Genomic DNA, 56697 nt, shown 5'->3' with positions numbered 1-56697 from the left:
ATGGGAGGAGATGCTGGCGACCTGCACCAGCCGCCGGGCATTGCTCACGGCGAACCAACTCCACGTCACCAAGGCACCAGCGGCGCATAGAATCCCGCCGATGTTTGTCGAGGTGTCAGGCGTGTCGCCATCGATCAGAGCGTGCCAACTGATGAGCACGACTCCAGCCAATGCGCAGCATAGCGAGGGTAGCAGCCTGGGGAGCGGGACCGCATTTGTGTCATGCCGACCTGCCAACGTTACCAGCACCGGGATGAGCCCGACGATCAGAGACGTCGTCGCAACACCCACTAGCTGCACACCGGTGCCCACCAACGCGTAATAAACGATATTGCCGATCAGGCTGAGCCAGAAGAGTGACTTCCAGTCAGCCCAGACAAGACCTGCGCAAACCCGCCGCCAGCGGGGCATGAGCAGAGCCGCCGAAATCGCGCCGTAGCAGAGAAATCTGAGCACCGCGAACTGCAGGCCGCTCAAACCTTGAGTGAGCTGCGGTCCAAGAAAGATCACTCCCCAACACAGCCCCGCGCAAACCCCGTAAACAATGCCCTTCAACAGTGACCGATCAACCAACATTTCACCCGCGCTCCCAAGATTGAGGCGTAAAGTCTGATGCGCGGGACTTGGGGAGTATTGTCAGTAACTGTGGGATTTTTTACCCGGACTGTTTTTGCGTCTTGCGATACGCAGCCGGGGTGGTGGCGCTTATACGTTGCATCGCTCGGGTCAGCGAAGCCTGGTCGCAAAATCCTGCGCGCAAGGCGATCTCGGCTATCGGCAGGGAGGTGCCACGCAACCATCGTTGAGCTTCCTGGATGCGTAACTGCGTCAACCAGGCTTGAGGACTCATCGCGAACATCTGCCTGAATCGCTGGTGTATCTGGCTCATGCTCATGTTCGCCGCCTGGGCCATGGCTTCGTTGCTCCAGTTCGCCCCCGGATTGGCCCGCAGGCGGGCAATCAACAGCTCCATAGGGGATGGAGAACTGAAAGTGTCAGCGCCCAAAGAAGAAAGAAGCAGCGAGCCTAGCTGTGCAGCGCCGAAGGCCAGTTGCTCATTGCCTATCAGCTCGGCGAACTCGATCAAGCGCCGCGTTGCCGGGGGAATAGGCAGGTATGTCTTCTGAGCCAGCCGCCCCATCTGGAGCGTTTCCAGGAGGTTCGGCGCACAGTCCAGCACCAGAAAGCGGCTGCCTGCATGACTGAGCTGGGAGTGCACCGAGCCCGGGGTGACAACCGCTGCCAATGACTGATCAATGCACCCGCCACGCCCGTCCACGTCAATTTCCATCAGGCCACGAACCGGCAGGACCAACTGAGCATGGTCATGGGAGTGATGACGGTTTTCCCGCTCATAGCTGCGGATTTCGAGGTTCAGGAGCATGGGTGCATCTTTCGAGGTAGTCTGGACGTGGGGGATTCTAACACTCGTTTGCAGTATCGACGGGGTGGCCGGGGTTGCAGTGGCTGGTATCGATCCGAAGCGGACATTGCATTTAGCGGAGATTGACCGACCATGATGCCATGATGGATAAAGGCGTTGCTTGGTGGCAGAGCTGTGCAGCCAACTCTATCGCCAGAAGCTTCATGAATGTTGCAGTCGCTGCCATCGCATCTAACCGGAAGAAATTCATGATCAGGGTTTTACCGCAGGACGAACTCAATGAGCTGTCGGAGACGGCGGAAACATACGGTTTAACGCTGGGCGATCTTTTACCAATTTGCGAAAGGTTCAGCGTTGCACCGAAAGACGTCCTGAACGAGCTATCCATTGCGGTTGCGGAGGGCTATCTAGATGGATCGCTAACTTACGAATTCTGTGACGGCGTCATGAACGGGATTATCAATGCCGTAGTTGAAGTGAGCGTCACTGATGACATGCCTCAGCCTGCTTTTTCGCTTTACCAAGCATTCGACCAAGGTGAGTGGTTCCGCAGTGACGACCCACCGGTGACTGACACCGGTGGGAAATACACGAAGCCTGTCGTCGTCGAAATAATGCGTACCCTTAAAGACTAGCTCACAGGTTCGCTGACCAACTTGCCCTGCTTGAACGTCCGCTATTGGCCGAAAGCGGACGGTGAGTCGACTCACCTCGAGCAATGTGTCTGGGGGCCATTAACACGGGAGTACGGCCAAAAAGGGGGGAATATCAAATCATTTATCCAGAAGGCATAGCAGGGCGCTGAGGCATTTTAGGCATACGTTGAGGTACACGCCGTCAACACATGAGTAAGCATCGAATGGCGACATTTGAAAACAAAACCCTTCTCACACGGGTTCCTCTGCACTCAACGGCCTGGACGGTTCCCCGTTGAAAGCGCCGAAGTTGGGCGGCTGCCTCTCGTCGTCCACCCCGTTTTTCAGCGCGACAACCTGGCTCATCAACGATAAAGCAATTTCGGCAGGGGTGTGGCTTCCAATGTGCAGACCTATCGGGCCGTGTAAGCGACTGACTTCCTGAGGCGTGATACCTAGTTCAAGCAGATATTCCCTGCGCCGCCTCGTAGTTTGCTTCGAGCCGAGCGCACCCACGTAGAAGGCCCGCGATTTGAGCGCGGTCATGAGCGCCATGTCGTCCAGGCGAGGGTCATGAGTCAAGGTCACGATCACGGTTCGCTCATCGGGTTTGATGGATTGGACTGCATCGTCGGGCATGCCCGGAACAAGCGTGACTCTCGGATCGTCGAATTCGACCGCAAACTCGGGGCGCGGGTCGCACACCATGACCTTGAAACCCAGCAGCAGAGCCATGTCGGCGGCGTAGCGGCTGACCTGACCTGCGCCGATCATCATTAGCCGCCAGCTGGGGCCATGGACGGTTTGCATCTGGTGCTCATCAAACTGAAAGTGATCTTGGGGCAGGGCGTCAGTCAATCGGACATCCCCATTTGCTATGTCGAGGACTCGCTTAGTCAGTTGTTGGTGCTCGCACCGCCAGACAAGCTCCTCAACCCAGTCCCAATTTTCTATCTTTTCCTCTGTCAATCGCAGGGTGCCGCCGCAGGGTAGGCCGAACCTCGCGGCCTCTTCACGAGACAGGCCATACCCGATCAGACGGACTGGTGTTTGATTTCCTGCCTTACCAGCACTCGCCTGGCGGTCGATAAGGTCGTCCTCTATACACCCACCTGACACTGAGCCGATGACTGCCCCATCTTGACGAAGCGCAAGCATGGCGCCTGGCTGGCGTGGTGCACTTCCCCAGGTCTGGACCACGGTGTACAAGTGCACACCGTATCCGGCCCGGCGCCAGGCGAGGACAGTGCGCAATACGTCCATATCTACGTTTTCCATGTGTCACTCCCGACTAGCGTCGTTCGGTGATCGCCTGGGCAGCGACACTGCTGTTTGTGGAGCCAAAGCGCTGGAGGATGTAGGTGCTCACGGCGGCAATTTCCTGGTCGTTATAGGCCTTGGCAAACGCAGGCATTCGTTGCTCCAGTTTCGTAGCGGGATGCCCGTGAAGGATGACACCTATGAGATTATGAGCTCCAGGGTCATTCACGGTTTTGAGGCCCAGAAGTGTGGCGACAGGCGTCTGATTGCCATGGCCGTCTGGTCGATGGCAGGCCGCGCAGGCATCTGCGAACACTTTCTGGCCCAACGCTGATTGAGATCTGGCGTTGGCCAGCACGGTCGGTTCGGGCCTGGCCACGCCCTCATCACGAGCAGGGGATGATTTGAGATAGACCGCGATGGCTTTGAGATCCTCTGTGCTCAGGTATTGCAGGCTGTTTTCAACAACCTCAGCCATGGGGCCGCTTGCCACCCCAAAGCCTGGTGCCGTGCCTGTGCGCATGAAGCTCACAAGCGCCTGTTCGTCCCATGCACCGATGCCGTGCCTGGTGTCGGAGCTGATGTTGTAAGCATTCCAGCCCTCGATGACGTTGCCCGCCAGACTGTCGCCAGTCTTGAGTGCTTGCATCAGGTTACGCGGCGTATGGCATTCGCCGCAGTGGCCGGGCCCCTCCACCAGATACGCGCCGCGGTTCCACTCCGATGACTGTTTGGGGTCTGGGGTAAAACGTTCGTTCTCATGGAATAGCAGGTTCCAGAACATCATTCCCCAGCGTTGATTGAACGGGAATGACAGGGTGTCGGGTTGGCTGGGCTGGTTAACTGCAGGCTGACTGAACAGGTAGGCTTTGATCGCCAGTATTTCGTCCCGAGACATTTTTGTGTAGGCCGTGTAGGGGAACGCCGGGTAGTAATGCTTGCCGTCTTTGCCGACCCCTTTTTGCAGCGCATCTACAAACTCGTCGTCGGTCCAGGTTCCAATACCCGTTTGTTTGTCGGGAGTGATATTAGGTGCATACAGCGAGCCAAAGGGCAGCTTGAACTCCAGGCCGCCGGCAAAAGGCTTGCCGCCTTGTACTGTGTGGCAGGCAACGCAATCGGCCGCTCGGGCGAGGTATTCACCGTGCTGTACTTGAGTGTCGTCAGCCAGTGCGGGCAGGCTCGCACTCGCCAGAAGTGTCAGGCCCAGTTGTCGGATCGCGATATTCATAAGCCTCTCCTCACACCGTGTAATAGCCAAAGCGTGCCAGCGGCAGCCGGCGGATGCGGTTTCCGCTGGCAGCGTGCAGTGCGTTGACAAGAGCGGGCGCGATCAACGCTGTCCCTGCCTCGCCAACACCGCCAGGCGCCTCGACACTGGGGATGAGATGCACTTCAACCGGTGGTGCGTCGCTCATGCGCAGCACACGATATTGGTGGTAATTCGTCTGTTGAACCTGGCCTTTGTCGATGAGGATTTCGTTGAACAAGGCAGCTGACAGACCAAACAGTGTTCCGCCTTCAATCTGCGCGATTACCGAGGTGGGGTTATGCACGAATCCGCAATCCACCACGCTCACGAGACGCTTGATCCTGATACCCTTTTCACCCTGCATTTGCAGTTCCACCAGCGTACCCACGTAGCCGCCGAAGACATGGCTGACGGCGATTCCACGACCGGTCCCGGCCGGTAGCGATGTTTTCCAGTCTGACTTTTCAGCCAGTACACGCAGTAGATTCTGCGCCCGGGGATGCTTGCTCATTAAGTCGAGCCGGTACTGCACCGGATCAGCCTTGGCGTTGCGCGCCAGTTCGTCGATGAAGCATTCGTGCACATAGGTTCCGCGCAGTTGCCCGACACCTCGCCACCACGACACCGGGATGGCCTTGGGCTCTTCGCGCACGTAATGGACTTGAAGACTGGAGAGGTCGTAGATCGGGTCTACCGAGACATCGACAGCATCGAAATCTATCCCGTCAGGTGGCAGTCCCCCCAGATAGCGCGCCACGACAGACGCCCCGGCTATACGGTGCTGCCAGGCTACGGGGAGTTTTTTTGCATCCAGCGCCGCTTCAATTCGATCTACGTAATGCGGCCGGTACATGTCATGGGTCATGTCCTGTTCGCGGCTCCAGATCATCTTGATCGGGTAGGGCACTTGTCTGGCGATCTTCACGGCTTGCGTGATGAAGTCGAAATCCAGCCTGCGACCGAAGGCCCCGCCGATCAATTGATTGTGAATCTGGATCTGCTCGGGCTTAAGACCAGTGACCGCCGCAGCCGTCATCTGCGCCAGCCCCGGGACTTGGGTGCCGACCCAGAGGTCGCAGTGCTCGGCCGTGACGTGGGCGACGCAGCTCATTGGCTCAAGGGGGGAGTGGGACAGGAATGGCTGTTCGTAAACGGCTTCGAACCGGCTCGCCGCATTAGTCAGCGCAGCCCTGACGTCGCCCTCTTTTTTGGCGATCACCCCCTCTGCACTGCTGGCTTTTTGCAGGGCGGCATCCAGGTGTGCTGAGCTGACACCGGCGTTTTCGCCCAAATCCCATTCGACACTCAATGCTTGCAGGGCCTGCTGGCAGGCCCAGAAGCTCTCGGCGGTAACGGCAACGGCGTCGTCCAGGCGTACGATGTCCCGCACACCCCAGACTTTGCGCGCTGCACTATCGTCCACAGATCGCAGTGTGCCGCCCAATACCGGGCACGTCAGGGTGGAGGCAATGAGCGCCCCGGGAATCTGCAAGTCGATTGTGAAGCGAGTCTTGCCGTTCACTTTGTCCGGCGTGTCTATCCGAGGGGTGGGCTTGCCTAGCAGCTTGAAGGCCTCGACGGGTTTGAGCGGGACATCCGTGGGCACGGGCAGCCTGGCAGCGTCGTCGACGAATTCCCCGTACCCGGCCGAGTGTCCGTTCGGACCGATGATACGACCCTGCTCTGCATGGCATTGCGACGGCTCGACGCCCCAGCGGTTCGCCGCAGCCTGGATCAGAAGCACACGCGCCGTTGCCCCGGCGCGTCGCAAGGGTTCCCAAGTGTAGCGCGTCGACGTCGAGCCTCCCGTCGCCTGGAAGGTGAGCAGCGGGTCTGTGTAGAGTTTGGCGTCGGGCGGGGCTTCCTCTAGATCCACCAGGTCCAGGCCCACTTCAAGCTCTTCGGCGACCATCATCGCGATCCCCGTATGAATGCCTTGACCCATCTCGATTTTTGGAGAAATGACAGTCACTCGACCATCGCCGCCGACGCGCACGAACGCGCCGAATCCCTGGTTGATGTCACCCAGCCGTGGCGCAGTGATAGCCTTCGCTGCACCCTGGACCTGCATCGACGGTAGCCAGGTTGCCAGGACCAGACCACCCAGCGCGATGCCGCTGCCTTGCAGCAGACGCCGACGGGAAATACCAGCCGTTGGGAGGGGAGTGCCAGAGGTGCTCATAGGTTCACCGCTTTGATGGCTGCGCGTACACGCGTGTACGTTGCGCAGCGGCAGAGGTTGCCCGACATCGCGGAGTCGATGGCCTGATCATCGGGTTTGGGCGTGTGTTGCAGCAAAGCACTGGCTGCCATTATCTGGCCGGATTGGCAGTAGCCGCATTGGACCACTTCATGGACCAGCCAGGCCTGTTGCACTGACCGCCCGACAGGTGTCTCGCCAATGCCCTCGATAGTGATGATCGCGTGTCCTGCGGCGGCACTGACAGGCAGCACGCACGACCGTACAGCCGTTCCGTCCAGATGAACGGTACAGGCACCGCATTGAGCGATGCCACAGCCATATTTGGTTCCGGTCAAACCCAGTACATCACGCAGGACCCAGAGCAAAGGCATCTGGTCCGGCACATCCAGTTGATGGTTCTCGCCATTGATATTCACGGTCTGCATCACGGTTTTCCCCCTATCGGCTAGCGCACTGATAGTTATTTTGAATGTGTTCGTGCGTGGTTGGATTTACCCAGAAGGTTTCCGGGGTTCGGACTCAGGGATACTTGAATTCTATTCGTCCGGGGGAAGGGCGCAATCGATACCGCGGTATAGTTGTAGGGCGCTGGTGATCGGCGTATGGCGCTTGAAAGCGCATGTCCCTATCGAATTCCAAACAACAAATACAAAAAAACCTATCCCATCGTATGAATTGATCAGGATAGCGGGAGCGATCACATTCTGCCTTGAACCACGATACGTTCTTCCTGGCGTTCTGTCGTTGAGACTGACAGCCGGGTCAACGCGTGCTGCGCGTTATCAACAGACGCGCGGAAGTTGAAGTGTGACGCCATTCAATGATCAACAATCAAGGCAGCTATCAGGGGATTATCTTTATGCAACTTACCGACAATACAATCTTCATTACCGGTGGCGCATCCGGTATTGGTCGTGGCCTGGCTGAAGCGTTTCACAAGCTGGGCAACAAAGTCATCATCGCCGGTCGCCGCAAGGCGCTACTTGACGAAGTCACCGCAGCAAACCCTGGCATGGTAGGGCTCGAACTGGACATCAATGACCCTGCAAGCATCAATGAAGTGGCCCGGACGCTGACCATCCAATATCCGTCATTGAACGTCCTGGTCAATAACGCCGGCATCATGCCGTTCGATGATGCGGCAGGTCATATCGATGACGAGACGATGCTGGCGACGCTGACCACCAATTTCATGGGCCCTGTACGTCTTACCTCTGCATTGATTGAGCATCTGAAATCTCGTCCCCGGTCGGTCATCATCAACAATACCTCTGTGCTCGCCTTCGTCCCGCTGGCCTGTAATGCCGTTTACTCAGCCACCAAAGCGGCGCTGCATTCCTATTCACTTTCACAACGGTTTACCCTGCGTGACACGTCCGTCACTATTCAAGAGATTGCTCCGCCTTGGGTGAACACCGACCTGATCCACAAGGGGGACGATCCTCGCGCCATGCCGCTGGACGCGTTCATCGAGCAGACCATGGCAGGCCTCGCCACGGATATACCTGAAGTGGTGGTTGAGGCTATCCGCGAGATTCGGGACAATCCGGGTTCTCAGGAGCATGCGCTGATTCACGGCTTCAACCTGTCGGTGGTGGATAACCCGATTCCTGTAGGCTGATACTCAAACTGGCGTGGAGCGTGCGTCGCCTGCAGGGCGACGTACGTGGTCTGAGTGAAATCACTGTCAGTCGCATACGGACTGTGAGCGCCTCGACCTCCTCTGGTTGGCCGCAGAAACTTATCGACGGTGCGTTTTCGCGGAGATGAGTAAGCAGACGCTCGCCAGAATCAACAAACAGATGCTCGTGGCCAGTAAACCGGTGAAGCCCCTGGCAGGGTAAGCCCATCCGGCTAGCGCAGCGCCTGCACCGATACCGCAGAACACAAACGCAGCTGTCAGCGCCAAAGCGGCCCCTCGGTGTGCTGCCAAATGCTCGATGACTCTGCGCTGTTGTGACGGCCATATGACGTCTGTTGCGATGGCCCAGACGATGAGTGCCGCGAAGAACCAGCCCAGCGCATGAGGCCCCACGCCCAGAAGCAGCATCAGGATGGCCAGTACTCCCATGCTGGTTATCAGCAAGCGGTCAGCGCTGTAACGTGCTGCCAGGCGGGTAACCAGCAGATTGCCCAGCACGCCTGCAATACCCAGCACCAACAGAGCTACGGAAACATCATCAGAACTTCCGCTATAGACGTCCTGTACAACCGGAGCAATGAATGTATATGTCGTGTACACCGCTGCGGTTGCAAAGAATGCGACTCCAAACACGCTCAGTGAATGCATGTGGGTCAGCATGCGTATAAGCGTGACAAACGCCACCCGTTGACCCTCGGTCCTGTTCGGGACCTGCCAGGCAATCAGCAGTGCAGTTATCAATGCGGTAACACCAATACCGGTAAAAAGGCTGCGAACGCCCACTTGATAGGCAATCCAACTCGACAGGGGAATGCCGACCAGTCCTGCAACGCTCAGCCCTAAAAGGACCATGGCAATCGCGCTTCCCTGACGCTCGCTACTGACCAGACTTGAGCCGAGCGCTGCCAGGACCGGGCCGATGAAAGCTGCACCCAAACCCATGATGACCCTGGCGATGACCAACACCGTGTAACTGGGAGCAGCAGCGAATATCAGCGCGCCGAGGCCAAAAACGCATAGACCGAGCAAAACCTGACGTTGCCTGCGAACGTGCCCCAGAAGTACCTGAAGCAACGGCGCCGCCAGCGCAAACGTCACGCCGAAGACCGTCATGAGGTACGCGCTTGCCGTATTGTCCAGATTCCATTCTCGCTCTATCGGCGCAAGGCTGCCGATCACGGAGAGCGCTCCAACGGCTTGAACAAAGTAGGCGACACTCAACATCCGCAGCGCTCTGGTTGTGGGCTGATCGATGCTCATCTTGATTCCTTGCGTGATCGAACTTTTGAAAGTCAGTGAGGTTGGTTGGCCAGGGGAGTAAGCATTCATGTGAGGGTGTTCCAAACGTAGCCTCCCCCATGAGTGAGGGCATATAACGGCCACTGACTAATGGGGGATAACAGGCACTCAAGCTTTACGGCTGTTGATACGTCGAGCGATCGGCAGCTTTACTGCAGAACAGCGTGATTCAATCGAGAAACAGAGGGGGCTTTGGCAGTTTCTGGTTGTCTACAGGCTCGTGCTGAATAACCAGGGTGGCGTGGGTCTTGGCGATGATGTCGTCAAGTTTCTTGCCTGACGTCATCGTTTGATCATGATCGTAATTCCAGACAGGCACTTGATGGCGTTCATGGTTTTCGGTGAAGTGCCACTGGTCACCAGAAAGAATGTAAGGGCCGGCTTTCTTTAAATTGAGCAGCAGTGCCATGCTGCCGGGCGTGTGCCCAGGAGTCTGGATCGTTTTCATGGTTCCGTCGCCGAAAAGGTCGACATCGCCATCAATGACCCGGACACGCTCCAGCTTGTCTCCCGAAAGATGCGCGCTGAACAGATCCGCCATGATGTAGTGCTCGGAAGCTTTTTTCGTATCCTTCATCGCTTCCAGCTCTGCGCGCTGGATGATCAACGTCGCGTTGGGAAAGTCATTCACTTGCCCGGAATGATCAAAATGAGCATGCGATACGGCGACGTATCTGATGTCGTCCGGACGCAGCCCCAGCTCAGCAATCTGATCGATCACGGTACGATTCAGCTTGGTCGTGAAGGAGCCTTCGGTCAGTGGACCTGCCAGATATTTCTCAGGCAACCCCGCATCCCACAGCATCCAGTCGCTGCCGTGCTTGATCAGATAGCAGGACATGACAATGTCGTACGACTGCCCTTTGTACAGGCCCGTATCGGACATCATCGATTTGTCACCAAGGGTCATCTGACCGCAATCGAGACGGTACATCTTGACCTCTGGAGTTGCCGCGAACGTATGCCCTGCGGCAAGCAGGAAAAGCGTGCCAGCCGTAAGTGTCGACAAGAAGCGATTCATCATTTATCTCCCGGATCTTCAGGATGTTGATCAGTCGTTGCTTGTCTCTCAGCATCCGGCAGACCGTAAATGGCTACCATCATCGCCTGGCATAGATGGATCTATACGTTCGTATGGGATTGGCTAGCTGGCTGAATACGGGGCGTAGAGGTTCACGCTAATTGCGAGGAGGCCGAAGCCTGCTTGGCCATTGCCAGCGGCTCCAGGGGAATATGGATCTGGATCAACGCCACCAGTTGGCTGATTTGATAAATACAGTCGGTCATGACATGCAGGCTGTTGTAATCGCCACTGATGACGGCGCGATCCATTAATCTTTTGGCCTGAGCTGAAAACGCCATCAAAGCATGTGTGCGTTGGATGATCTGATCGATGCAGGCTGCAAAACTCAATTCGTACCAGCGATCGTCCTGATCCAGCCTCAGCGCGTTGACGATCTGCCGTTGCAGTTGCATCGCGCCGCCCATGTCGCGAATCCGCTCATCGAGAAACGCCGAGCAATGGTCGGTGGCAACGCCAATGCGATGGAATAACTCCCGGACGTCGACAAAGCTCACATTGCGCAGTCTGATTTCCAGCCTGTGGACATACTGGTGCAACTGGACGGTGGTCGTCAGGTGTTGCTGTAGCAACTCCAGCAGTGCGATGCGTTCGCAGGTCTGGGCCGAATCCAGCGTGGCATGTCGGGTGGCCATAAGACCGAGAGAGTCGCTTGGCTGACGAGTGTTCCAACTGTTCATGACGAATGGCCCTCACAATCGATGTAAGCGTTGATCGAAATCTGGCGTGGGGAAAACGATAAGTCAGTTTGCTTCGGGCCTCACTCCTACCTGAATACAGCTCAGCTATACCTTGGTGTAAAAGGATTGCTGCCCAGCCTGCACGACGTTCGTCACTGAATTACAAAGCATCAGCGGAACACGCTGATGTGCTCGATCAACCAGTCAGATAATGAACGGGACGGTTTGCCGGTCATCTGCTCGACCGTCAAGGTGATCTCCGACAGCGCCGACTCGTGATACATCAAGTCCATACCGGTCAGAAGATCGGCCATCAGCACAGACGCGCCCTCGCTGAGCAATAGTGCGCGATGTTCGGTGGCAGAGCGCTGATGGTAAGCAACCGGCCGCTGCAGCAGGCGCGTGAGCTCGGCGGCAATTTCTTGCATCGTCCAGGCGCGAGGCCCTGTCAGGTGATAAGCCCGTTGGGAGCGCGTGCTGACCTCTTCGAGCAAGGCGACCCTCGTGGCCTGCGCGACATCCCGGGTGTCGATGAAGTTGACTGCTCCGTTGCCTGCCGATCCGCCCCAGGTTCCATTCGCCACCTGAGCCCCGGCGCGTTTGAGTACGTCAGCGAAGGCCGTGGGCCGTAGCACGGTAGATGCCACAGGCTGGATCGCCAGATGGGCCTCGATGCGCATGTGCCAGGCGAATGGGTTGAGCGGTGTCGCCGGCCCCATCGCCGAGAGCTTGACGATATGTGTCACGCCTGCCACGACAGCCGCGTCAATCAGTGCAGTTTCATTGCCGACCTGGCGGTCTGAAGTGCCATGTGCCAGGAACAGCGTGTCGACGCCATCAAGTGCCTGGGGCAGTGTGTCCGGCTGGTCGAAGTCAATGCTCGCCACGTCGACTCTGGATGGAAACCGGGTTTTGGCCGGCGTTCGCGTTAGAGCGAGGAGGTCGACAGGGTCGTTGATCAGACTATTGATTAACTGCGCACCGACCCGGCCGGTGGCGCCCGAAATGGCGATGCGAGGCGTGTGTGCGGCGCGGAGGTTGGACGGTGAAACAGTCATGGCGGCGATTTCCCAGGAGGAGGTCCGCCACATCGTGCCGTTGGGGATTTGAAAATAAAACGACGAAAAGCGTCGTGATTCCTGCCATGCGCCTGCTCGGATTTCAGTCGCGTACGGCCTCGATGTGAGGCCTGCGAGTGGGCGACATGCCCTGTACATACGCCATACCAAGGTGTGGGTTGCCTATGCGAACCGATAATGGCGCACCGCTCTCGCGCGCAAGATCATACGAACCAGTTCGAGCATTTTCCTTGCGCTGCCGTCTGGCGCCTTGATGACTCGGCACTGGCCATTTATCGGGGAATCCCATGAACACCGACATGTTGGAAAAAGTCGTTCTGATTCATACCCGCGAGTGTTTCTCCCACACCTGTGGGCACCTGATGCTGGAGTCGGTTGCACGTCTGAAAGCCTCCGATGGTTGTGTGTGCTGCCAACTGGATACCGCTGAGCGCCCTGTGGGGCGTTGGGCCATTCACTGCGCCTGGAATTCCATCGATGCGATGCGAGCCAGTTTCGAGTATCTGTTCCAACCTGCCTTCGACACGCTGATGGCCCATGACGCTTTGCTCTCCATACAAGTCTGCGACGCCGGCAGTGCTGGCGCTTCGCACAGCTGAACCTATCAATATTCCTGACCTTGGGTTGGGCACTGTTGGCGCCCACCCCTGATGACTTTCGTTTACGACCCAAGAGAGGTAACGACTGTGTCTGACACTCCCAACACACCATCGAGCTCACGCAGGCAGGTGCTCAAGGTCGGCGCGACGGCGCTGGCTGCAGGTTCACTTTCAGCTATGGTCATGGGCGCAACCAGCGCCCAGGCCGCCACGGCTGCGACTTCCAGACAAGGACATAACGACATGACGAGCTTCACCACCCCTGACGGCACGGAAATTTTCTACAAGGACTGGGGCACGGGCCAGCCGATCGTGTTTCATCATGGCTGGCCGCTCAGCGCCGATGACTGGGATGCGCAGATGCTGTTCTTCGTCTCCAAAGGCTATCGGGTCATTGCCCACGACCGTCGCGGTCATGGGCGCTCGACCCAGACCTCCACGGGCAACGACATGGACACTTACGCGGCAGACGTCGCTGCGCTGGTCACGCATCTCAAATTGAAGAATGCCGTACACATCGGTCACTCAACCGGTGGCGGCGAGGTAGCGCGCTACGTCGCTCAACATGGCGCGGGTCGGGTGGCCAAGGCGGTGTTGATTGGCGCTGTGCCGCCGATCATGGTCAAGTCGGCGAAGAACCCTGGCGGTCTGCCGATCGACGTCTTTGACGGGTTCCGGTCAGCACTCGCCGCCAACCGTGCGCAGTTTTACAAGGACGTGCCGGTGCCGTTCTATGGTTACAACCGGGAAGGCGCGAAGGTGTCCGAGGGCATCAAGGAAAACTGGTGGCGTCAGGGCATGATGGGCGGCGCCAAAGCCCACTACGACTGCATTAAGGCGTTTTCGGAAACTGACTTCACCGAGGACCTGAAAAAAATCACGGTGCCGGTGCTGGTCCTGCACGGCGATGACGACCAGATTGTCCCGATTGCTGACTCGGCGGAGCTTTCGATCAAGCTTTTGAAAAACGGCACGCTGAAAGTCTATAAAGGCTACCCACACGGCATGTGCACGACGCATCCGGAAATCATCAACGAGGATCTTCTGGCCTTTATCAAGGCCTGATGCGCAAGGCCCTTCATTGCCACACAGTGAAGGGCCCTTTGCCGTGGCCTGAACCGCTGTCGTCACAATGCGGGCAGCGTGAGAGTCACCTTGGCCCCCGTCTGGCCGTCATCCCTGTTCGCCAGTTGGATCAACCCGCCCGCAGCCTCCACGATTGAACGGCATATCGGCAGCCCCATGCCCATCCCGGTGGCCTTGGTGGTGAAGAAACTGTCGAACAGCCTGCCCTCCAGCCCCGGCGCGATGCCTGGGCCGCTGTCGAGTACCTGAAGCCTGATTTCACCGCTGGGCAGGTGTTCGCTGCGTATAGTCAGCTCCCTTGAAGGGGAATCGGCAGACGCCATTGCCTGTGCGGCATTCATCAGCAGGTTGACGATCACTTGTTGCAGCAGCACCCGGTCGGCGCGCACCGCCGGCAATGAGACCGCCAGGTCAGTGGTCAGCCGCACGGCATGCTTGCGCAGCTCGTGGTCGGTGAATTGCAGCGAGTCCTGGATGACGTCGTTGATCGCCACGTCTGATTCTTCGGCCGGTCGGCGCAGCGCCATGCCACGAATACGCGTGATGACGTCGTCGGTGCGCTGCGCCTCATCGACGATCTGCGTCAAGGCAATCTCCACTTCTTTCAAGTCAGGCTCGGGTCGCCGTAACCAGCGCAAAGCAGCCTGGGCATAGGTAGAAATGGACGTCAGGGGTTGATTGATCTCGTGGGTGATGGACGCGCTCAGTTCACCCAGGATCGAGATGCGTGCCACATGTGCAAGCTCCGTCTGCATGATCTCCAGGGCGTGGCGGGCTGCAGCCAGTTCAGACAGATCGATGATGCCGATCAGGATTACCCCGCGCGCGATGTTCTCCCTGGAAAAACAGGCCGTGAACAGGCACTCGAATTCTTTGCCTTCAAGGGTTCTCAGGCGCGTGACTTCGATGTTGTTGGGGTGCCCCGCGAGGGATTTGACAACGCAACGGGCGTACACCTGGATACTCTCGTCGGGCCAGTAACGGTCGATGTTTCCGAGCATCTCGCTACGATCACCGCGACCGAACAGGCGGATGCTGTGATCGTTCAGGTCCACCACCTGAGTGCTGCGCATGAAGTCGCGCACCACCTCGGGGTGAGCCAGAAAATGCGCCTCCAGGTTGCGCACCCCGGCGTCGAGCAGGGTGCGGATTTTGGGGCCGACAGCGGTGAAGTCCAGCTCCCAGAACGACGCCGCCATGGCTTGAAACAGGTTGCGATAGCGGTACTCGCTGGCCTTCAGATGCTGTTCGGTTTCTTTGGCCAGCGAGATGTCATAGCCGGTTTCCAGGATGCCTACGGGATGACCGGCAGCATCTCGACGCAGCGACCAGCGGGCATTCACTAATCGACGTGTCCCCGAGCCCGTAAGCCGGGAGAGCTCGCCTTCCCAGTAACCGTTTGCCATCAGCCGGTCATCCGCCGTGTCGTGCCCTTCGCGTTCGTGTCTGCATTTGAGCAGTGTCCGGGCGTGGGCGCCCAGCGCGGTGTGTGAGGGCCAGCCGTAGAGCGCGGCCGACGCCGAGTTCCAGAAGCAGATCTTGCCCTCCATGTCGCGCACGAACACGGCGTCATGGAAGCGCTCGAACACCTCGGCCTCCGCGCGCGTGATGGGTTGAGTCACCAGTCGGCCCTCCATGCACGTTCACTCACCCCTGCGACATGCGGCGAGGTGTTCATGGGCGTTGTTGAACAGGCCGGTCAGCCAGGGCACCGAGGCGCTCTGGAGTTCCCATCGCCAGAACCGCACGCAAGCGGACGTCCGCACGCATCATCCGGTCGTAGGCTTCCTGCGCCTGCTCAAGGGGGAAGGTCTCGACCATCGCCTCGATGCCCTGGAGGCTGGCGAAAGCCAGGGTCTGCTCGTTGTCGATTACGGTACCGGTCAGGGCACCGGTGACGGAGCGGGCGCCGAAAATCAGGTCCGTGGCGTTTACCGAGAGCGGTTCGCCGGGTACCGCGACCACCACCAGTTGGCCCCGTGCCGACAGGCCAGGGATGGTTTCTGCCATGCCTTGTGCGGTTGGCGCAGTACCGAGTACGACTTTGGCGCCACCCATTGAACGCAAGACTTCTGCGACGTTTTCTTCCGTGGCGTCGATGTAGCGATGAGCCCCCAGCGACAGCGCCATTTCGGCCTTGCTGGCGCCTCGGGCGATGACCACGGTGTGGAACCCCATCTTGCGGGCGAACTGCACACCCAGATGGCCAAGCCCACCCAGGCCATGAATCGCCACCACGTCACCGGCTTGCGCGCCGGAGTTGCGCAAAGCGTTGAAGGTGGTCAGGCCTGCGCAGAGCAGGGGAGCGGCCTGAACGGCGTCCAGCGCCTCAGGTACCCGCACCAGGCCCCGCGCTTCGGCGATCATGACCTCGGCGTAGCCACCGTCTACGGTCATGCCGCTGATCACCGGGTTCTGGCAGGTCACTGGATCACCCTGGCGGCACGACGGACAAGTGCCGTCTTCGCCCGCCAGAAAGCCCACACCCACTCGCTGGCCAAGAGTCCAGCCCTGTACGCCGGCGCCGATGGCGTCGATGCGTCCAACGACTTCATGCCCCGGCACACGAGGAAACGGTACGCCTGCGAAGCCTTCCACGGTTGCGCTGTCAGAGTGGCAGACGCCGCAGGCTTCAACCTGGATTCGCACCTGGCCGTGGCCGGGCTCCGTGATAGGGCGCTCCACCAGTTCCAGTTTGCCGGGGGCGGTCGCCACGACGGCGCGATACATTGTAGGGTTTGTCATAAGTCACCTTGGTCAGGAGGGTATCGAACAGGCACACCGCAGCGCTCGCGCCCGCTCGGAGCAGGACGTTTGTGGCGCGGCTCTGGCGAGAAGAGCAGTCCGTTGCTATCGATGAATCAGGGTGGGCCCGCGTTGCAGTGACGCGAACGCTGGCCCGGGCGATCAGAGGTCAGTCGTGGGCAGCCTCGACGAATGCGGCAATGTGCTTGGCCGCCGTGCGCGGGTATTGGAGCTGCGGGCCGTGGCCGGAACCGGGGAAGGTGACGATATGCAGCGTCGGCAACTTGTCGCTCAAGGCGTACCAGTTCTCGACGGGGAAGGCGATGTCGTGATCGGCACCTAGGTGCAACACGGGTACCTCGGTATTTTTCAAAACGTGCAACACGGCTTCGACCGGGAACACGGGGTTCTTGGGGCCTTCGCCCAGTTGCGCGGCGGCCCACTCGTAAGGGACTTCCGGGCTTGGGTCTTCGCGTCTGGACGCCAGCCGGCTCCATGAACGCTCAGCGGCGGCCCTGCTGGAGGGCGAGGCGGGTTCGAAGAACAGGCTGACAAAGTCTTCAAAGGTGTTGTCGCGCTTGGCCAGCTCGTAGAACAGCTGTTCCCCGGGCTTGGCCAGAAGGCCCGGAGGGGTGGTTGCGATCAGCACCAGATGGCTGACCAACTGGGGCGCCTGGGCGAGGACAATCTGTGCGGCGACGCCGCCGATCGACCAGCCTCCCAGGACCACCTTGCCTAACTTCAGGGCCGTGATCAGCTCGATGGTGTCCTTGGCCAGCGAGGCAGGGTTATATGTCCGCTCGCCGGTCGATCGCCCGAGGCCGCTGTAGTCGAAGACCGTGACTTGAAAGCCCTGCTGCGCCAGCCCGTCCAGAAACGCCGGGTCCCAGGACTCCATCGTTCCTCGAAACCGCACGCAGAGTACCAAGGCGGTGCCGTGTCCAAAAGTGCGATAGGCCAGGGTTCTGCCGCCCACTTCAAGGTAGTGGGTCGCTGCATGAGAACTTACGGAGTGTTCAGTCATTGCGGTGTGCTCGTTGTGATGGAATGTTAAACGACCGATGTGATCAACACGTCAACCAATAAAACATGGGTGTGATCATTGGACTGCCATTACAGCGATCACGGGCGCAAGGTGAATAGGACTCTCGTGCGTTTCGCTTAGTGCATAAAACTATTGGGTATGTGCATTTTTAGTTGGTCCACAGATCATCGCTACACCGGGATTGACAAGAGTAGGTCGAAGGGTTGTTACAGGCTGGCCTGTTCGCTTAGTTGCGCGTAGGATGCAACAGTAATCATCGCCCGATGACCTGTTTAATCCTCTTTTCGTGTCACCTGTGTCCGTTTTTATGTCGTTGGCTCATCGTGCATCGCGTTGACGGGAATTGAAACGACATTTAGGGTCATGTTTTCGGACATGACGCCGGACGGAGTGAAAATGCACAGAATCGGTTACTTCCTCACGGAAGGGTTTCAGGTCATGGCGCTGGGGACCCAGTCAGTGTTCGAATTTGCCAATGTGGTGGCCAAGGAACAGGTTTATCAGGTCACCAACTATTCGTTGACCGGCGGGGTGATCACCTCCTCGATCGGGGCGGCGGTCAACACCCTCAAGGCCAGCAGCGAGTCTCAGGCCGACACCTGGATGGTGTCCGGAATAGTGGATCCGCTGGCCCGCGACAGCACTGTTCAAGAGCTGGACTTCGTCAAGACCGCCGCCAGCCGCGCCCAGCGAGTCGGCGGGATGTGCACCGGCGCTTTCGTGCTGGCCGAGGCGGGGTTGCTCGAAGGTAAGCGCGTCACGACCCACTGGGCTTATGCCGGGGTGCTCCAGCAGCGCTTCCCGAACACTCTGGTCGAGCCGGACAGCATCTTCATCAATGACGGCTCCATCTGGACCTCCGCCGGCCTTTCGGCGGCGATGGACCTGGTGCTGGGAATGGTCGAAAAGGACCTGGGGCATGAGATTGCCAACCGCGTCGCGCGGGTTCTGGTCATGTATCACCGCCGCTCCGGGGGGCAGTCCCAGCATTCGGAAATGCTCAACATCGCGCCCCGTTCAGACCGGGTTCAGGCCGCGCTCGACCACGCCCGGGCCAACCTGACGGGCGATTTGAGCGCCGACGCCCTGGCGAAGATTGTCCACCTCAGCGAGCGGCAATTCAGGCGGGTTTTTCTCGCCGAAACCGGCTTGTCACCGGCCAAGGCGGTGGAGCAACTACGCCTTGAAACTGCCCGGAACATGATTCAGCGCGGGCACCATTCACTGGAAATCATCGCCAGGGAGACGGGATTTCGCGACCGGCGCCACCTGCGCGAGGTATTTATCCGCAAGTTGGGAGTGTCCCCGCAATCGCTCAGGCGTGATGCCAGGGACGGACAAGATTGCGCTTCATCCGCAAGCACTACCTAACCTTAGGTATGAATTGACCCGTTCACCCTGCGGGTACAAAGTTCACACCGACGTGTTGCCCGTAAGCCTAAGTAGCGTAGATGTTGATTATTGACGTCTGCGCTAATGTTTTGTCGTTGCAGGGTGCGCGTGAACTGTGACATCAACAGTGTCGCTAGATGGGGCGCAAGTCGCGAATTCGGCATACAGAAACGGGTGTTGGAAACAATCAACCCAGTCAACTTGAACCCTGTCGCCAGGGAGGCTGAATGTATCACTTAACTTCACCCAGCACCGCGCAAGTGAATGCGCCAGTTGTCTTGATTGTCGATGACGACTCGGTATTGAGCGGCTCGGTCGCCAGCCTTTTGAAGTCGGTCGGCTACGACACAAGGGCTTTTTCCGGCCCCGAGGACATGCTCGCCCATCCACTGGCACGAAAGGCAGGGTGCCTCATTCTGGACGTCAGGCTGCAGGGCAGCAGCGGTTTCGATTTGCAGCAGCGGTTGGCGGAGTCGGAGAACCGGGTGCCGATTATTTTCATGACCGGTCATGGCGACATCCCCATGTCTGTGCGAGCCATGAAGGCCGGTGCCGCCGATTTTCTTACCAAGCCATTCCGCTCTCAGGATCTGATCGACGCCGTGGCCGTTGCGGTGGCCAGCCACTCTGAGTTTGTCGAGAAACAGATTGAGATGGACGCCCTGCGCCAGCGCTTCGAATGCCTGACTCCTCGGGAGAAACAAGTCTTGGCGGGGGTGGTTAAGGGCCGGCTCAACAAGCAGATCGCAGGTGATCTGGCGGTCAGCGAGATCACGGTAAAACTGCACAGGGCCAACATGATGCGCAAACTAGGCGCCCGCAGCATCGCGGACGTGGTTCGGGCTGGCCATCAACTGGAGCTGTTGCAGTCTGGTTCGAAAAACTGACATCGCCCCATCAGGCGTACTCCATGCGCCCCCGCGAGGGGCGACTCTATCTGCTGCCCACCTGACTGACGTCGCAGACACGTCCCAAGGCTCGGTATCGCGACTTTTCAGGTGACTTCATGGCCCAGGACCAACGTTTGCCAACGATTCCCAGTGTGCCCGGCGTCAGCGTAATACAGGGCAGTGTGACGTTCTCCGGGCACTGGGACGGCACCTCGCTCGCCCAAGGGGTTACACAGAACGGCGCGAAGCGCACGCTCGAGAACCTGGCGCCCTGGCGGGTGAAAAAAGCCAAGGAGCTGATGGTCGATCTCATGGCTCAAGGGTGCTCGATAGAAGAGGTCGCCAATGCCTGTGCCATCTCGCGCAGTCATTTCTCCCGCGCTTTCAAGAACGCCACGGGGCTGGCGCCCCACGACTGGTTTCGACGAGAACAGATTCGCAAGGCCCAGGCGTTGCTGCGCACGCGAGAGCTGTCGATCTGTGTCGTGGCCCAGGAATGTGGGTTCTCGGACCAGTCTTATTTCACCCGGGTCTTCAGGCAGTTCAATGGAATCAGCCCCAGGCGCTGGCGGTTGCAGCATTGTGCGCAGGCGGCAGGCGTCTTCAGCGATGCATTCAACGAATGAGCGTCTGCCTCGCGGTCGCGGTCAACAGGCGGGCGTACGTGGCATCTCAATGCTCGTGTTCGTGGGCCCAGGATAATAAAAGTGAATAACGTCACCCGTATTTCGATTGTCGATGATGACACATCGTGTCGACTAGCCCTGAGCAGCCTGGTGCGCTCACTGGGTTATGTGCCTTGTCTGTTTTCATGTGCCGAAGCGTTTCTGGCCTCGAGCGAAATCGATAGCACCGATTGCCTCATTTCCGATGTGCACATGCCTGGCATCGACGGTCTGGAGCTGCAGCGCACGCTGATCAGCAGTGGCCGATCCATCCCGATCATCTTCATCACCGCTTACCCCAAAGAGTCGCTGCGCAAGCGGGCGCTGGCGGCTGGGGCCGTGTGCTTCCTGAACAAACCTTACAACGCGCAGACCATCATCGATTGCATCCAGCGCATCGTGCCTCGCGACTGAGCCGCGGGCTGCCCGAAATGGGGCAGTGCATGACTGACTATACGTTGGTTTAGTGCATCTGTTACTTGGGTTAATTGTCGGCTGTGGGCGTGCGCGGTTAGCCTGTTCACCAGCGTTCAAATAGCCCGGCGTGTGTTTCGTTTGGGGCTATATGTTTCCCGGGTGGGATTTAGATGGGCTTGAGAGCATCGGACAAAAAACTGAGCCGATCACACATAACGGCCCGCTTTCTTCGCCGTACCATTTGACTGACTCAATTATCGGATGCAGGACATCATGAAACATCAACCATCAGTTGTGAATGGGTTACTTTTACGCGTCAGTCGCCTGGATAAAATCGGTATCCACCTGATTCGCATAGGCGTCGCTATTATATTTCTATGGATTGGCGCATTGAAGTTCGTGCCCTATGAGGCCGATAGTATTACTCCGTTCGTGGCAAACAATCCGGTGATGTCCCTGCTCTATGCGCACCCGGACCAGTACAAGGAACACCTCACCCATGAAGGTCAGCTAGATCCGGCCAAGCGTGAATGGCAGGCCGCCAATCACACCTATGCGTTTTCCAACGGATTGGGGACGGTTGAAATCCTCATTGGTCTGCTGGTGCTGTCCTACCTCTTTTCTCGCAGGCTTGGCATGGTCGGGTCGGTACTGGCATTTCTGACCCCGTTGGTTACGTTATCTTTTCTCATAACGACTCCTGAAGCGTGGGTGCAAAGCATGGGGGATGCCGAGTTCGGGTTTCCTTATTTGTCGGGCGGCGGAAGATTGGTACTAAAAGATGTTCTGATGCTCGCTGGGGCAGTGGTCATGATTGCTGACTCTGCACGCCAGTTACTTGAGCAAAGAGCGACACCTGCTCTGATAACTACGCAAGAAATCTGACAGTCACACCATCTGTAGAGCGGGCTGCGATACATGTGAACTGCAGGAGTGCACAACTCAAACCGAAGCGGTCTTGAGTTCAATGTGCCCATCTGCAACTTGACAACAATTTTATGGGCATCAACTTTCATACCGAGGAGATCCAACCATGGCACGTTTTACTGCAATTGCGACCGATCAAGCCAGCGGCGCTACCGCTCAAGTGTACGCGGGTATCAAACAGACTCTGGGCAAAGTTCCCAATGCTTACGCTGCTTTGGGGACGTTAGCTCCACATGCGCTGACGGCGATGCTCTCGGCAGACAAGGTTCTGTCAAGCGGTCCGCTGAGCAAGGCGGATCAGGAAACCGTGAAACTGGTCATCAGCGAGTTGGCAGGTTGCGATTACTGTGTCGCCGCCCACAGCATGGTCGGCAAGATGGCAGGCCTGAGCCCGGAGACCCTGCGTCAGATTCGCCAGGGCAACGCCACCGGCGATGCCAAGCGTGATCTTCTGGTCAGCTTCGTACGCAGCCTCGCGCTCAAGCCCGGCACGTTGCCGGAAGAGGACGTCCAGGCACTGCAGGCCGCAGGCTACAGCGGCGAAGAAATCGTTCACATCGGGTTGGCGATCTCGGTGATCACCTTCACCAACGTGTTCAACCGTATCAACGACACGGTGGTCGATTTCCCCGTGCCTCAGTGACCTCTGACCCGGTGCTGTCATCGTCCAAAGGAGCTGCATCGTGAACCTTCTTGCCGAATTGAACGTTGCCGACCCCGATCTTGAAGCGGCGTGCCGAGCGTTTGCCGTACCCGAGCGGGTTTCTGCCTCGTGGAGTGAAGTGAGCTTTCTGGGTAAGGGATGGCAGGCGTCGCTGGACGTCGACGCGGAGCGCCTGGCTTTCTGGATGTATGGCAGCGGGCCGCTCATCCTGCTGATGCACGGCTGGTCCAGCCGAGGTTCACACCTGATGGGGTTTGTAAAACCACTGGTTGCCGCAGGGTTCTCCGTTGCCGTGTTCGATGCGCCGGGCCATGGCCACTCTGGTGCAGAGGTATCGAGCGTGATTCACGCGGGCAAGGCAGCACTGAAACTGGCAAAGCATCTGGGCGATGTTCATGGAGTTATCGGCCATTCCGCAGGCTCCACTGCTGCGCTATGGGCCTTGAACAACGGGTTGTCCGCCCGGCGAAGCGTTCACGTTTGCGGGCCCAGTTCGATGACTTCTGTCGTGCTGGGGATTGCACGTGCCCACTTTCTGGACGATCGGCAAACAGCCGCTTTCTCCAGCTGGGTGGAGGCGTTCATGGGAGCTACGCTGGCGTCTGTCGATCTTCCCGCGCTGGGTATGGGGCTCGGACATTCAGGCTTGATCATCCATGATCGCGATGACCGGGTCGTGCCGGTCGCGCAATCGCGGGCGCTGCAGAAGGCGTGGGTGCATTCGACTCTGGTTGAAACCCACGGGCTCGGCCATCGACGCATCCTTGCCGACAATGACGTCATCGGGCGTGCAGTCGAATTCATGAACCTGACCGATCACGTGCTCGAAAGGCAGGGCTGAGCCTTCGCCAGAATCTCTGCCTTGGGATCGGTTCCCAAGCACGCAGTAATCGTTCGCTCTTTTCCAGCTCCCGTGACAGTTGATCACCTCCGTCTACTTGGACGGATTCGCGGGAGCTGTTTTTTTCCGGCATATCATCACGCGAATCGAAAGTTTTAGATCCCCTGCGACGTGAGTACTCACTAGGGTGTGCTTCTGCACGCACTGGGTTCAATGCGCTAATGATCGAAAAACATGCGAGGGTGCTGAACCTTGGTCTCATCAGTGTCAGCTTCTGGCCGATAGCTGTCTCTCACATCGGCAAAGGATGATGCCTGGATCAGCTGAAGCATCAAGCCGCAAACTCAGATTTTTCCGAGCGCGTCCACCAACTCACCGACTCTGCGGCGTGAATCACCCTCAGAGCCATCGTGGATCACTTCGATGCGGTACTTAGTTGCTCATACTGATTCAGATACTTGAGGCATGTGCTCGTATTTTGAAAAATGAGCGCTGAAGGAATCACAGGATTCATGCACCTGACCCCCGCTCGACCAATAGAGCACTTCGCATCCCGCCGATTGGCAAATGCTCTTTACAATAGCCTAATGTGATGGCTATGTGATACCCTTGAGGGCTGGTGAGCCTTATCTGTTATCTCCAATAGAATCTATATTTAGGGTTGGACATTGGACGCACACGAGCTGTATAGCTTTCTTAGAGATCCGCAGCTGCTTGAGCTGATTGAACTAAATAAGATATCGAATAATATTTTCGACATTATCAAACTCGGTGAAAACCAGAATTCGAGCATGCTCGCGTGGTGCATGAATCCCAATGAAGGCCATGCGCAAGGTGATGCGGTGATACGTGACTTTCTAGAGGGCGCATACGCCGCCAGCGAGGGTTGCACCTACGATAATAAGAAATTTTTCGCCGAGTGGACGCCGGGACGAATCAGAACGACGAGCTTCGGTGCCGCATTCGTGACGCGCGAGCTGAGTATCAAAGTGGACGATGGTACTGCCAACGGTCGACTGGACCTTTTTTTGGTAGATCCTCAGAACAAAATCCTCATCGCTATAGAAAACAAGGTAAAAGCATCGCTTAGCTCTGCCCAGCTTGAGAAATATGTATTCGCAGTTAAAGCGCAGCTTTCCTCTCGAAAAGTTTTCTCTGAATACGATCTCGCGTTTGTCGTTCTTGACAAGGATCTAGAGGCTTATACGGAGGAACAGATTGGCGCATTAGGTAAGCGTTGGGCTTTAATGGACTATCAGTGGCTGGAACTATCCGCGAATCGAGCACGGCATAACCTTACTCGGGGAAATCAAGCAGCGCAAATGCTGGCTTCCTATTGTCAAAGTGTCACAAGTTGGGAGGACCCAGCGAGAAAGGAAATTGCCGAGATAATGGCAGATTTGGTGCTGTCTCACCCAACCGTAATAGAGTGTCTTCGTAAGCTCAACAATACCGCGATGGATCGCTGGGTCTCATCAGCACTGGAAGGGCATGAAGGTGAGTTGACTCTATTCTTGGCCCAGCACAAAGTAGTCTGCCAAAAATTAATGAGCGTCAAAGGTGTAGCCAGTATTCTGCCAAAGCTTAAAAAGGCGATGCCGTCTATGCCTGCGAATTGTATTCATGAGGGCAGTTATTGGTTTGTCATAAAACCTCCGTCGGCCCAGAGGATAGAGCGAGATGATCACTGGGCGATTTACATTGATCTATATCGTCTGAATCAAATTTCCACGGCTAAATCTCCAAAGTTCAACGTAAAGCTCGTTTGGGTAAAAAGCGCATTCGATCCCTCTACCTGCTCTGAACCGGCATTGCGAGATTTCTTTGAGCCTGAGTTCAAAGAGTTAGGCAAACGCGTCAGTTCAGATAGACGGCGTATCTTGCTAGCTGAGCATGTCACGCCCGCAGAAGCCATAACCGTGGCCGCAGAAACCATTGAGAGGGTTGAGCGACGAATCAAGGAGTTCCTTAAAGCCCCATGAGCGTCTTGAGTCGAATGTGGTAACCAATGCTTGGCTGTTTTTCGGTCAAAACTGGAGCCAGTTAGGCTCTAGCGGACCCAAGGGGTGTCCGCTATCGACCCAAAGCAGTCCCTCATGGAGCGCAGCTGTAGCCACAAGCGGCCGTTCGCGCATCATCCCTCGATGCCGAACGGCCTAATGCACACCTACAGAAGCGCCTGGCAGCGACATTAAGCAGACAGCCAGTCTGGCGAAAAAGTTGTAAATAGCTTCTCGCTTAACGAATTAGGCCGTCGGATAACAACTTACCCCGTAGGTACTCCTCATCCGCGTACTTATTTGGATCCATCAGCAATTCTTCGATGAGTGGCTGAGTCTCAATAAGCTGAGTTCTTAGCGGAGAGATTTTGGATAGCAACAAGTGCATTGATGCCGCCATGGACATGTTGATGGCCTCGCGACCTTCTTGACCCAACGCTCCGCGAAACATCATGTGATAGGCACTCCGTTCAATCACTGAGTTAAGTGCTTCCATTTGCATGATTAACGACATTAGCTCGGCGCGAAGCTTGTGATGCGTAATTTCTCCAGTCCTTATCAGGTCAGACGATACGAAAAATTGGAATTTAATACCGGGAACCATCGTGCCGGACTGGTAAAGATCCTGTTCACCTTGCATTAGGTTGCAGACCTGAATGCTCGAGGCAATTTCGGCTGAAAGCGCGGTCACCCTAGATACAAGCAGTGCTCTAGCTAAGCGATCCTTTTCGGCCGTAGCATCATTAGCTTGAGTAAATGTCACGTAAAATTGAGCAAAAACAGTGAGGGCTGCAACGCTCGCGACTAGAGAGAAAACAGACGATGCGCTTTCAATGGCTGGTCGCCATGCTGGCTTGCCGAGCCACGTTATCAGAATTGCCACACACATCACGCCGATTAAAATAAGAAGTGCCTTTAACATAGGACAATACTTTCAAATCTGAGGTTAAAAGAGCTCGGTATATGGTTACAGGGCAAAACTTTGCCCCGCCGAGTATTTTCATTAATGCTCACTACACTTTCCTTGAGATTGGTTAGAAGTGAAAGATATCCCGAGGCGCGGTGGGATGCGAAAAAACTGCACAGAAATTACTAAGTCACTAGCAGCATGTCGCCGTGTTGACCGACTACTGGTGCTCATGCGGGCCGTAGCTATCTCGCCGAGGGACAGCTTCTGAACGATATGCTCGAGTTTAGTCATGGCCTATGTCCTTATGTCGAGCCCCAATATGCCGCGTTAAAGCGCTCATCATCAAATGCGCATACCTGGAGACACGTGATGCCGCGTCTACCCACAGGCCCGCTGGCGACGCTGCGGCTCGGCGCCGTGAACGAACACGCTGTAAGTATCGGCCGGACGTTTGCCGCCGCCCAGATCCAGGGCATGGCCAATCGCACCCCGGTGGTAGGTGCCGTGGTTGATCAGGTGGAAGAGGATTTCCTGGCGGGTCATCGTCCCGTGCTGCCCGTCCGTAAACACAAAACTTACGGCGCTGCAAAATTCAGTCGGGGCAAGGCGCGCCAGGTAATCGGTGGCCCACGCGTTGCTTGCAGTCAGGCGCCGCGTAAGAACGTGCAGATCAGGAACGACCTCGGTATTGGTTGCGGGATGTGGCGCTAGCTCGCCCAGCAGGCGGGCTTTGAACAGCTCCTCGACGATGACCACATGATTGAGCTGTTGGCGCATGAATGCGAACGCTGGCGAGGCCTGGTCCTTCCCTTCAAAGTCTGCCAAAGCGGCCAAGGTGCGCTCATCGGCCCACACCTTATAACTGTATGCATCCTTCAACATTTTCGCCTCCTACGCGTCGACTCAAGTCCGGCGAAAGGGTAGCACTACCGTGTAGGCGGCAGCTATCGACCCGGAGCGGTCGGTCACAGGGTCATGACTTGATAACTGGAGAATTGCATTCCACTTGACCACCCGTTTGCATTGCCACTGACCAGTCATTTGCATTCGACGTGACCAGGCGTTTGCACGAGACTTGACCGGCGCACTGGATGCCCTCGACCGGCTGGAGTAGACCCATAACAGTCATTAGTAGCAGGTTGAACTTGGCTAAAACGGTGTTTGAAAAGCCAGGCCCCTTTAGTCTAGTCGCTGCTGCTACCCATCAGAATCCATCGTTTACCATGAGCAGTAATATCGAACGAGAACTCCCAGAACACTGGATACGCAGGATGGCCTTTTGTTAGGCAAAATGAAGTGATGGCGCTGGCTTGGTCAAGGTTCACATAGGCGAATAGCGTCTCTAGCAGGATCAGAATTTCTGAGCGTTTCTCTGTTAGATCTATTGGGCCATAACCACCATCACCCAAATGCAGCATGTGCTCTGTGATCTCCCTGCGAGCTTCGCTTGCCGTTACGCGAGACTTGCCACCAATGATTACGTCATTGCCAGCGGCATGGAACAGCTGTGCCTCAAGTGTTTTGCTCAGGTCAAAAGGTCCATAGGTGTTTATCCAGACGGCATAGTTGAATCCGTACAAGAGATGCTCAAGCCTGAGGATTTCGTCTGAACGGGTAGCTTGCACAATACGCATTGTGGGTCCATCGCTTAGCGTTTGGGCTGATATTGTGACGTAAAACGGCGTTGCGAACACGTTTGGGAAGATCACGCTTGACCCATTCCTCGTACGAAGCATCGACGAACGTGATGTGCTCATCGCAAACAGCTTCAGCTAGATCCCGGATAATTTCAGCGAGCGCCTCAACATCTGTTTCATGAGCTTCGGTGCAGGCCGATCGTCCGGGCGACCAGTCGATGACTGAGCACTGTGGATCTTTCCCTAGCAGTGCGGACAGCGTTTCCTGAGGCGGCTCTTTGCAGGTGTACAGGAAATCAAAGTATGGGGCACTGAGATCTGAAGCGGGTACACCAGAACCCAAGCATTTGATGGGGTGGGAAAGCATATGTAGACGTTACGTTGCGCCCACTCCGGCCCACTGTGCTTGATGTGGCAAAGTACGTCGATGATCGAATGGCAATGAGCTATCCGGGTCATTCGATCAGGCTCAAACATCCAGCCCCAAGCTGGGTCGCTGCGTTATTGGTCAGAAGTGCTGTCATTCTGATTTTCCTCTTCCTCGAACTACCTTAGGTCCGAAGTTTGCTTCTGGCCGATAGCTGATTGTCTGCCTGGGAGAAGCTTGAAGGTTTGGTATCGAGTTGGTACGTTTCGGTCGTCTTGCTGATGGGAGCCTGAAAATGGAAAACGATTCGTCGTTGCAGATCGAACGCGCCGCTTATGAAGAGTTTACGCGTTTGTGGAGCCAGGGAAACTTCGAGCAGCAGCGGCTGGGCCAAGCGTTCTATAACCACTTCCAACTGCACAAAATTACCGATCAGGCTGCATTGGGTAGCCTTTATGAGGCAGACGGCGAGAAAGCGTCGGGCTTGATTTTGAGGCTTTTTCATCTGCACTGAATGGCAGCTATCGACCCAAAGCGGACGCTCGCAGGTCAGTGCAACCCTCCAGACATCACTCAATGCGGTGGCGCACCAGATCGCTGATCTGTAGCGTTTAGCTCTAAGTTTTTGTGAGGCTGTTAGGTAGGTAAAGGCAGCCTGTGATCACGCTTTTGAGGCTGTCCAGCGTGATCAAGGTTGGCTTAAAGTACGTGGCCTTTGCTCAATGTCAGGTTTTCTAAAATCCGCAACGTCGGGTAGCACCCCTGCGATGGATTCGAGGATATCGGTCATTGTGATGAGCCCAATGACTGCCTGACCCTCATTGACCACGAGTGCAACATGGGTCGATTTATCGCGCATCTGTTCCAGCGCATCAAGAATTGAAAGATTGGCGGACAATCTGATGGCGGGCGAAACCAGTTCCTCGAAATTAGGACTGCCCTCGGCTAGCAATGCTTGCAAAACATCCTTCTTCTGAACAAACCCTTGAGCGTCGCTGATGCCCTGGATGCCAGTAACGGGCAACCGGGAATGGCTGGACTGCATCACTGCCATTTTTACATCTGCCTGCGGCACGCGCAGGTCAACATGATCAATTTCGCCAGAGGGCGTCATGATTGAGCGCACTGTACGGTCGGCGAGGTTCAGTACCCCACTGATCATGACTCTCTCTTGTCGCTCAAAAACAGGTTCCTGATTATCGCTCGCGACCAGATCCATGATCTCTTCACTGACTTCGCCTTCTTCCAGTTTTCTGCCACCTAGCAGACGCAGCACGGCGTGTGCCGTTCGGGCGCGCATCGTCTGCTCGCCTTGCAAGGATTTCTTGCGGCGTGCGCGTGCAATATGGTTGAACAGTTCGATGAGAATCGAGAACCCGATGGCTGCATACAGGTAGCCCTTCGGAATGTGAAAGCTCAATCCATCCGCTGTCAGGCTGAAGCCAATCATCAACAAAAAGCCCAGGCACAGCATGATGACGGTTGGGTGCGCATTGACGAAGCTGGTCAAGGGTTTGCTTGCAACGATCATGATCACGATGGAGAAGATCACAGCGATCATCATGATCGAGAGTTCATCCACCATGCCGACAGCGGTGATGACCGCGTCCAGCGAGAACACGGCATCCAGAACAACGATCTGCATCACAATCGGCCAGAACAGTGCGTAACCGAGGTTGTTTTTACGCTGGGCAGAGTGGCCCTCCAGGCGTTCGTGCAACTCCATGGTTGCTTTGAACAGAAGGAAGACGCCGCCGAAAAACATAATCAGATCACGCCCGGAAAATGAGTGCTCAAAAACCGTAATCAGCGGCTTGGTCAGAGTGACCATCCACGAAATACCAGCCAAGAGGCCCAGTCGCATTATCAGTGCAAGGGACAATCCGATGAGACGAGCACGGTCGCGTTGTTCTGGAGGAAGCTTGTCAGCGAGGATGGCGATGAAAACCAGATTGTCTATGCCGAGCACTAACTCCAGCACGATGAGAGTCAGCAAGCCAAGCCATGCCGTCGGATCCGCCATCCATTCCATAATTCGTCTTCCATTACCAAGAAATGATGTGCCTATGCGTTGCTCAGCTTTTTAATATCAGGTGTTCTCCGAAACCGCAAATACCAGAGCACGCATATTGAGTTGCGCTCCTTACTTCGAGCTAGCTCCAAAGTGATATAGAAAATAGATGAGTTGCCGAAATGGGGTGGCGCCGCTATTTTGGCTATTAGGAAAGCATTTGGGGCAAGGATAAGCATGAGCACGACGCTGGCGAGCAGTAAATCGTGGATGTCGCCAGGACTCGCCGTAGCGCTGACGCTAACGACCTGCCTCTCAGGCTGCACGGGAAGTTGGCAAAAGCAATGGCCAACTCACGTTACGCCAGCCGTGGAAGTACCTGCTCCAGATCCGACGTTGCCACCCCTGAGTGTTGATCGTGAGTGGTGGAAGGCCTTCCGCGATGAATCACTCAACCGTTTGGTCGCTGATGCGCTCGCCAATAACCTTGATCTTGCGAAAGCTGCCACGAACGTAGCCGAGGCACGCGCCAATGTGGGTGCTGCAAATGCTATGTCGTCCCCACGGGCTGATGCGCTGGGCAATGCGTCCTCCAGCAGGCGCCAACTTTCGGTCGGAAACCAGGATCTCAATCACACCACGACGTCGGCAACAGGCGGCGTTGGTGTTAGTTGGGAGATCGACCTGTGGGGGCGAATCCGGCAGATGAATAAGGCCGCGCTCGCTCGCCTTGCCGCCTCGGAGCACACCCGAAACGCCATAACGCTCTCTATTTCGACAACGGTGGTTGAAACCTATTTTCAGCTCATCGCGCTTGATACCAATCTACGGATCATCCAAGACACAGAGCGCAATCTGTCGTCGGCGTCTGCCCTCGAAAAACGCCGCTGGAAGGCCGACATCGGTACTGAGATGGCTTACAACCAGAGCCTTGCCGAACTTGCTGCTGTTGAAGCCCGCATCCCTGACATCGAGGCGGCGATTGAGCACGCCCAGCTTGCCCTGGCCATCCTCATTGGCCGTTCTCCTCGGCAAATGAATGAGCCGCTGTTACGCGCAGGTGTTTTTCCGAGGCTTCCTGAGGTGCCCAACGAATTTGATTCTGGACTCCTCCTGCGTCGCCCTGATGTTGCTTCAGCAGAGCAATTGTTAGCCGCCACCCATGCCGATGTGAATGCTGTTCACGCCGAACGTTTCCCGCGCCTGAACCTGGCGCTGCTCGCTGGGTTGATTGCCTCATCCTCATCCGCTATCTCTGGATTCCCGGTGTTCAGTGATTTGAGCGCCGGTGTAAGCGCCCCCATTTACGATGGCGGATCTCTGCAATCGAAAGTCGATGCTGCGACAGCCCGAAAAGATGAGGCCATCGCCCAGTACCGGCACACGGTTGCCCTTGCGTTTCGAGACGTATATGCAGCGATGGTCGACCGCGATGCTGGAGACCGCCAGGTCGATGCGGCAGTCAAAGCAGTGAAGATTCGTAAACAGGCGCTCGCGCTTACGGAACGAAGTTATGACGCTGGGCGCTCAAGCAAATTTGAAGTGCTCGCGGAAACCATCGAGTTCCTCAATGCGCAGACCGCGCGCACAGATGCCCAGCTGTCCCAGTATGTCGCCCGCGCTGAGTTCTTTAAGGCTATAGGAGGAGGCTTCTAAATGCTTTTTCACGTTTATGACGCCCCCAAGCCTGCTGGATACTTTATCAATGAGCCACAAGGGTTCTACCGCAATACCTTGGATGCTGACTGGGTGATGTACCTGCTGCTACCCGGACTGCTTATCGCCATCGTGGTTGCCCTGATGTACGCGTGGCATCTGCACGAGCTTCCCAAGCACAAGGCGGAGCGCAAAAAAATGCGCCAGGCAGAACTAGTCAGTGCTCTGACCCTGCTGGGACTTTTCGTGCCCTGGGTGTGGGCCGTAGCACTGTTCATCGCCTACATGGATTGGGACGCTGTGGACGATTGGGTGCTCAGTATCGCGCGTCGTGCTCGCGATGCCACTTCCAACCCTCCGACCGTCAACAGCGAACCTGAAATAGCTGCTGCCGATTTGGAAGCGCCGGTTGGCCAAGAGGAAATGCAGCCACCACAGACTGTTATAGTCGAAACTCCATTGGAGCCTGTAGACACCCCAACTCAACCGATCTCAGGTCGTCAGGAGCCACGCCCATGAAGTTGATCATGGTTCCTTACATCCTGATTTGCTGGTTGTTACTGAAATTCGGCATTGTTAAACGCAGTGTCGGCAATTATATCGCGATGGGCTGTGGTGCCATTTTCCTCCTGCTAATGGTGCTGACGCTGACGCGCTATCTGGCGTTCATAGACATGACTGCAACCACCACCGTCAAGGCGCCCCATATCGTTTTGAATACGCCCGCAGGGGGCGAGATCGACAAAATCTACGTCACTCACAATCAGCGAGTGAAGGCTGGAGACCCGGTTTATAGCTTCAAAACTGATCGTTACGAGATGCAAATGGCCGCCAAGCGGGCAGAGATATCGCAGACAAAGACTCAACTCAATAAGCTTGAGGTCGACCTTAGGCGCCTAGGCAAATTGCGCGGCGACATCGTGCCGCAATCAGAATTCGACGCGAAGACTGCCGAGCTGGATACCCAGCGTGATCATGTCATCAAAGCTGAACAGGATATGGCTGATCTGCAATGGAAGATCGATAAGGCATTAGTGCGTGCGCCAGTCGATGGCCAGGTCAACGTGGTGTATTTGTCCGAAGGACAGTATTTCGGTGAGGTTCGCCCCGCGAGTATCACCATGTTCACCGATAAGAAATTCATTGAACTGCGCATCCCCGATCAGGTGTATGGCTACATCGAACCTAAGGCATTTGCCGAATTCTACGTTGATGCCTACCCCGGCAAAATCTTCCGGGCCCGCGTGCAGAGTATTTCTGGGGGGAATGGCGAATCCCAGGGTTCATTGCTGCCGACTCCTCAGACCGTCACCCAGCACGTCATGAGGAATATGAACGATGTCGGGCGAACGGTCGTCCTTGAGTTTGAGGATCCAGAAGGCATCGATATACCGATAGGGGCGACTGGGCAGGCCTGGATTGCGGCTAGGAAACCGGCAGAAGCGCTCGGCTTTCTCGATGTGGTGGCGGGGATGTTGCTGCGTTTCAGCGCGGCTAAATCCTATCTGAAAGCTTTCTGACAACGCCAGCGTCGCGAGCGTCCGTTTCTGGCCGAAAGCTGACAGGGTCAGAGGTTTCTGAGCTGCACGATGTGCGTCGCCTGAGCTTCTTCAGTTAGCGTGAAGCCGCAGGACAGGTAAAATCGCTTCCCTGCGCAGTGTCGGTGTGGAGACGCACAGTTTCAAAATGCAAAGCGGCGTGGGCAAGCAAGGCGCTTACCAGTTTTCTCCCAACCTGTTGCCTCCGTGACGCAGGAGTTACATAAACACGCCGCAGCCTTCCTGTACGAGCCTGCGTGAACGCCAGCTTCTGCATTGAGGTGCCCCATGAGGGATCAATGGTACGAAAGGCAGGGCATGGGCGATGGCATCACGCGCTTGAGCGAGCCTCATGTGCACCGCTACTTTGCCGCCAACCTCTTTCACGTGCGAGGGCGCGATGCCGATCTGGTGATTGATTTCGGCATGGGGTTGGTTCCGTTGCGACCGGCCCTGGATCTGGAGGAAGGCAAGCGGCTCATTGCGGTGGCGACCCATATTCATGCCGACCATGTCGGCGGGTTCCATGAGTTCGAAACACGTCTTGGACACCCTGCCGAGGCGCAAGATTTTGCCCGCATGGTTGATCAGGACACCTTGGCGCATGTTTTTCGCAGCTTGCCGGGCGCGGTGGAACAATTACCTTGCCTGAACTGGTCGCCCGACAGCCACCGCATCAGGCCGGCTCCATTGACCCAGACCGTGGACGAGGGAGAGATTATCGATCTCGGAGACAAGCAATTTCGGGTACTTCACTTACCCGGTCACTCTCATGGTTCCATTGGCTTGCTCGACGAATCGGCGGGTGTACTTTTCAGCGGTGATGTCATCTATATCGGTGGTTTGGTCGATAACCTGCCGTGCTCGAGCCAGGTTCTTTATCGTCAGACGATGCAACGCTTGATCGAACTGGATGTGCAGTGCATACACGGAGGACATGGCGCCGTCATGTCCTCAGAGCAGATGAAAGCCATTGCGAGGCAATACCTTCAGGGCACATCAGCCAAGGCGACGATCTGATCGGGCGGGTGTTGCCCCTGTAACTGGATTGACTCTGTCTGGCTCAAGCCGTTGAATAGCTAGCGGTCAGTGAAATGAGCGCTTGTTGTTTGTCTATCGGGTTGCCTGGACAGAGATTTCTATGCTCAGAAATGTTTCGGACATGGATGTGCGCTTGTTGCGCATATTTTCTGTGGTTGTGAAATGTGGTGGGTTCACCTCGGCGCAAGCCGAGTTGAACATGAGTCAGTCGAACATCAGCATGCAGATCTCGGGATTGGAAAAACGCCTTGGGTATCGACTCTGCGAGCGAGGCAAGGGCGGGTTCCGATTGACCGAGAAAGGCCAGCGTATCCTTGAAGCGTCAAGGGCCCTGTTTGGCGCTCTGGACGCGTTTCGCGATGAGGCACAGGAGCTGACGGGGCGATTGGTGGGCAATCTGTATCTGGGGCTCGCCGACAATATCGCGACCTTGCCGAGTGCCCATATCGATGCGGCTATTGCACGTTTCCATCAGCGCGAACATGACACGCATCTCCATATCTTCGTCAACTCACCCACCGAGCTTGAGCTTGCGGTGATCGATGGGCAGTTGGACATGGCCGTCTCCTATTTCAGCCGCTCGCTGCCTACGCTGAACTACCAGCCGTTGTACAACGAAGAGGTCGCCGTGTTTTGTGGAAGAGCGCATCCGTTGTTCGGGGTGGAACAGCCAAGCCTGGAACAGGTCAAGGCCAGCAACTGGATCAAGTACGGTTTCTTGCCACTCGATCTCATGCAGCCACCGGCACCCGAACGGGCATCAGCGACTGCCTATCATGTAGAAGCCGTCGTGCATGCGGTGCTCGCCGGCACACACCTGGGGTATTTGCCCGCGCACTACGCCCGGCCTTGGGTGGAAGCCGGGCAGATGGGGGTGTTGCACGCCGAGACGCTACGATATGAGATGCAACACAGCCTGATTACCCACATCGGCCATCCGCAGAGCGAAGCAGTCCGCGCATTCATCGCGGATCTGCTTGCCGTGCACGGCCTGTGAGGCTGGATGTGCGATGTGTCAGCCGATAAACCGCGTGATGTGTTTGACCGACTGATAGGCCGACAGTCCCCAGGGCCCCAGTTCGCGGCCAATGCCACTGCCTTTGGTGCCACCCCAGGACGTTTGTGCGAAGACCACTTGAACCGAATTGATCCACACATGCCCAACGTCCAGCGCCTCGGCAACGCGTTCTGCTCGTGCCAGGTCAGTACTGATGACGGTGGCGACCAAGCCGAAGCGGCTGTCATTCGCCATCGCCACGGCCTGCTCTTGTGTTGCAAAGCGTTGCGTACAGAGCACGGGGCCGAAGATCTCCTCGGTCCACAGACGGCTATTGGAAGGGACATCGCAGTAGATCGTCGGGCTGACGAACCAGCCAGGCCCGGACTGCAGGGTGCCCGCGCCCGTGAGGCAGTGCAATCCTTCGGCGTCGGCGATGGCCAGATACTCGTTGACCTTTACCCACTGCGCCTTGCTCGTCAGTGGGCCCATGTCGACTTCACCCGTCAATGGGTTACCAATACGCAGTTTTTCAAACGCTGACTTCAAGCGCAGCATCAGTGCATCGGCGATGCTTTCATGCACCAGCAGACGCGAGGTGGCGGAGCACATTTGACCAGCATTCCAACAGATACCGGCGATGATCCACTCGACTGCCTGATCGAGGTCGCAGTCTTCAAACACTAGGATCGCGGACTTCCCGCCCAATTCAAGGGTGACCGGTCGACAGTATGTGGCCGCAGTGCGCATGACCAGGCTGCCCACCGCGTTACTGCCTGTGAATGAAAGTTTGTCGATGCCCGGATGATCGCTCAGTGCTGCGCCTGTGTCGGCCAGACCCATGACGATGTTCAGTACACCCGCAGGCAACTCCAGTTCATCGGCGATCTGGCCATATACCTGCTCGGTCAATGGCGTGATCTCGGATGGCTTGAGCACTACCGTGCAACCGGCGGCGAGTGCGGGTGCAAGCTTCCAGGCGCTGGTCACCAGGGGGAAATTCCACGGCACGATCAAGCCGACCACACCGATGGCTTCCAGTCTCACGTGGGAACTGAAGGCCACTGTTGACAGCGCTACGGCGTTGTCTGGCTGACCATTCAGGGGACGAATCAGATTGGCGTAATACCTGAAGGTTGCTACGGCATCATCAATGTCGACACTGGCCTCGTGGCGCGGCTTGCCGTTGTTTTGCATGAGTAACGAGATCAGATTTTCGCGACGTTCTTCAAGGCTGTCGGCGAATCCTTGCAGGTAGTCCGCTCGAGTCACCGCACCTGCTTTGCTCCAGTTGGGCAACGCGCGGCGTGCGGCAGTGACAGCCTCATCCACCTGTGCAGCATCTGCCGCGTCCAGCTCGTCGAAGGGTTGCCCCAGGGAGGGGTCATAAGCCGTGATGCGGTTGATGCTGTTGCCCGAAACCCAGCGGCCATTGATGTAATGGGGTGTGCTCACGATTGTGCTCCCGAAGCGTTTTCCAATAATTGTTCACTCGCCAGAACCATGCGGGCTTCGTTGCCCAGGTTGAGGCCGCGGCTCATCAGCCAATAGCCGATGCCGGCAACGGGCAACCCGACTATGAACGCGATGTCGGCACCGCCAAGGGCCCGGGCCATGGGACCGGTGTAAAAGCTCAGGGACATAAAGGGCACCATGGCCAGCAAACCGGCGAAATAGGCCGTCAGCCCCGATCTGGACCAGAGGCCATAGATGCCAGCCGGGTTGAACATCTCGCTGATCGCATAGTTGCCTTTGCGGACGAAATAGAAATCCACCAGGTTCACTGCCGTCCACGGAATCAGGAAGTACAGGATGAGCAAGATGAACGTATTGAAGCTGGCCAGGTACTTGTCCGGAATGGCGATGGAGATGACGAATACGATCACGGCAGTGATCGCGATCCCGCTTATCCTGCTGCGCAGGCCTGGTGTGAACTTGCGAAAGGCATCCAGCGTACTGATACCGGTGAGCATGGCGCCGTAAAAATTGACCGCCATGATACCGATCAGCGTCGGTATGGAAATCAGCACGGTAAAGGTGCCGAAGCCCTGGATGAATTGATTGCCTACCTGACGCAGGCTGCCAATGGCATTGGGTTCGGGCATTGCTGATGCAATGAACGCGCCCAGCGACATCAGCCACAAGGCAGAGCCGGCCGCGCCCAGGTAAGTCCACCAGACTACTTTTCGCGCAGGGGTGTCGTGGGGCAGGTAACGCGAGTAATCCGATACGTAGACCGAGTAGCTAATTTGATAGCCGGCGGCGGCGCCCAGTTGCAACAGGAAAGCATCGAGGGAGAAATTTGATTGGGCCAGCGCCGAGTCCGCGTGTAGGGTCCAGATCGCTGCCACCGTCATCGCGCTGTAGACCGCGATGATCAGGTAGGTCAGCCAGCGTTGCACGATGTGCAAAAGATCATGACCGACCACAGCCAGCAGGGCGGCCGCCACGATCCACAGCACATACCAGGGTTGCCGCGCGCCGGGCACCACGGTCTGCACGGCATCAGTGGCGAGGATTACGTTGAACACATTGAAACCGATGTAGCAGAACACCACGGCCGCCAGCGGCAGGATCGCGCCACGAATACCGAACTGCGCGCGGGACTGGATCATCTGCGGCAGGCCCATCGTCGGGCCCTGATTGGCATGGAAGGCCATGAAGAAGGTGCCGAAACCCACGCCAAGGGCAATGGCCAGCATCGAGTACAGGGCACTCAAATCCATCGATGGCCCGATAAAGCCGATGATCATCGTCATGATCACAAAATTGCCGGCAAACCAGAACGGCCCCTGGTGCCAAACCTTGCCGTGTCGCTCGTTGCGCGGAACATAGTCGATCGAGCGGACTTCGATGATCGGGCGTCCCGTCTCGCTACTGTGCTGAGTTGTCATGTTGAACCTCACACCTGTAATTATTGTTTTCAGCGTTTTTTACAGTTCGCTTATCTGGGCAGGACGCGGCCTTCCGAGGCGGCCATAGGGTCATAGCCATCGCTCTGCAGTATCTTGTGCAGTTCGCGCCGGCGCACGCCCATGTTGCCGCCGTCGTAGAGCGGGAAGGCCATCGCGTCCTGCAGCAGGCGGGTGAACGGCATTTCATCGGCATAGCTTTCGATACCGACGATGCGCATCGCGTCATATACGATTTGTACGGCTTGTTCGGAGCAATACACCTTGGCCATGACGGCCAGTTCAGTACCCGCGCCATCGGTTTGATCGAAGTAGTGCGCGGCTTTCCAAGCCATGTAGCGCGCGGCTTCCAGGCGCATCTTGATGTCCGCCAGCATGTAGCCGACATTTTGATGGGCAATGATTGGCATCGAACCGTTGCGGGTATCGGTTTTCGCAAAGTTCAAGGCAGCCTCGAAAGCCTGGCGCATGACGCAGACTGCTTCGGCGGCGACACCTACGCCCGACCAGGCGAATGTCTGGGCCAGAATGGCCGCGCCATCCCCGGGTTTACCGATCATGTGATCTAAAGGAACGCGTACCTTGTCGAACCTGATTCGGGGTGAGGGCGTCGCGCGATGCCCCATAGTCTCCAACGACTGGCCAAATGAGAGGCCCTGCGAGGGGCGCGGTACGGCAAAAACGGCAAGCGAATCGCTGGACGGAATGCTCAAGTCGGTACGGGCAGAAACCACAAACAGATCGGCACCTTCACCTTCCCAACCCCAGCCATTGGTAATGAAGAACTTATCGCCTGAAATCACCCACTCGTCGCCATCACGGTAAGCGTATGTACGCACGCCAGCCGCTGGATCAGGGTCGTCGAAGTTCGCCGAACCTCCGACCTCGCTGAATGCAAGCGCTGCCAGAGGCGCGCCGTGATCGGCGAGGAAAGGCGTCAAAAACTGTTTACGTTGGTCGAGGGTGCCGTGCGAGATGATCGGAGACAGGGCAAGCCCGCAGGAAAATAGCGCACAACTCACGTTGACGTCGCCGACCGACGCTTCTTCACCACTGATAATCAGGTCAAGCAAGCCTTGATAAGTGCCGCCATCCCTTTCAGGGATAATTGATTTGAGAAAACCGGCTTTGACCATCTCTTGAAAGACTGGCCGGATCACCTTCAGTCGTTCTTCAGGGCTTTTGAAGGGTGTTATTGCCTTCTCAACTTTCGATAAATGCTTATGAGCAAACTCGCGCATGTCTTCGCGAGCTTTCTTTTGGGCGTCAGTCAGCGTGAAGTCAACGGGCATCACTGTTCCTCATTTTTATAATCGTTGTGTTGCGTCACTTCAGGTGCAACGACCCGAAGTCCTCCAGTTGCAGGAGCTGGAAAGATCTTAAGGTGGCAAAACATCAATACGAATTCATATCTTTTCAGGCTGGCATCAGAATTCATTGATGTTTGATGCGAGGGGGGGTGTGCCTTCGAGAAAGGACGCGTGAGTTGCGGAACTGGCTAGCGGAGCGGTTGAAAGGCGTCAGTACGTAAGATGCCAACTGGCGCGGCGGGTAGAATTAGAACCTCTGATAATGAAGTTTATGAGGCTATGAATGACCGCTTCTGGCCGAAAGCTGACACTCGCGCCAGCGACCTCTGAACGGCGCTTGAGAGCAGATCACGTAAGCCACTAGGCCACCTGCGAGAAATATCAGATGCCTCGCCGATTCAGTGACGTAAGAGTGTCTACCCATAATTCTTGGACTTGGCTATTAAGCTGACGGCATACGCGTGAGTCCAACAAACCGCTATCTTGAAGCGCCTGGATGTAACCGCAGCAGAATTGATAGCGCTCTCTGCCAATGGCGCTGGATGAGCTGTCCTTGATTTCACGCAATGCACTCAACCAGGTGGCGTAGATCGAGTCAGGTAATCCCGAGGGAAGGCCGTAGCGATCAGTCATTTCGTGTCTCTTTCGGAGAATGGCAGGGGCGGTAATGCAATTATTTTTTCGGAAATGTCAGCGCGCGTGCATGGGCAGGGTATCTTAGATCATGGCATGGCCTTTTGGCATCCAGCAGATGCACCACGCGTGGTGCCCATCAGAGGAGTTCTGCACCCAAGCGCGGGGGGCTGTCAAAGCTGGGAACCATGCGAGGCGCATCTCATCCATTGAAGACCTTACCGCATTGCGATGACGAATGATGACCGCCAACGAAGATCTGATCGCATGGAACCAAAGCTGGAGGATTACTGGCGGAATCATCTCTTGCAGAAATTGCTATGCAGAGCAGCCGGAGGCTTTGAAGCTTGATGATTTCGTGCATGCTCCAGGCTGTGGACATGCTGGGCAGCATGCCCGACCTTGGCAGGAACTGGACTTGATTTGTGAGCGGTTTCGATGACGAGTTATTTCTGCACCAGAGATTAGCCGCGTGCCTGCACCACCGTTTTTGCCCACAGGCATAAGGACTCAAAGCATCCAACGAGATTCGCTAAACGTATGACGTGGTCCGCTGGATCTATGCGCATAACGAATGTCTCCCAGCAGCCCTTAATGGACATCGTTTAATGCATCCTATGCGGCGGCAGGGAATATTCTGGGAATGGGCAGATTGCATGCTCATCAGTCAGAACCGGACTGTACAGACGGCTGAAGGACTTCAACTGGATGTTCGGATCAGAACGTCTCGACAGGGTATCGTCCAGGTCTTTATCGGTGTCTATCTGAGCACCGGTGAGATGATCGTCGAGGAGTACTACCCAAACCATTTGGATCACGACCAAGGCCTTGCGCTGGTTTGGCGGGAAGAAAGGGCGCGCCAGATCTCAGCTCTGAATCCAGTCCTGTAGTAGCTCGGATGTAGCTGGTTCCACTAGCGAGCTGCGTGACTACCACTGGTGAATTACGAGAGCCCATTCGATGGGGTGGCGGGGAAACTGGCGGTGAATATGGTGCCGCCAGCGGTATCGGAACTCACACTGACATCACCGCCATGTGCTTTCGCGATTTCCCTGACAATGAAGAGGCCCAAGCCGACGCTTCTCACTTCGTCGTCGCGGGCACTATGGCGAGTCATTGGCTCAAACAGGCTTCCCATCGCTGATCCGGGAATGACTGATCCCCAGTTCTGTACAGATACCGTTGCGATACCGCTTTCCAGCATGGAGATGATGGTTATTGGTTGATGGGGATCACCGTACGCCACGCTGTTGGCCACCAGGTTACCCACCAGTTGCTGGATACGGTCGGCGTCCAGCTCGACATGTCCCATACCTATCGATTGGTGCCGGATTGCTGCATCGGGAAAGGCCAGTCGCAGCTCACTGACGCTGCCGTGAACCACTTCGTGCAGGTCTGCTGCCGAATGCGTCACGCCAATGCCATTGCCCACCCGCGCCAAGGCAAGATCCAGAAGGTCGGCGATCATACGCTGAGCCCTGTTGGACGACCTGGCGATGTGCTCCAGCAGCTTCGCCTCCCTGGTACTACGTTCACCTTGGGCCAGCATATCTGTGGCCATCCCTATTGCCGTCAGCGGATTTTTAAGATCATGGCTGGCAATGGCAACCATTTGCTCGGCAAACAAGGCCCGCCGTTGTGACTTTTCGTAGGCGACGTTCAAGTCTGCTTTGGTTTGTCGCAGTGCCGATTCAACAGCCGTTTTTTCCCTCAGCAGTTCCTCCGCATGCTTACGTGCGCTGAGCAGCTCGCGCTCGTATCTGTCGCGGTCGGTTGTGCCAAACAGAGCCAGTTCGTAGAACGCACCGTTTGCATGATCACGACGAACACCATTGAGAAGCATGGTGACGGTGCGTCCGTCACGATGGAGAAAATCGAGTTTTACCTCGGCTACTGATCCTTGCATCTGCATCAGGGGAGCCCAATGGGTCTGGTGAAAGATGCGTCCGCCCATGGTGAGCAACGTCTGGAAGCGCCGCTCTTGCAACTCTGACTGCTTGAAACCCAACCACTCGCAGAAGATTCGATTGCTGCGCAGGATCAATCCGTCTTGCGTAGTGACAACCAGGCCGCAGGGCGCCCCCTCGAAGAGTGCTTCGAAATCCGGTACAGGGAGATCAGTTGACATGCACGCCTGCCCACGGCAACAGGAAAACGTCCATGGCGTCAGAACATGCACTCGGCGAACTCATGTGTGGGCAGTGGCCCACGTTGGGGACGAGGCACAGCGTACTGGCAGGCAAGGCTGCATGAAGGTATTCACCGACTGCAACCGGCGCGATGAGATCTTCGGTCGATTGCAAAATCAACGTCGGAGTTAGCAGACCTGCGATATCCGCTCGGTTATCAGACATGAACGTGACACGAGCGAATTGCTTGGCGATATCGGGTTCGGTTCGACAGAAACTGTTGGTGAGTTCCTCGCTCAGAGCAGGCTGCCCCGGCGCGCCCATGATGACCGGAGCCATGGTGCTCGACCATCCGAGGTAATTGCTGTCGAGGGTATCGAGGAGCGAGTGAATATCTTCGAGTTTGAAGCCACCCACGTAATCGCCCGAGTCAATGTAACAAGGCGATGGACCGACCATGACGTGAGCGGTGATTCGGCCTGGGACCAAACGGTCTGCGAGAGCGCCTATCATCGCGCTCACTGAGTGGCTCACCAGGATAACCGGGCCAACGGCGTACATATCGATGATTTCGCTCAGGTCTGCTGCGTACCCGGCGAGAGCGTTGTACTTCTCTGAATCATAAGCGCTCAGGTCAGACCGGCCTGCTCCAACGTGGTCATACATCACTACCCGAAAGCGTTCGGTGAAGTGGAGATACAAGTAGTTCCACATGGTCTGATCACAGCCAAAGCCGTGAGAGAAGATCAGGGTCGCGGGACCATCCTCATGGACGGTGACGTTGTTGCGGTGGCAAAGGTCCATTGAGCGATACCCGGCTGGCCAAAGCCACGGTGGCTACGGTAGGCACAGATAGTGCGTGACGGGAGAAACGGGAGCAAGCGGAGCAGGAGATTTCATGGGGGAAGAAGCTAGATCAGGCAGCGTTATTGCACTATTCGTTCGCGTAGATTCGTGCAGTACGCCCGATATCAATATGGACTACTTTTCGTAACCCGCTGAAAACGATCTATAAATTCATATTTTTCCGATGGCACGGCCGCTGCAACGTAGTTGGAGCTAGTAGCAGGACAGGCATCCAGACCCGTTCGCTCTCCGTGATACCAGAGGAAACACTATGAACGCCATCGACCTTCTCAAAGCCGACCACGAACGCGTCAAGGCCATCCTGACTCAGTTGAGCGAATCCACAGAGCGGGGCGTGAAAAAACGCGTCGACCTCCTTGCAAAGCTGGAGATGGAAATCACCATTCACACCAAGCTGGAAGAAGAGATTCTTTACCCGGCCTTCAAAGAGGCTGGATCGAAAGAGCAGGACATCATGTACTACGAAGCCAAGGAAGAGCATCGCACGGTCGATTCTCTAGTCCTCCCAGACCTGAAGAACACCGACCCCGCCACCCCCGAATTTTCGGGTCGTGTGAAGGTCGTCAAGGAGCTGCTTGAACACCACATCGAAGAGGAGGAATCCGAGATGTTTCCTCAGGCGAAAAAGCTTCTCGGCAAGGCTAAGCTCGACGAGCTGGGTGCGCAAATGGAAGCCATGAAAGCCGATTACAAGAAAGCATCTTTGTCTGGAATAGCTGCGTAAGCCAAACCGTCACCGCGCCCAGCTCATCGCTGGGCGTTTCTGCGTCTGTTTGTTGCGCAACAACAAACCCGTTCACGGGGTCCAGGAGGCTCATATGTCCCGCTCCACTCATTACCGGATCGACTACTTGCTCCACGGAACATTCAAATCATTCCGCATCTATGCGGATAACATGAATAATGCTGAGGCATGGCATTGGGCAACCGTAGACGCAGGCTTTGGCCAGATTCCCAAATATCGACTTGATCCAGCTCCGAAGCTCAGCAAGCCCCAAGCAGAAAAGAGGGGAGTTACGGGCGTGGAGTGGACGAATACCTAACTCTTCTGCCGCATGACAGAAGGACGCGAGCGTCCGCTTTCGACCCAAAGCGGACCGTGGCGATTGACAGTAGCTGCTACGATCCCACTTGAGATCTGCACAATCTGCGACTTATGAATTACTACGATGAAACCTGCTTTGCCAGTATTTACCTGGAAGACAGCTACGTCCTTGCGATTGAGGAGGGCGTATCAACCTTGTCATTTGCAATGGAGTTGGTGCTGCTCGAATCACATCCCCTCTATGTGAAACCAGCAGATGGGGAAGCGTACTGCTATTGGAATGCACACATTCATTTCTGCCTGACCCAGCGCGTTCTTTGGCATGAAAGGAGTGTTTTGGTATCTAGGGATGCGAACGGTGACACCGATTTAGGCAATGTAGACGTATTCAGGATAGAAGGTGCCACTTACCACCTGAAAGGGGACTGGGGTTCGGTATCGGTTACCTGCGGCACCGTAGTGGTTGATTACGAAGGCAGTCCCCACACCTAAAACAACGTGCCGGATGATGGTAGATCGACCAAGGGCTGCTTCTGGCCGCTAGCAGCCAGTCAGGGCAGGGCGTCTTTCCCCCGCCTTGCCCTGCTAACACCTCCCAGCCGTTCAGGATCTGCAACGTATGTGGAAGATCCATATCGAACTGCCCTGAACGCTACGAAGGGCCACTCGACAGACCTCAGGTTAAGGAAGCGACACGCCAGTGGTTGTCCCCAGCATGTCTGCGCGGTTTAGAAGCTTCCCTTCAACGTCACCATGTAGTTGCGCGGATCACCGTAATAGTTGCTGCCGGTGCGGTTACCGATGGTGGCGTAGTACGTGCGGTCAAACAGGTTGTTGCCGTTGAGCGCCACGCTCCAGTGATCGTCGATGCGGTATTGCAGGCGCGCGTTCCACAAGGCGTATCCGGCCTGTTCGGTCTTGAAGCCGCTGGCCAGGCGCGAGATTTCGCTCTGGGCGGTGACGCCGCCGCCCACGGTCCAGCGGTTCAGGTCGCCGTCGAGCTGGTAGTCGCTCCACAGGCGCAGCGAGTGACGTGGAATCAGCGTGTTGTAGGTGGTGCCGTTGCTCACGGCGACGTTGAGGTTGTCCACCGGGCTCAAGGTTTCGGTGGTGGTGTAGGTGTAGCCCGCGCTGACCTGCAAGCGATCGAGGGGCGAACCGTTGAGTTCCAGTTCCACACCCTGGGCGCGGATCTTGCCGCTGTCGACCGAGCATGAATCGCAGATCGTGGCATCGTCGACAGCAATGGCGGCGTGTTCCTGATAAGTCCGGAACAGGTTCGCCGAACCGTTGAGCGCGCCATCGAACCACTCGCCCTTGATCCCCAGTTCGTAGTTCTTGCCGGTCTTGGGGTCCAGCACCTTGCCGCTGGCGTCGATGTCGGACTGGGGTTGGAACACGTCGGCATAGCTGGCGTACAGGGTCAGGTTCTGCGTGATGTCCAACAGCACGCCAGCGAACGGTGTGACCTGGCCAGTCTCCCGACGCTCGTCAGTGGGCGCGACGCCAAAGGCGTGGCTGTCGTTGGTGTAGTGCCAGTCACTGACCCGTGCGCCCAGCACCAGGGTCAGCGGCTCGGCCAGTTTCAGACGCAGATTGCCGTAGACGCCCTGTTGCTTGACCGTAGTCTTGGCCGGGTAGGGCGCACCGCCGCGGTAGCTGTTGTCGACGATGTAGCTGTCGCTGGGTTCGACGAAGTGCGTAGGGTTGAACACGTCCTCACGCTGCTGCATGAAGGCCAGCGCCCAGACGTCATGGCTGTGGGAATAGCTGGTGTTGGCGCCCACGGTCAGTTGATGCTCAAGGCCGAAGGCGCGGAATTTGCCATCCAGGTAACCATCGAGACCGTAGTCAACCGAGTCGTAGTCGAACAACGCGCCGATGGACTGGATCGACGAAGATGTCGCGCCCGGCGCTACCGTGCCGACCCCGACGCCTTGCACGTACTTCATGTTTTGCTGGTTGTGGGTCCAGGTTCCGGCCAGGCGGGCGTTCCAGTCATCGTTGAGGCGGTGTTTGATGTCGGCGAAAACGGTGGTGCGCTCGCTGTCCCAATGGTTCCAGCTGGCACCCAGGCAGGTCGAGCGCTTGAGTTTGATGTCCGAACCATCGCTGTAGCTGGGCAGGCCGCCGAAGCAGGGCGTGGCCTGCAGCTTTTCATAGGCCAGGCCGAAGCCTGCGGTGGTTTCGTCGCTGAAGTCATAGTCCAGTGCGCCGTAGGCGACCTGATCCTCGCGCTTGCCGTAGTCGTAGAAGTAGTGCCGACTTTGTTCGCCGACGATCGCCCGGCCACGCAGGGTACCGGCTTCGTTGAGCGGGCCACCGACGTCAATTTGGCTGCGATAGTTGTCCCAGGTGCCGCCGGACAGTGTGAAGGTGGTGGTCGGCGTGCTCTGGCCGCGTTTGCGCACCAGATTCACTGCGCCGGCCGGGGTGCCTGCGCCTTGCATCATGCCTGCGGCACCGCGCAGAAATTCAACGTGGTCGTAGAACGCCATGTCGCTGCTGAAACTGTTGGCCTGCACGTAGTTGCCGCCGACATCCAGCGGCACGCCGTCGTACTGGAACGGCGCGTCCATCCTAAACCCGCGAGAGAAAAAGTAGCTGCCGCCCATGGGTGAGCCGGTGACGGTCACGCCCGGCGTCTGCCCCAGCACCTGCTCGATGGTATTGAGGTTTTGGTCATCCATACGCTTGCGGGTGATGACGGTCACCGATTGCGGCGTTTCCCTGATGCTGTGCTCGCCTTTACCCAGGGTGATCGCACCGGTGGTGTAGGAGCCTGTGCCCTCGGTGACCGAGCCCAGCCGGGCGTTGATGGTGGTGGCACCCAACTCCATGGCGGAGAATTCTGCCACTTGCAGTCGGTATTCATTGTTACCGATCCTCTGCGCCGTGAGCCCGGTACCGGCCAGCAGCACCGTCAGCCCGGCGTTGATTTCATAGCGGCCATGCAGGCCCTGGCTGTTGCGTCCCTGTGCCATCTCGCTCAGGCCCACCAGATAGATGCCTGATTCAGCGGCGAAGCGCGACAGTACGTTACTGAGCGGGCCGGAGGAGATGTCGTAGTCGCGGGTTGCCGTTTCAGCGGCCAGGGTCATGGCGCTGGGCAACGAGCAGGCGGCGAAGGTCAGAAGGGAGGCGCACAGGCCCAGGGGGGCGCAACGGGGACGGTAAAACATCGGTTCCTTGTCCTCAAGACGATGAGTTGGGTAGGGATTCACTCCTAAACCCGGCGAGGCACTGAAAAGCGGAACCGTATTTGAGGAAAAATTCAGGGCGCACTGTTTTTGGCACTGATCGTGGTCCACCAGGGCATGCGCCGTTCAACGGTGATCGGCAGAGACGAGGCGAGGATGGACAGCGCGGCGTCTACATCACGCAACGGCAGGGTGCCGAATACATTCAACTGCGCCACCGCAGGGTCGATTGAGATGTGGCCGAACTGATAGCGCGACAGTTCGTCGAGTACCTGGCCCAGGGGAATGTCCTGAGCCAGCAACATGCCCCCGGACCACGCCCGCCTTGCGAGGTCTGCCGGGGCCGTCGGTGGTAACGGACCCACTGTGACGGTCTGTCGCTGACCCGCCGGAATGACCCGATGTTCGCTGCTGTCGGGACGGCTGACTTCAACTGCGCCCTTGAAAACCGTGAGATCGGTTTCCTGGTCGCGCAATCGGACGCTGAATTCGGTGCCCAGCGCCCGGAAGCGACCTTGTGCGGTACTGACGATAAAGGGCCGCTCGGCATCGTGTGCAGTATCGATCAGAATCTCGCCCATGAGCAGGTGCACCAGGCGTTTGCTGCCGGAGAAGTCCATATCAAAGGCCGTCGTGGTGTTTAGCCACACGCGGCTACCATCGGGCAATTGCACGTTCCTCAGCTCGCCAACACCGCTGCGGTAATCGGCGATCAGGCTGGTACTCCAGGTAGGCAGCGGCGTCAGGCGCCAGGTCGACCAGAAGGCACCGATGCCGGCGAGCAAACCGAGACTACGCAACACGGCGCGGCGTCTGACGCGCTGATGCGCCATTAGCAGATCGTCGGCAGCGCGACGGCGGTCCGGCAGCTTTCGCAATGGATCGAAGCGCAGGCTGATGGATTGCACGGCTTCCCATGCCTCACGATGGGCTGGCTCGGCCTCGATCCATCGACGCCAGGCTTCTTGCTGCGCCGGATCGACTTCGCCACAGCGTAATTCGGCATACCACTCGGCGGCCTGCTCCATGACCTTGAACCCGGACTGGGCAGGCATCAGTAGGGTGTCTCGGCGCAGAGCGCCGTCGCCTCGGACGCCGCCTGCAGTTGCAGGCAGCCCAGCATCGCCCGCGCCACGTACTTGCGTACCATGCGATCGGACACCCCCAGTTGTGTTGCCACTTCACGGTCAGTCATCTGACACACCACCGCCAGTACAAACGCCTGCGCGGCTTTGGCGGGCAGCTCGATCAGCATCTGCCCGACCTCCTGCAAGGCCTGCAATACGGCCGCGCTCTGTTCTGCCGACGGCGCGTAGCGCTCTGGTTGAGCGGCCAGGGTGTCGAGCCATGCTTGCTCGATCTCTCGCCTCTGCCAGAGGTTGATGCAGATGCCATTCGCGATCTTGCGAAGATAGCCGCGGGCAGCCAGTGCGTTATCGAAAACAGGCTGCACAGGCTTGAGCAGCAGTCTCAGGAAGGTGTCCTGTGCCAAGTCCGCCGCATCGACACTTGACCCCAGACGCCAGCTCAGCCAGTGACGTAACCAGGCATTGTGCTCAGCATAAAGGTGCTCGACAGACGCAGAAGGCGGGTTCGGCATTGATTTGACTTACCTGAGAAACACTATCGAAAGAGAACTTATCTCACTTGGGTCGGATTATTGAGAGTTTGATACTGAAATGCAATTGGTTCATCTTTCGGGTGCCAGCCCTGTCACGCCGCCTTCATCTCAGCGCAGCTTCTCCAGCATCCCGTAGTACCACATGCCTGCCGCCAGCAGCGGGTTGCCCAGCATATTGCCCATCGGCACGCGCAGGTGCTTGCAGGCGGCGAAGGTGTCGAACTGTTCGAGGGTGCCGGTCAGGGCCTCGGCCATGATTTCGCCCATGATGTGGCTGGTCGCCACGCCGTGTCCGGAGTAGCCCTGGCAATACCAGACGTTGGGCGAAAGTTTGCCCAACTGCGGGATGCGATTGACGACGATGCCCATGGCGCAGCTCCACTGAAAGTCGATCCGCACGCCCTTGAGCGCCGGGAAAGTGCTTTCGATGCGGGGCCGCAGCTCGCCTTCGATGTCCCGTGAATCCTTGCCCGAATAGTTGGCTCCGCCACCGAACAGCAGGCGCTTGTCGGCAGTCAGGCGGTAGTAGTCGAGCACGAACCGGCAGTCGTACACCGCCAGGTCCTGCGGGTTGATCTGCTCGGCCAGTTCGCCCAGTGGCTCGGTGGTGACGATGCCGCCCATGGCCGGGAAAATCTTGCCGCCGAGCCTGGGTTTTTCCAGCTTGTGATAGACGTCGCCGGCCAGCATCACCTGACGCGCTTCGACTCGACCGTGGGCGGTGACGACGGCCGGGCGCGGGCCGTGGACGATCTCTAGCACCTCTGAGTTTTCGAAGATCAGCGCGCCCAGGCTGCGAGCCGCGCGCGCTTCGCCCAGGCACAGGTTGAGCGGATGCAGGTGCAGGTTGCGCAGGTTTTTCAGCGCGCCCTGATACAGCGGGCTTTGCAGGTGTTCGGCGATGCCCTGACGGTCGAGCAACTGCACCTGGTCGCCCATGCCACGGCGCTCTGCCTCGGCCTTGAAGCTGCGCAGCTCGTCCATGTGCGAAGGCTTCATCGCGGTGTGCAGATGGCCGCGTTTGAGATCGCAGGCGATGCCGTAGCGCTGAACCCGCTGCTCGATGATCTGATGCCCGCGCCAGCGCAGGTGCCAGATGAAATCGTCGACCTCGGCGCCCAGATGCTTGCCCATCTGCTTGCGCATGGCCTCGTCGCCCGAAAGGCTGCCGGTGACCTGGCCACCGTTGCGCCCACTCGCGCCCCAGCCGATGCGGTGGGTTTCAATGATCGCGACCTTCAGGCCGCGCTCCGCCAGCTCCACTGCAGTGGCGACGCCGGTAAAACCGCCGCCGATGATCGCCACATCGACCTCTACCGTGCCATGCAGCTGCGGGTATTCGCTAAGGTCATTGAGGGTTGCGCTGTAATAGGACGGCGCCCGCTGGGCCCGCCCGGAATGAGTTGCTGTGTTCATGGTTCCACCTTGTTCGAATCTTTGGGGTCAGGCCTGATGCAGGTACCAGCGCCAGTCCTGTTCGCTGACTTCGGCCATGAACTGGCGGTACTCGGCACGCTTGACCTTCAGGTACACGGCGAAAAAACCGTCGCCGAGGGCTTCCCGCGCCCATTCCGAGTGCTCAAGGGCATCGAGGGCGGTGAGCCAGTCGGTGGGCAGGTGCTCGGTGGCCTGGGCGTAACCGTTGCCTTCCACCGGCGCGCCCGGATCGAGCTGCTCGCGGATGCCGTGATGGCTGGCGGCAAGGATCGCTGCAGCGGCCAGATAGGGGTTGGCATCGGCGCCGCAGATACGGTGCTCGACATGCCGGCTGTTTGCCGGACCGCCCGGCACGCGCAGGCTGACGGTGCGGTTGTCGACACCCCAGGTTGGCGCCAACGGGGCGTAGCTGTTGGCCTGAAAACGCCGGAACGAGTTGGCGTTGGGGCAGAACAGCAGCAGCGAATCACGCAGGTGGCGCAGCATGCCCGCCACTGCCTGACGCAGCAGCGGCGTGCCGGCCTTGTCGTCGCTGGCGAACAGATTGTTGCCCTCGCTGTCGGCCAGGCTCAAGTGCATGTGCATCCCGGTGCCGGCCAGATTTGCGAAGGGCTTGGCCATGAAGCAGGCCTGCATGTCATGGGCATGCGCCACGCCCTTGACCAGGCGCTTGTAGCGCACGGCCTGGTCCATCGCTTCCAGCGCATCCCCGTGTTCTAGGGTGATCTCAACCTGGCCCGGCGCATATTCCGAGATCGCGGTGCGCGCGGGGATACCCTGGGCCTTGCACGCAGCGTAGAGGTCGGCGAGGAAGGGTTCAATCTGCTCAAGCTCGCGCAGGCCATAGACCTGAGTCGTGCGTGGCCGTCCGCCGTCGTTGTCCAGTGCCGGTTGTGGACGGCCCTGGGCATCGCGCTGCTGATCGAGCAGGTAGAACTCCAGTTCGCAGGCCATCACCGGATAGAAGCCGTCGGCCTTGAGCGCTTCGATGGTGCGCAGCAACACATGGCGCGGATCGGCGACGCTGGCCGGCAGCCCCTCCGTGGGGTGCATGCTGACCTGCACCGCAGCCGTCGGAATCCGCCGCCAGGGCAGGCGTACCAGACTGCCATCGAGCGGGTAGGCGCGGCAGTCGATATCGCCCACATCCCACACCAGCCCTGAGTTTTCCACGTCGTCGCCGTTCATGGTCAAGCCCAGAATGGTGCTGGGCAGGGGCCTGCCGGTCTGGTACACGGCCCACAGTTCGTCGCGGTGCAAGAGCTTGCCCCGCGGCACGCCGTTGGCGTCGAGGATGAACAGCTCGAACAGTTCGATATCGGGGTTTCCACTGAGGAAACGGGTTGCCTGTTCTACAGATGCAAAGTGCATGTCGAATTCGCTCGCGCACAGAGGCGCACAGGACCACCGTTGGGTTACGGGCGGTCGAGGAGGTAACGGCAATGATGCCGACGCTTGTCAGTGGACAGCGAGCGAGAGATCCGGCGGACGGGCATGGCGGCAATGCCACAGCGCCCAGAAGGCGAGAATGATATGGACAAGGGGATTTGCGCCCGCCAGTGCCTTGGCTTTCGGCATTGCGGAATGGGATGGAGCGGGCGCGATGATCTGACGGGAAATCATTCTCCGATGCTCACACGGGGCGCGGGATGGGAGCAAGCATAGAACTGATGATCTTTAGGTTGGCCATGGCTAAACATTCAGCTGTCTAGAGTGAAGAAGCCTGTACGTCCCGCACATAGGGTAGAGCCTCTTTCGCGCCTAACCGAACCGAGTCGCCTTGAGCCCCTTCAGAAACGTATAGGACGCATGATTCAGCGTCTCCCGGGGTTGGGTAATCACGCTCACCGAGCGCTTGATGCTGCGGTCTTCCAGGGGCAGGAAACTCAGGTTTCCGCTGGCCCCCGAACGGCTCAGCAGCTCCGGCAACAAGGTGATGCCCATGCCCTGGGCGACCAGGGCCAGCAGGGAGTTGGTGTTCCTGACGCTTAGGGTCGACTGGTCACGAATGTGCCGGAATTCGGCGGCATTGATGTCGGCGCCCAGCCCGCTGTTGATGAAGTTGTGCCCTTGCAGGTCGCTCCAGCGCACTGGCCGACCCAGTTGATTGAGGGGGCTGTCGCTGCTGCACACGACGCAGAATGCATCTGAGAAGAGGTGTTCCTGTTCGATGTTGGGAATGATCGCGGGCACGGTCGCAATGCCGATATCCACCTCGCCACTGAGCACCGCCTGCACCACGCGCGTTGAATCCATGTCGCGGATGTCCAGGTGGAACTGCGGATGGCGTTCGTGGAATTGCGCAAGGATCGGCGGCAGCAGGGTGATGGCGAAGGAGGGCACCGCCGCGACCCTTACCAGCCCGGTTTCGGCCTTGGCGTAGGCCTTGATGGTGCCGATGGTGTGCTCGAAGTGCGCCAGTTCACGTTGCGCCTCGAGCAATACGAAACGTCCCAGCGGGCTGAGCTGGTTCTTGCGCTCGCCCTCGAAAAGCGAACCGCCCAGTTCCTCTTCCAGCTGCTTGAGTGACAAGGACACCGCCGCTGGCGTGCGGTGCAGGCGTTGGGCGGCCTGGGACAGGTTCTGGCTAGTGGCGACCGCGACGAAGAACTGCAAATTGGAGATCTTGATGCTCATGGCACGCCCTGTTGGTGGGTGGATTTTCGATTAAATAATACTTAACAAGCGTTAAATTATATTAGATTTACTTAAATTGTCACCGGCTCATAATTCTCTCAAACCACACCGAGGCGCCGTCCCGCCGAGTGTGCCGCTCAGGAGAGTTTCATGAGTCAGATACAGTGCAACTACATCGCCGGCCAGTGGCTTGCAGGCGTCAACGAGATTGAAAATCGTAGCCCTTCGGACACCAACGATCTGATTGGCCGGTACGCCCAGGCGTCCAGGGCGCAACTGGACAGTGCGGTTGCCGCCGCCCACGACGCGCAGAAAGTGTGGGCTCGCAGCGGGATCGAGCAGCGTTACAAGGTGCTGATGAGCATCGGTGAGGAGCTGATCAAGCGCGCCGAGGAGATCGGTCAGATCCTGTCCCGTGAAGAGGGCAAACCCCAGGCAGAAGGCCGTGGCGAGGTGTATCGCGCCGGGCAGTTCTTCACTTACTACGCTGCCGAAACCCTGCGCCAGTTGGGTCACACCGCCGATTCGGTGCGCGATGGCATCGAGATCGATATCCGTCGCGAGCCGGTGGGTGTGGTGGCGATTGTCTCGCCGTGGAACTTCCCGATGGCCACTGCCTGCTGGAAGATCGCCCCGGCGCTGGCGTTCGGCAATGCCGTGGTCTGGAAACCCGCCAACCTGACCCCGGCCAGCGCGGTGATTCTGGCGGAAATCATCTCCCGTCAGGACCTGCCCAAGGGCCTGTTCAATCTGGTAATGGGCGCAGGGGCCGAGATCGGTCAGGCGCTGATCGAACATCCCGGCGTCGGCGCCATTTCGTTCACCGGTTCCGTGGACGTGGGCAAGGGCATCGCCGCTTCGGCGGCGGCCAATCTGACCAAGGTCCAACTGGAGATGGGCTCCAAGAACGCCCTGGCGGTGATGGACGATGCCGACCTGGACCTGGCCGTGAGCTGCGCGGTGAATGGCGCCTTCGGTGGCACCGGGCAGAAATGCACGGCGTCGTCGCGGCTGATCGTGCACGCGGACATTCACGACGCCTTTGTCGAAAAGCTGCTTGCGGCGACAGAAGCGCTGAAGGTCGGTCATGCCCTGGAAACCGGCACTCAGCTCGGCCCGGTGGCCAGTGAGGCGCAGTTGCAGGCCAACCTGTCGAACATCCGGCTGGGCCGTGAGGAAGGCGCCGAACTGTTGACCGGCGGCCAGCGCCTTGAGCGGTCCACGCCAGGGTTCTACCAGGCACCGGCGCTGTTCATCGGTGGCCATAACAGCATGCGCATCAATCGCGAAGAACTGTTCGGGCCGATTGCCTGTGTGATCAAGGCTGGCAGTTACGACGAGGCGCTGAGCCTGGTCAACGACACAAGGTTCGGGCTGACCGCAGGCATCATGACCCGCTCGCTGGCCCGCGCCACTCACTTTCGGCGCAACGCCCGGGTCGGCTGCGTGATGGTCAACTTGCCCACCGCAGGCACCGACTACCACGTGCCGTTCGGCGGGCGCGGGGACTCAAGCTACGGCCCCCGTGAACAAGGCCGCTCGGCCGTCGAGTTCTACACCCACGTCAAGACCGGCTACATCGCCGCAGGAGCACCGCTATGAGCCTGGCGCAGACATTCAATGTCCGCGGGCCGCGGATCGACGGCATGCAGTACGACAACTGGTCGGAGAAAATCTTTCAGCAGATGCGCGCCGGTGGTGTCGACGCGGTGCACGTGACCATCGCCTACCACGAAAACTTTCGCGAGATGGTCGCTAACATCGAAGCCTGGAACCAGCGATTCCAGCGCTACGGGCACCTGATCCTGCACGGCAAATGGGCCAGCGACATCGCCCTCGCGCGGCAGACTGGGCGCACGGCGATCTTCTTCGGCTTTCAGAATCCGTCGCCGATCGAAGACGACATCGGCCTGGTGGAGGTGGTGCATAGCCTCGGCGCGCGTTTCATGCAGCTGACTTACAACAACCAGTCGCTGCTGGCGACCGGGTGCTACGAACAGAACGATCCGGGCCTGACCCGCATGGGCAAGCAGGTGATCCGCGAGATGAACCGGGTGGGGCTGGTGGTGGACATGTCCCACTCGGCTGAACGCTCGACCCTGGAAGCCATCGAGCTTTCCCAGCGCCCGATCGCCATTACCCACGCCAACCCCGGCTTCTGGCATGCGGCCCTGCGCAACAAATCGGATGTGGTGCTCAAGGCGCTGGGAGAGAGCGGCGGCATGTTCGGCTTCTCGTTGTACCCCCATCACCTCAAGGACAAGAGCGACTGCACGGTGCAGAGCTTCTGCGAAATGATTGCGCGCTGCGCTGACCTGATGGGCGTCGAGCATCTGGGCATCGGCTCGGACCTCTGCCAGGACCAGCCCAACAGCGTGGTGGACTGGATGCGCGTGGGTCGCTGGACCCTGGAAGTCGATTACGGCGAAGGCTCCAAGGCGCAGCCGGGCTTTCCCGACCAGCCGCACTGGTTCCGTGACAACCGCGACTTTCACAACATCGAGTCAGGGCTGCGCGCCGTTGGCTTCAGCGCGGCCGACACCGCCGCGATCATGGGCGGCAACTGGCTGCGGTTTTTCGAGGAGAGCTTCACCCCGGCGCAGCAGCAGGTTCAGGCAGCTGCCCAACCCAGCACTTCGTCGTGCGGGATCGCGGTCTGAGGATCCCGCGCATTGACAGTTTGACCTGACGCAAGCCCTGCCAAGGGCATCGCAAAGCACCAAGAACAATAAACGCACCCATAACAATTATCAGCGAATGCCATCACTTTGCGGAGGCACTATGGAAATCCCTGGCGAAATCAACGCGGGAATCAAGACAGCTGCACGGCACAACAGCCCGGCAGATGCGCTCGACTGGTCGATATTCTGGATCAGCGGCGGATTCTTTCTGCTGTTCCTGGTCATTGCCCTGATCGACCTGGACACGCTTTCTTCACTGATCGGCACCGCCTTTTCCTGGAG

The 56697-nt window shown here is 57.7% G+C and carries 54 protein-coding genes (2 of these 54 only partly in view); 24 read left to right on the top strand and 30 right to left on the bottom strand.

Features of this window, described 5'->3' with window-relative positions; genetic code table 11:
- Positions 1–576, bottom strand: partial view of a DMT family transporter gene (locus ACIPOO_RS14570; protein ID WP_400608044.1) — the 5' portion only. It extends 369 nt beyond the left edge of the window; only the first 576 of its 945 coding nucleotides appear in the window; it begins with the start codon at positions 574–576; its stop codon lies off the left edge, out of view.
- A gap of 79 nt (positions 577–655) precedes the next feature.
- A complete protein-coding gene (locus ACIPOO_RS14565) occupies positions 656–1384 on the bottom strand; it encodes a helix-turn-helix domain-containing protein (protein WP_400608041.1) in 729 nt (242 codons plus the stop codon).
- 143 nt (positions 1385–1527) lie between these two features.
- On the opposite strand from ACIPOO_RS14565, the gene ACIPOO_RS14560 reads away from it, so the two are divergent.
- Complete coding sequence (locus tag ACIPOO_RS14560; protein ID WP_400608038.1) at positions 1528–2019, top strand: hypothetical protein; 492 nt, start codon at positions 1528–1530, stop codon at positions 2017–2019.
- 252 nt (positions 2020–2271) lie between these two features.
- On the opposite strand, the gene ACIPOO_RS14555 is transcribed toward ACIPOO_RS14560, so the two are convergent.
- From ACIPOO_RS14555 to ACIPOO_RS14540, 4 genes are read right to left on the bottom strand one after another with little or no spacing between them, the layout of a single operon-like run.
- Positions 2272–3297: an XdhC family protein gene (locus tag ACIPOO_RS14555; RefSeq protein ID WP_400608035.1), complete on the bottom strand. Its 1026-nt coding sequence runs from the start codon at positions 3295–3297 to the stop codon at positions 2272–2274.
- A gap of 13 nt (positions 3298–3310) precedes the next feature.
- The gene (locus tag ACIPOO_RS14550; protein ID WP_400608032.1) at positions 3311–4510 is read right to left on the bottom strand and encodes a cytochrome c; all 1200 of its coding nucleotides are present in this window, start codon (positions 4508–4510) and stop codon (positions 3311–3313) included.
- Between the two features lie 10 nt (positions 4511–4520).
- Positions 4521–6713: a molybdopterin cofactor-binding domain-containing protein gene (locus ACIPOO_RS14545; protein WP_400608029.1), complete on the bottom strand. Its 2193-nt coding sequence runs from the start codon at positions 6711–6713 to the stop codon at positions 4521–4523.
- Positions 6710–7159 carry a (2Fe-2S)-binding protein gene (locus tag ACIPOO_RS14540; RefSeq protein ID WP_400608026.1) on the bottom strand — a complete coding sequence of 150 codons (450 nt, stop codon included), beginning with the start codon at positions 7157–7159 and terminating at the stop codon, positions 6710–6712. Before ACIPOO_RS14540 ends, ACIPOO_RS14545 begins: the two co-directional genes overlap by 4 nt.
- Before the next feature lie 434 nt (positions 7160–7593).
- Here ACIPOO_RS14540 and ACIPOO_RS14535 point away from each other — a divergent pair, with 434 nt between their 5' ends.
- Complete coding sequence (locus ACIPOO_RS14535) at positions 7594–8355, top strand: SDR family oxidoreductase (protein WP_400608570.1); 762 nt, start codon at positions 7594–7596, stop codon at positions 8353–8355.
- Between the two features lie 120 nt (positions 8356–8475).
- Here the strand turns inward: ACIPOO_RS14535 and ACIPOO_RS14530 are convergent, their stop codons facing one another.
- From ACIPOO_RS14530 to ACIPOO_RS14515, 4 genes are all read right to left on the bottom strand, one after another.
- Positions 8476–9705, bottom strand: a complete 1230-nt coding sequence (locus ACIPOO_RS14530; protein WP_400608023.1) for an MFS transporter — start codon at positions 9703–9705, stop codon at positions 8476–8478.
- A gap of 139 nt (positions 9706–9844) precedes the next feature.
- Positions 9845–10696, bottom strand: coding sequence for an N-acyl homoserine lactonase family protein (locus ACIPOO_RS14525; protein ID WP_400608020.1), 852 nt, complete (start codon positions 10694–10696; stop codon positions 9845–9847).
- 152 nt (positions 10697–10848) lie between these two features.
- Positions 10849–11436, bottom strand: a complete 588-nt coding sequence (locus tag ACIPOO_RS14520) for a hypothetical protein (protein WP_400608018.1) — start codon at positions 11434–11436, stop codon at positions 10849–10851.
- A 170-nt stretch (positions 11437–11606) separates the two neighbouring features.
- A complete protein-coding gene (locus tag ACIPOO_RS14515; RefSeq protein WP_400608015.1) occupies positions 11607–12494 on the bottom strand; it encodes an NAD(P)H-binding protein in 888 nt (295 codons plus the stop codon).
- Between the two features lie 308 nt (positions 12495–12802).
- Between ACIPOO_RS14515 and ACIPOO_RS14510 the strand changes: the two genes are divergently transcribed.
- Both ACIPOO_RS14510 and ACIPOO_RS14505 read left to right on the top strand, forming a co-directional pair.
- Positions 12803–13114, top strand: a complete 312-nt coding sequence (locus ACIPOO_RS14510; protein ID WP_400608013.1) for a hypothetical protein — start codon at positions 12803–12805, stop codon at positions 13112–13114.
- A 243-nt stretch (positions 13115–13357) separates the two neighbouring features.
- The gene (locus tag ACIPOO_RS14505; protein WP_400608010.1) at positions 13358–14179 is read left to right on the top strand and encodes an alpha/beta fold hydrolase; all 822 of its coding nucleotides are present in this window, start codon (positions 13358–13360) and stop codon (positions 14177–14179) included.
- A gap of 62 nt (positions 14180–14241) precedes the next feature.
- Here the strand turns inward: ACIPOO_RS14505 and ACIPOO_RS14500 are convergent, their stop codons facing one another.
- The 3 genes from ACIPOO_RS14500 to ACIPOO_RS14490 form a co-directional block, all read right to left on the bottom strand.
- On the bottom strand, positions 14242–15822 hold the full coding sequence (locus ACIPOO_RS14500) for an ATP-binding protein (protein ID WP_400608007.1): 1581 nt from the start codon (positions 15820–15822) through the stop codon (positions 14242–14244).
- A gap of 52 nt (positions 15823–15874) precedes the next feature.
- Positions 15875–16945 carry an alcohol dehydrogenase catalytic domain-containing protein gene (locus tag ACIPOO_RS14495; RefSeq protein WP_400608004.1) on the bottom strand — a complete coding sequence of 357 codons (1071 nt, stop codon included), beginning with the start codon at positions 16943–16945 and terminating at the stop codon, positions 15875–15877.
- A 169-nt stretch (positions 16946–17114) separates the two neighbouring features.
- The gene (locus ACIPOO_RS14490; protein ID WP_400608001.1) at positions 17115–17969 is read right to left on the bottom strand and encodes an alpha/beta fold hydrolase; all 855 of its coding nucleotides are present in this window, start codon (positions 17967–17969) and stop codon (positions 17115–17117) included.
- Positions 17970–18386: 417 nt separating this feature from the next.
- Here ACIPOO_RS14490 and ACIPOO_RS14485 point away from each other — a divergent pair, with 417 nt between their 5' ends.
- The 8 genes from ACIPOO_RS14485 to ACIPOO_RS14450 all read left to right on the top strand — a co-directional run bounded on the left by ACIPOO_RS14485 (position 18387) and on the right by ACIPOO_RS14450 (position 25768).
- Positions 18387–19361 (top strand): GlxA family transcriptional regulator, encoded by a 975-nt coding sequence (locus ACIPOO_RS14485; RefSeq protein WP_400607998.1) that lies wholly within the window; start codon positions 18387–18389, stop codon positions 19359–19361.
- A 248-nt stretch (positions 19362–19609) separates the two neighbouring features.
- Positions 19610–20269 (top strand): response regulator transcription factor, encoded by a 660-nt coding sequence (locus tag ACIPOO_RS14480; RefSeq protein WP_400607996.1) that lies wholly within the window; start codon positions 19610–19612, stop codon positions 20267–20269.
- A gap of 119 nt (positions 20270–20388) precedes the next feature.
- Positions 20389–20898, top strand: coding sequence for a helix-turn-helix domain-containing protein (locus tag ACIPOO_RS14475; RefSeq protein ID WP_400607993.1), 510 nt, complete (start codon positions 20389–20391; stop codon positions 20896–20898).
- 81 nt (positions 20899–20979) lie between these two features.
- Entirely contained in the window at positions 20980–21351 is a 372-nt protein-coding gene (locus tag ACIPOO_RS14470; protein WP_274130426.1) for a response regulator transcription factor, read from the top strand.
- A gap of 276 nt (positions 21352–21627) precedes the next feature.
- The gene (rclC, locus tag ACIPOO_RS14465; RefSeq protein ID WP_400607990.1) at positions 21628–22239 is read left to right on the top strand and encodes a reactive chlorine resistance membrane protein RclC; all 612 of its coding nucleotides are present in this window, start codon (positions 21628–21630) and stop codon (positions 22237–22239) included.
- A 148-nt stretch (positions 22240–22387) separates the two neighbouring features.
- Positions 22388–22924 (top strand): carboxymuconolactone decarboxylase family protein, encoded by a 537-nt coding sequence (locus ACIPOO_RS14460; RefSeq protein WP_400607987.1) that lies wholly within the window; start codon positions 22388–22390, stop codon positions 22922–22924.
- 40 nt (positions 22925–22964) lie between these two features.
- Entirely contained in the window at positions 22965–23786 is an 822-nt protein-coding gene (locus ACIPOO_RS14455; RefSeq protein ID WP_400607984.1) for an alpha/beta hydrolase, read from the top strand.
- Between the two features lie 668 nt (positions 23787–24454).
- Positions 24455–25768, top strand: a complete 1314-nt coding sequence (locus tag ACIPOO_RS14450) for a PD-(D/E)XK nuclease family protein (RefSeq protein WP_400607981.1) — start codon at positions 24455–24457, stop codon at positions 25766–25768.
- 256 nt (positions 25769–26024) lie between these two features.
- On the opposite strand, the gene ACIPOO_RS14445 is transcribed toward ACIPOO_RS14450, so the two are convergent.
- The 3 genes from ACIPOO_RS14445 to ACIPOO_RS14435 all read right to left on the bottom strand — a co-directional run bounded on the left by ACIPOO_RS14445 (position 26025) and on the right by ACIPOO_RS14435 (position 28330).
- The gene (locus ACIPOO_RS14445; RefSeq protein WP_400607978.1) at positions 26025–26708 is read right to left on the bottom strand and encodes a hypothetical protein; all 684 of its coding nucleotides are present in this window, start codon (positions 26706–26708) and stop codon (positions 26025–26027) included.
- Between the two features lie 366 nt (positions 26709–27074).
- Entirely contained in the window at positions 27075–27578 is a 504-nt protein-coding gene (locus ACIPOO_RS14440; RefSeq protein ID WP_400607976.1) for a DinB family protein, read from the bottom strand.
- 302 nt (positions 27579–27880) lie between these two features.
- Complete coding sequence (locus ACIPOO_RS14435; RefSeq protein WP_400607973.1) at positions 27881–28330, bottom strand: hypothetical protein; 450 nt, start codon at positions 28328–28330, stop codon at positions 27881–27883.
- A gap of 665 nt (positions 28331–28995) precedes the next feature.
- Between ACIPOO_RS14435 and ACIPOO_RS14430 the strand changes: the two genes are divergently transcribed.
- Positions 28996–29214, top strand: a complete 219-nt coding sequence (locus tag ACIPOO_RS14430) for a hypothetical protein (RefSeq protein WP_400607970.1) — start codon at positions 28996–28998, stop codon at positions 29212–29214.
- 174 nt (positions 29215–29388) lie between these two features.
- On the opposite strand, the gene ACIPOO_RS14425 is transcribed toward ACIPOO_RS14430, so the two are convergent.
- Entirely contained in the window at positions 29389–30732 is a 1344-nt protein-coding gene (locus ACIPOO_RS14425) for a CBS domain-containing protein (RefSeq protein WP_400607967.1), read from the bottom strand.
- A gap of 216 nt (positions 30733–30948) precedes the next feature.
- Between ACIPOO_RS14425 and ACIPOO_RS14420 the strand changes: the two genes are divergently transcribed.
- Genes ACIPOO_RS14420 through ACIPOO_RS14410 form a run of 3 tightly spaced genes read left to right on the top strand, consistent with a single transcriptional unit; the run spans position 30949 to position 33887 of the window.
- Complete coding sequence (locus ACIPOO_RS14420; protein WP_400607964.1) at positions 30949–32367, top strand: efflux transporter outer membrane subunit; 1419 nt, start codon at positions 30949–30951, stop codon at positions 32365–32367.
- Positions 32368–32886 (top strand): hypothetical protein, encoded by a 519-nt coding sequence (locus tag ACIPOO_RS14415; protein ID WP_400607961.1) that lies wholly within the window; start codon positions 32368–32370, stop codon positions 32884–32886.
- Positions 32883–33887 carry an efflux RND transporter periplasmic adaptor subunit gene (locus ACIPOO_RS14410; protein WP_400607958.1) on the top strand — a complete coding sequence of 335 codons (1005 nt, stop codon included), beginning with the start codon at positions 32883–32885 and terminating at the stop codon, positions 33885–33887. The genes ACIPOO_RS14415 and ACIPOO_RS14410 overlap by 4 nt, the downstream gene beginning before the upstream one ends.
- A gap of 94 nt (positions 33888–33981) precedes the next feature.
- Here ACIPOO_RS14410 and ACIPOO_RS14405 read toward each other — a convergent pair whose 3' ends face one another.
- Positions 33982–34182 (bottom strand): GNAT family N-acetyltransferase, encoded by a 201-nt coding sequence (locus tag ACIPOO_RS14405; RefSeq protein WP_400607955.1) that lies wholly within the window; start codon positions 34180–34182, stop codon positions 33982–33984.
- 11 nt (positions 34183–34193) lie between these two features.
- Here ACIPOO_RS14405 and ACIPOO_RS14400 point away from each other — a divergent pair, with 11 nt between their 5' ends.
- Together ACIPOO_RS14400 and ACIPOO_RS14395 are read left to right on the top strand one after the other, a co-directional pair.
- A complete protein-coding gene (locus ACIPOO_RS14400; protein ID WP_400607952.1) occupies positions 34194–34925 on the top strand; it encodes an MBL fold metallo-hydrolase in 732 nt (243 codons plus the stop codon).
- 121 nt (positions 34926–35046) lie between these two features.
- Positions 35047–35943, top strand: coding sequence for a LysR family transcriptional regulator (locus ACIPOO_RS14395; protein ID WP_341964493.1), 897 nt, complete (start codon positions 35047–35049; stop codon positions 35941–35943).
- A gap of 18 nt (positions 35944–35961) precedes the next feature.
- Here the strand turns inward: ACIPOO_RS14395 and ACIPOO_RS14390 are convergent, their stop codons facing one another.
- The 6 genes from ACIPOO_RS14390 to ACIPOO_RS14365 all read right to left on the bottom strand — a co-directional run bounded on the left by ACIPOO_RS14390 (position 35962) and on the right by ACIPOO_RS14365 (position 43731).
- Entirely contained in the window at positions 35962–37398 is a 1437-nt protein-coding gene (locus ACIPOO_RS14390; RefSeq protein ID WP_400607948.1) for an aldehyde dehydrogenase family protein, read from the bottom strand.
- A complete protein-coding gene (locus tag ACIPOO_RS14385) occupies positions 37395–38837 on the bottom strand; it encodes a cytosine permease (RefSeq protein ID WP_341964494.1) in 1443 nt (480 codons plus the stop codon). The genes ACIPOO_RS14390 and ACIPOO_RS14385 overlap by 4 nt, the downstream gene beginning before the upstream one ends.
- Positions 38838–38887: 50 nt before the next feature.
- Positions 38888–40147 carry an acyl-CoA dehydrogenase family protein gene (locus tag ACIPOO_RS14380; protein WP_341962762.1) on the bottom strand — a complete coding sequence of 420 codons (1260 nt, stop codon included), beginning with the start codon at positions 40145–40147 and terminating at the stop codon, positions 38888–38890.
- Positions 40148–40546: 399 nt separating this feature from the next.
- On the bottom strand, positions 40547–40798 hold the full coding sequence (locus ACIPOO_RS14375) for a hypothetical protein (RefSeq protein ID WP_400607945.1): 252 nt from the start codon (positions 40796–40798) through the stop codon (positions 40547–40549).
- Between the two features lie 943 nt (positions 40799–41741).
- Positions 41742–42926: an ATP-binding protein gene (locus tag ACIPOO_RS14370; RefSeq protein WP_400607943.1), complete on the bottom strand. Its 1185-nt coding sequence runs from the start codon at positions 42924–42926 to the stop codon at positions 41742–41744.
- Positions 42916–43731, bottom strand: coding sequence for an alpha/beta fold hydrolase (locus ACIPOO_RS14365; RefSeq protein ID WP_400607941.1), 816 nt, complete (start codon positions 43729–43731; stop codon positions 42916–42918). The genes ACIPOO_RS14370 and ACIPOO_RS14365 overlap by 11 nt, the downstream gene beginning before the upstream one ends.
- Positions 43732–44044: 313 nt before the next feature.
- Between ACIPOO_RS14365 and ACIPOO_RS14360 the strand changes: the two genes are divergently transcribed.
- From ACIPOO_RS14360 to ACIPOO_RS14350, 3 genes are all read left to right on the top strand, one after another.
- Positions 44045–44518 carry a hemerythrin domain-containing protein gene (locus tag ACIPOO_RS14360; protein ID WP_400607939.1) on the top strand — a complete coding sequence of 158 codons (474 nt, stop codon included), beginning with the start codon at positions 44045–44047 and terminating at the stop codon, positions 44516–44518.
- Between the two features lie 94 nt (positions 44519–44612).
- Positions 44613–44837, top strand: a complete 225-nt coding sequence (locus ACIPOO_RS14355) for a DUF6555 family protein (RefSeq protein ID WP_400607936.1) — start codon at positions 44613–44615, stop codon at positions 44835–44837.
- A 113-nt stretch (positions 44838–44950) separates the two neighbouring features.
- A complete protein-coding gene (locus ACIPOO_RS14350) occupies positions 44951–45331 on the top strand; it encodes a hypothetical protein (RefSeq protein WP_400607934.1) in 381 nt (126 codons plus the stop codon).
- 236 nt (positions 45332–45567) lie between these two features.
- Here the strand turns inward: ACIPOO_RS14350 and ACIPOO_RS14345 are convergent, their stop codons facing one another.
- The 6 genes from ACIPOO_RS14345 to ACIPOO_RS14320 form a co-directional block, all read right to left on the bottom strand.
- Positions 45568–48021 (bottom strand): TonB-dependent siderophore receptor, encoded by a 2454-nt coding sequence (locus ACIPOO_RS14345; protein WP_400607931.1) that lies wholly within the window; start codon positions 48019–48021, stop codon positions 45568–45570.
- A gap of 92 nt (positions 48022–48113) precedes the next feature.
- Positions 48114–49067, bottom strand: coding sequence for a FecR domain-containing protein (locus tag ACIPOO_RS14340; RefSeq protein WP_400607928.1), 954 nt, complete (start codon positions 49065–49067; stop codon positions 48114–48116).
- 26 nt (positions 49068–49093) lie between these two features.
- A complete protein-coding gene (locus tag ACIPOO_RS14335; RefSeq protein ID WP_274130410.1) occupies positions 49094–49639 on the bottom strand; it encodes a sigma-70 family RNA polymerase sigma factor in 546 nt (181 codons plus the stop codon).
- Between the two features lie 129 nt (positions 49640–49768).
- A complete protein-coding gene (locus ACIPOO_RS14330; RefSeq protein ID WP_400607925.1) occupies positions 49769–51076 on the bottom strand; it encodes an NAD(P)/FAD-dependent oxidoreductase in 1308 nt (435 codons plus the stop codon).
- 27 nt (positions 51077–51103) lie between these two features.
- The gene (locus tag ACIPOO_RS14325; RefSeq protein WP_400607922.1) at positions 51104–52468 is read right to left on the bottom strand and encodes a glutamine synthetase family protein; all 1365 of its coding nucleotides are present in this window, start codon (positions 52466–52468) and stop codon (positions 51104–51106) included.
- Between the two features lie 390 nt (positions 52469–52858).
- On the bottom strand, positions 52859–53734 hold the full coding sequence (locus ACIPOO_RS14320; protein ID WP_400607919.1) for a LysR substrate-binding domain-containing protein: 876 nt from the start codon (positions 53732–53734) through the stop codon (positions 52859–52861).
- A 150-nt stretch (positions 53735–53884) separates the two neighbouring features.
- On the opposite strand from ACIPOO_RS14320, the gene ACIPOO_RS14315 reads away from it, so the two are divergent.
- From ACIPOO_RS14315 to ACIPOO_RS14305, 3 genes are all read left to right on the top strand, one after another.
- Positions 53885–55336, top strand: coding sequence for an aldehyde dehydrogenase family protein (locus ACIPOO_RS14315; protein ID WP_400607916.1), 1452 nt, complete (start codon positions 53885–53887; stop codon positions 55334–55336).
- On the top strand, positions 55333–56394 hold the full coding sequence (locus ACIPOO_RS14310) for a membrane dipeptidase (protein WP_400607913.1): 1062 nt from the start codon (positions 55333–55335) through the stop codon (positions 56392–56394). Before ACIPOO_RS14315 ends, ACIPOO_RS14310 begins: the two co-directional genes overlap by 4 nt.
- Before the next feature lie 121 nt (positions 56395–56515).
- A protein-coding gene (locus ACIPOO_RS14305; RefSeq protein WP_400607910.1) for a BCCT family transporter crosses the window boundary here: on the top strand, positions 56516–56697 show its start. It continues 1378 nt past the right edge of the window; the window shows 182 of its 1560 coding nt (coding positions 1–182); its start codon is at positions 56516–56518; its stop codon lies beyond the right edge, outside the window.

Origin of the sequence: Pseudomonas sp. NPDC090201, assembly GCF_044746825.1 — a bacterium.
GTDB lineage: Bacteria > Pseudomonadota > Gammaproteobacteria > Pseudomonadales > Pseudomonadaceae > Aquipseudomonas > Aquipseudomonas putida_AD.
Note: the sequence above shows the minus strand (reverse complement) of the source record. Positions and strands in the feature narration are given on the sequence as shown.

Excerpts from the sequence above, each read along its gene's own strand:
- ACIPOO_RS14565 (WP_400608041.1), bottom strand. The coding sequence starts at position 1,384 with ATGCTCCTGAACCTCGAAATCCGCAGCTATGAGCGGGAAAACCGTCAT.
- ACIPOO_RS14560 (WP_400608038.1), top strand. The coding sequence starts at position 1,528 with ATGGATAAAGGCGTTGCTTGGTGGCAGAGCTGTGCAGCCAACTCTATC.
- ACIPOO_RS14555 (WP_400608035.1), bottom strand. The coding sequence starts at position 3,297 with ATGGAAAACGTAGATATGGACGTATTGCGCACTGTCCTCGCCTGGCGC.
- ACIPOO_RS14550 (WP_400608032.1), bottom strand. The coding sequence starts at position 4,510 with ATGAATATCGCGATCCGACAACTGGGCCTGACACTTCTGGCGAGTGCG.
- ACIPOO_RS14545 (WP_400608029.1), bottom strand. The coding sequence starts at position 6,713 with ATGAGCACCTCTGGCACTCCCCTCCCAACGGCTGGTATTTCCCGTCGG.
- ACIPOO_RS14540 (WP_400608026.1), bottom strand. The coding sequence starts at position 7,159 with ATGCAGACCGTGAATATCAATGGCGAGAACCATCAACTGGATGTGCCG.
- ACIPOO_RS14535 (WP_400608570.1), top strand. The coding sequence starts at position 7,594 with ATGCAACTTACCGACAATACAATCTTCATTACCGGTGGCGCATCCGGT.
- ACIPOO_RS14530 (WP_400608023.1), bottom strand. The coding sequence starts at position 9,705 with ATGAATGCTTACTCCCCTGGCCAACCAACCTCACTGACTTTCAAAAGT.
- ACIPOO_RS14525 (WP_400608020.1), bottom strand. The coding sequence starts at position 10,696 with ATGAATCGCTTCTTGTCGACACTTACGGCTGGCACGCTTTTCCTGCTT.
- ACIPOO_RS14520 (WP_400608018.1), bottom strand. The coding sequence starts at position 11,436 with ATGAACAGTTGGAACACTCGTCAGCCAAGCGACTCTCTCGGTCTTATG.
- ACIPOO_RS14515 (WP_400608015.1), bottom strand. The coding sequence starts at position 12,494 with ATGACTGTTTCACCGTCCAACCTCCGCGCCGCACACACGCCTCGCATC.
- ACIPOO_RS14510 (WP_400608013.1), top strand. The coding sequence starts at position 12,803 with ATGAACACCGACATGTTGGAAAAAGTCGTTCTGATTCATACCCGCGAG.
- ACIPOO_RS14505 (WP_400608010.1), top strand. The coding sequence starts at position 13,358 with ATGACGAGCTTCACCACCCCTGACGGCACGGAAATTTTCTACAAGGAC.
- ACIPOO_RS14495 (WP_400608004.1), bottom strand. The coding sequence starts at position 16,945 with ATGACAAACCCTACAATGTATCGCGCCGTCGTGGCGACCGCCCCCGGC.
- ACIPOO_RS14490 (WP_400608001.1), bottom strand. The coding sequence starts at position 17,969 with ATGACTGAACACTCCGTAAGTTCTCATGCAGCGACCCACTACCTTGAA.
- ACIPOO_RS14485 (WP_400607998.1), top strand. The coding sequence starts at position 18,387 with ATGCACAGAATCGGTTACTTCCTCACGGAAGGGTTTCAGGTCATGGCG.
- ACIPOO_RS14480 (WP_400607996.1), top strand. The coding sequence starts at position 19,610 with ATGTATCACTTAACTTCACCCAGCACCGCGCAAGTGAATGCGCCAGTT.
- ACIPOO_RS14475 (WP_400607993.1), top strand. The coding sequence starts at position 20,389 with ATGGCCCAGGACCAACGTTTGCCAACGATTCCCAGTGTGCCCGGCGTC.
- rclC (WP_400607990.1), top strand. The coding sequence starts at position 21,628 with ATGAAACATCAACCATCAGTTGTGAATGGGTTACTTTTACGCGTCAGT.
- ACIPOO_RS14460 (WP_400607987.1), top strand. The coding sequence starts at position 22,388 with ATGGCACGTTTTACTGCAATTGCGACCGATCAAGCCAGCGGCGCTACC.
- ACIPOO_RS14445 (WP_400607978.1), bottom strand. The coding sequence starts at position 26,708 with ATGTTAAAGGCACTTCTTATTTTAATCGGCGTGATGTGTGTGGCAATT.
- ACIPOO_RS14440 (WP_400607976.1), bottom strand. The coding sequence starts at position 27,578 with ATGTTGAAGGATGCATACAGTTATAAGGTGTGGGCCGATGAGCGCACC.
- ACIPOO_RS14435 (WP_400607973.1), bottom strand. The coding sequence starts at position 28,330 with ATGCGTATTGTGCAAGCTACCCGTTCAGACGAAATCCTCAGGCTTGAG.
- ACIPOO_RS14430 (WP_400607970.1), top strand. The coding sequence starts at position 28,996 with ATGGAAAACGATTCGTCGTTGCAGATCGAACGCGCCGCTTATGAAGAG.
- ACIPOO_RS14425 (WP_400607967.1), bottom strand. The coding sequence starts at position 30,732 with ATGGAATGGATGGCGGATCCGACGGCATGGCTTGGCTTGCTGACTCTC.
- ACIPOO_RS14420 (WP_400607964.1), top strand. The coding sequence starts at position 30,949 with ATGAGCACGACGCTGGCGAGCAGTAAATCGTGGATGTCGCCAGGACTC.
- ACIPOO_RS14415 (WP_400607961.1), top strand. The coding sequence starts at position 32,368 with ATGCTTTTTCACGTTTATGACGCCCCCAAGCCTGCTGGATACTTTATC.
- ACIPOO_RS14410 (WP_400607958.1), top strand. The coding sequence starts at position 32,883 with ATGAAGTTGATCATGGTTCCTTACATCCTGATTTGCTGGTTGTTACTG.
- ACIPOO_RS14405 (WP_400607955.1), bottom strand. The coding sequence starts at position 34,182 with ATGCAGAAGCTGGCGTTCACGCAGGCTCGTACAGGAAGGCTGCGGCGT.
- ACIPOO_RS14400 (WP_400607952.1), top strand. The coding sequence starts at position 34,194 with ATGAGGGATCAATGGTACGAAAGGCAGGGCATGGGCGATGGCATCACG.
- ACIPOO_RS14395 (WP_341964493.1), top strand. The coding sequence starts at position 35,047 with ATGCTCAGAAATGTTTCGGACATGGATGTGCGCTTGTTGCGCATATTT.
- ACIPOO_RS14385 (WP_341964494.1), bottom strand. The coding sequence starts at position 38,837 with ATGACAACTCAGCACAGTAGCGAGACGGGACGCCCGATCATCGAAGTC.
- ACIPOO_RS14380 (WP_341962762.1), bottom strand. The coding sequence starts at position 40,147 with ATGCCCGTTGACTTCACGCTGACTGACGCCCAAAAGAAAGCTCGCGAA.
- ACIPOO_RS14375 (WP_400607945.1), bottom strand. The coding sequence starts at position 40,798 with ATGACTGATCGCTACGGCCTTCCCTCGGGATTACCTGACTCGATCTAC.
- ACIPOO_RS14370 (WP_400607943.1), bottom strand. The coding sequence starts at position 42,926 with ATGTCAACTGATCTCCCTGTACCGGATTTCGAAGCACTCTTCGAGGGG.
- ACIPOO_RS14365 (WP_400607941.1), bottom strand. The coding sequence starts at position 43,731 with ATGGACCTTTGCCACCGCAACAACGTCACCGTCCATGAGGATGGTCCC.
- ACIPOO_RS14360 (WP_400607939.1), top strand. The coding sequence starts at position 44,045 with ATGAACGCCATCGACCTTCTCAAAGCCGACCACGAACGCGTCAAGGCC.
- ACIPOO_RS14355 (WP_400607936.1), top strand. The coding sequence starts at position 44,613 with ATGTCCCGCTCCACTCATTACCGGATCGACTACTTGCTCCACGGAACA.
- ACIPOO_RS14350 (WP_400607934.1), top strand. The coding sequence starts at position 44,951 with ATGAATTACTACGATGAAACCTGCTTTGCCAGTATTTACCTGGAAGAC.
- ACIPOO_RS14345 (WP_400607931.1), bottom strand. The coding sequence starts at position 48,021 with ATGTTTTACCGTCCCCGTTGCGCCCCCCTGGGCCTGTGCGCCTCCCTT.
- ACIPOO_RS14340 (WP_400607928.1), bottom strand. The coding sequence starts at position 49,067 with ATGGAGCAGGCCGCCGAGTGGTATGCCGAATTACGCTGTGGCGAAGTC.
- ACIPOO_RS14335 (WP_274130410.1), bottom strand. The coding sequence starts at position 49,639 with ATGCCGAACCCGCCTTCTGCGTCTGTCGAGCACCTTTATGCTGAGCAC.
- ACIPOO_RS14330 (WP_400607925.1), bottom strand. The coding sequence starts at position 51,076 with ATGAACACAGCAACTCATTCCGGGCGGGCCCAGCGGGCGCCGTCCTAT.
- ACIPOO_RS14325 (WP_400607922.1), bottom strand. The coding sequence starts at position 52,468 with ATGCACTTTGCATCTGTAGAACAGGCAACCCGTTTCCTCAGTGGAAAC.
- ACIPOO_RS14320 (WP_400607919.1), bottom strand. The coding sequence starts at position 53,734 with ATGAGCATCAAGATCTCCAATTTGCAGTTCTTCGTCGCGGTCGCCACT.
- ACIPOO_RS14315 (WP_400607916.1), top strand. The coding sequence starts at position 53,885 with ATGAGTCAGATACAGTGCAACTACATCGCCGGCCAGTGGCTTGCAGGC.
- ACIPOO_RS14310 (WP_400607913.1), top strand. The coding sequence starts at position 55,333 with ATGAGCCTGGCGCAGACATTCAATGTCCGCGGGCCGCGGATCGACGGC.